57 protein-coding genes and 2 tRNA genes (1 of these 59 only partly in view) are annotated in these 57,174 nt (G+C 37.9%); 44 read left to right on the forward strand and 15 right to left on the reverse strand.

Translation table 11 applies throughout. The annotated features are described in order from the left end of the window. Positions 1-136 precede the first annotated feature (136 nt). The 16 genes from HMPREF9075_RS07005 (at position 137) to HMPREF9075_RS07080 (ending at position 15,193) form a co-directional block, all read left to right on the forward strand. Positions 137-619 (forward strand): hypothetical protein, encoded by a 483-nt coding sequence (locus HMPREF9075_RS07005; protein ID WP_009415813.1) that lies wholly within the window; start codon positions 137-139, stop codon positions 617-619. Between the two features lie 304 nt (positions 620-923). Further along, complete coding sequence (locus HMPREF9075_RS07010; protein ID WP_009415814.1) at positions 924-1,865, forward strand: 2-hydroxyacid dehydrogenase; 942 nt, start codon at positions 924-926, stop codon at positions 1,863-1,865. Positions 1,866-1,946: 81 nt separating this feature from the next. After that, positions 1,947-2,225, forward strand: coding sequence for a hypothetical protein (locus HMPREF9075_RS07015; RefSeq protein WP_009415815.1), 279 nt, complete (start codon positions 1,947-1,949; stop codon positions 2,223-2,225). Continuing rightward, a complete protein-coding gene (locus HMPREF9075_RS07020; protein WP_034557137.1) occupies positions 2,206-2,652 on the forward strand; it encodes a PIN domain-containing protein in 447 nt (148 codons plus the stop codon). The genes HMPREF9075_RS07015 and HMPREF9075_RS07020 overlap by 20 nt, the downstream gene beginning before the upstream one ends. A gap of 54 nt (positions 2,653-2,706) precedes the next feature. Next, the gene (locus HMPREF9075_RS07025) at positions 2,707-3,525 is read left to right on the forward strand and encodes a 5'-nucleotidase, lipoprotein e(P4) family (RefSeq protein ID WP_009415817.1); all 819 of its coding nucleotides are present in this window, start codon (positions 2,707-2,709) and stop codon (positions 3,523-3,525) included. 287 nt (positions 3,526-3,812) lie between these two features. Further along, entirely contained in the window at positions 3,813-4,757 is a 945-nt protein-coding gene (locus HMPREF9075_RS07030; RefSeq protein ID WP_009415818.1) for a uracil-DNA glycosylase family protein, read from the forward strand. Positions 4,758-4,763: 6 nt separating this feature from the next. Next, positions 4,764-5,576 (forward strand): metallophosphoesterase, encoded by an 813-nt coding sequence (locus HMPREF9075_RS07035; protein WP_009415819.1) that lies wholly within the window; start codon positions 4,764-4,766, stop codon positions 5,574-5,576. A gap of 398 nt (positions 5,577-5,974) precedes the next feature. Then, the gene (locus tag HMPREF9075_RS12875; RefSeq protein ID WP_198144779.1) at positions 5,975-6,325 is read left to right on the forward strand and encodes a hypothetical protein; all 351 of its coding nucleotides are present in this window, start codon (positions 5,975-5,977) and stop codon (positions 6,323-6,325) included. 83 nt (positions 6,326-6,408) lie between these two features. Beyond that, positions 6,409-8,292, forward strand: a complete 1,884-nt coding sequence (locus HMPREF9075_RS07045; protein ID WP_009415821.1) for a DUF262 domain-containing protein — start codon at positions 6,409-6,411, stop codon at positions 8,290-8,292. Between the two features lie 6 nt (positions 8,293-8,298). Further along, entirely contained in the window at positions 8,299-10,485 is a 2,187-nt protein-coding gene (locus HMPREF9075_RS07050) for a DUF262 domain-containing protein (RefSeq protein WP_009415822.1), read from the forward strand. A 260-nt stretch (positions 10,486-10,745) separates the two neighbouring features. Beyond that, complete coding sequence (locus tag HMPREF9075_RS07055; protein WP_009415823.1) at positions 10,746-11,036, forward strand: cyclic-phosphate processing receiver domain-containing protein; 291 nt, start codon at positions 10,746-10,748, stop codon at positions 11,034-11,036. 12 nt (positions 11,037-11,048) lie between these two features. Continuing rightward, the gene (locus HMPREF9075_RS07060) at positions 11,049-11,963 is read left to right on the forward strand and encodes a YafY family protein (protein WP_009415824.1); all 915 of its coding nucleotides are present in this window, start codon (positions 11,049-11,051) and stop codon (positions 11,961-11,963) included. A gap of 85 nt (positions 11,964-12,048) precedes the next feature. Next, positions 12,049-12,783 carry a bifunctional demethylmenaquinone methyltransferase/2-methoxy-6-polyprenyl-1,4-benzoquinol methylase UbiE gene (gene ubiE / locus HMPREF9075_RS07065; protein ID WP_009415825.1) on the forward strand — a complete coding sequence of 245 codons (735 nt, stop codon included), beginning with the start codon at positions 12,049-12,051 and terminating at the stop codon, positions 12,781-12,783. 16 nt (positions 12,784-12,799) lie between these two features. Beyond that, a complete protein-coding gene (locus tag HMPREF9075_RS07070) occupies positions 12,800-13,522 on the forward strand; it encodes a porin family protein (protein WP_009415826.1) in 723 nt (240 codons plus the stop codon). 73 nt (positions 13,523-13,595) lie between these two features. Continuing rightward, positions 13,596-14,135 (forward strand): DUF2911 domain-containing protein, encoded by a 540-nt coding sequence (locus HMPREF9075_RS07075; RefSeq protein WP_009415827.1) that lies wholly within the window; start codon positions 13,596-13,598, stop codon positions 14,133-14,135. A 5-nt stretch (positions 14,136-14,140) separates the two neighbouring features. After that, complete coding sequence (locus HMPREF9075_RS07080) at positions 14,141-15,193, forward strand: DUF3810 domain-containing protein (RefSeq protein ID WP_009415828.1); 1,053 nt, start codon at positions 14,141-14,143, stop codon at positions 15,191-15,193. A gap of 8 nt (positions 15,194-15,201) precedes the next feature. On the opposite strand, the gene HMPREF9075_RS07085 is transcribed toward HMPREF9075_RS07080, so the two are convergent. Then, positions 15,202-15,501: a co-chaperone YbbN gene (locus HMPREF9075_RS07085; protein ID WP_009415829.1), complete on the reverse strand. Its 300-nt coding sequence runs from the start codon at positions 15,499-15,501 to the stop codon at positions 15,202-15,204. Between the two features lie 174 nt (positions 15,502-15,675). Here HMPREF9075_RS07085 and ccsA point away from each other — a divergent pair, with 174 nt between their 5' ends. The 7 genes from ccsA (at position 15,676) to HMPREF9075_RS07120 (ending at position 22,273) form a co-directional block, all read left to right on the forward strand. Then, entirely contained in the window at positions 15,676-18,351 is a 2,676-nt protein-coding gene (gene ccsA, locus HMPREF9075_RS07090) for a cytochrome c biogenesis protein CcsA (RefSeq protein WP_009415830.1), read from the forward strand. Continuing rightward, the gene (locus tag HMPREF9075_RS07095) at positions 18,348-18,803 is read left to right on the forward strand and encodes a hypothetical protein (RefSeq protein WP_009415831.1); all 456 of its coding nucleotides are present in this window, start codon (positions 18,348-18,350) and stop codon (positions 18,801-18,803) included. Before ccsA ends, HMPREF9075_RS07095 begins: the two co-directional genes overlap by 4 nt. Before the next feature lie 14 nt (positions 18,804-18,817). Then, on the forward strand, positions 18,818-19,759 hold the full coding sequence (locus HMPREF9075_RS07100; protein WP_009415832.1) for a beta-ketoacyl synthase N-terminal-like domain-containing protein: 942 nt from the start codon (positions 18,818-18,820) through the stop codon (positions 19,757-19,759). 32 nt (positions 19,760-19,791) lie between these two features. Continuing rightward, positions 19,792-20,529, forward strand: coding sequence for a polysaccharide deacetylase family protein (locus HMPREF9075_RS07105; protein WP_009415833.1), 738 nt, complete (start codon positions 19,792-19,794; stop codon positions 20,527-20,529). Then, the gene (locus HMPREF9075_RS07110; protein ID WP_009415834.1) at positions 20,526-21,140 is read left to right on the forward strand and encodes an outer membrane lipoprotein carrier protein LolA; all 615 of its coding nucleotides are present in this window, start codon (positions 20,526-20,528) and stop codon (positions 21,138-21,140) included. The genes HMPREF9075_RS07105 and HMPREF9075_RS07110 overlap by 4 nt, the downstream gene beginning before the upstream one ends. Before the next feature lie 39 nt (positions 21,141-21,179). Beyond that, entirely contained in the window at positions 21,180-21,548 is a 369-nt protein-coding gene (locus HMPREF9075_RS07115; protein WP_009415835.1) for a hypothetical protein, read from the forward strand. Between the two features lie 122 nt (positions 21,549-21,670). Further along, entirely contained in the window at positions 21,671-22,273 is a 603-nt protein-coding gene (locus HMPREF9075_RS07120; protein WP_009415836.1) for a hypothetical protein, read from the forward strand. 76 nt (positions 22,274-22,349) lie between these two features. Here HMPREF9075_RS07120 and HMPREF9075_RS07125 read toward each other — a convergent pair whose 3' ends face one another. Together HMPREF9075_RS07125 and HMPREF9075_RS07130 are read right to left on the reverse strand one after the other, a co-directional pair. Then, positions 22,350-23,417: an efflux RND transporter periplasmic adaptor subunit gene (locus HMPREF9075_RS07125; protein ID WP_009415837.1), complete on the reverse strand. Its 1,068-nt coding sequence runs from the start codon at positions 23,415-23,417 to the stop codon at positions 22,350-22,352. A gap of 182 nt (positions 23,418-23,599) precedes the next feature. After that, on the reverse strand, positions 23,600-24,427 hold the full coding sequence (locus HMPREF9075_RS07130) for an S-adenosyl-l-methionine hydroxide adenosyltransferase family protein (RefSeq protein ID WP_009415838.1): 828 nt from the start codon (positions 24,425-24,427) through the stop codon (positions 23,600-23,602). Positions 24,428-24,628: 201 nt separating this feature from the next. Here HMPREF9075_RS07130 and HMPREF9075_RS07135 point away from each other — a divergent pair, with 201 nt between their 5' ends. Continuing rightward, on the forward strand, positions 24,629-26,284 hold the full coding sequence (locus tag HMPREF9075_RS07135) for a ribonucleoside-diphosphate reductase subunit alpha (RefSeq protein WP_009415839.1): 1,656 nt from the start codon (positions 24,629-24,631) through the stop codon (positions 26,282-26,284). Between the two features lie 68 nt (positions 26,285-26,352). Here the strand turns inward: HMPREF9075_RS07135 and HMPREF9075_RS07140 are convergent, their stop codons facing one another. The 3 genes from HMPREF9075_RS07140 to HMPREF9075_RS07150 all read right to left on the reverse strand — a co-directional run bounded on the left by HMPREF9075_RS07140 (position 26,353) and on the right by HMPREF9075_RS07150 (position 29,638). Further along, positions 26,353-26,703, reverse strand: a complete 351-nt coding sequence (locus HMPREF9075_RS07140; protein ID WP_009415840.1) for a heavy-metal-associated domain-containing protein — start codon at positions 26,701-26,703, stop codon at positions 26,353-26,355. A 41-nt stretch (positions 26,704-26,744) separates the two neighbouring features. Beyond that, positions 26,745-29,006: a TonB-dependent receptor gene (locus HMPREF9075_RS07145; RefSeq protein WP_009415841.1), complete on the reverse strand. Its 2,262-nt coding sequence runs from the start codon at positions 29,004-29,006 to the stop codon at positions 26,745-26,747. Positions 29,007-29,200: 194 nt separating this feature from the next. Then, positions 29,201-29,638 (reverse strand): hypothetical protein, encoded by a 438-nt coding sequence (locus tag HMPREF9075_RS07150; protein WP_009415842.1) that lies wholly within the window; start codon positions 29,636-29,638, stop codon positions 29,201-29,203. 124 nt (positions 29,639-29,762) lie between these two features. Here HMPREF9075_RS07150 and nth point away from each other — a divergent pair, with 124 nt between their 5' ends. The 9 genes from nth (at position 29,763) to HMPREF9075_RS07195 (ending at position 37,493) form a co-directional block, all read left to right on the forward strand. After that, a complete protein-coding gene (nth, locus tag HMPREF9075_RS07155; protein ID WP_009415843.1) occupies positions 29,763-30,395 on the forward strand; it encodes an endonuclease III in 633 nt (210 codons plus the stop codon). Further along, a complete protein-coding gene (gene bioA, locus HMPREF9075_RS07160; RefSeq protein ID WP_009415844.1) occupies positions 30,392-31,663 on the forward strand; it encodes an adenosylmethionine--8-amino-7-oxononanoate transaminase in 1,272 nt (423 codons plus the stop codon). Before nth ends, bioA begins: the two co-directional genes overlap by 4 nt. Positions 31,664-31,685: 22 nt before the next feature. Further along, positions 31,686-33,386: a murein L,D-transpeptidase gene (locus HMPREF9075_RS07165; protein WP_009415845.1), complete on the forward strand. Its 1,701-nt coding sequence runs from the start codon at positions 31,686-31,688 to the stop codon at positions 33,384-33,386. Positions 33,387-33,486: 100 nt separating this feature from the next. After that, complete coding sequence (locus tag HMPREF9075_RS07170) at positions 33,487-34,005, forward strand: hypothetical protein (RefSeq protein ID WP_009415846.1); 519 nt, start codon at positions 33,487-33,489, stop codon at positions 34,003-34,005. Positions 34,006-34,013: 8 nt separating this feature from the next. Beyond that, positions 34,014-34,883: a 4-hydroxy-tetrahydrodipicolinate synthase gene (dapA, locus tag HMPREF9075_RS07175; RefSeq protein WP_009415847.1), complete on the forward strand. Its 870-nt coding sequence runs from the start codon at positions 34,014-34,016 to the stop codon at positions 34,881-34,883. A gap of 40 nt (positions 34,884-34,923) precedes the next feature. After that, entirely contained in the window at positions 34,924-35,697 is a 774-nt protein-coding gene (locus HMPREF9075_RS07180; RefSeq protein WP_009415848.1) for a 5'-nucleotidase C-terminal domain-containing protein, read from the forward strand. A gap of 7 nt (positions 35,698-35,704) precedes the next feature. Next, positions 35,705-36,622: a bifunctional UDP-sugar hydrolase/5'-nucleotidase gene (locus HMPREF9075_RS07185; protein WP_009415849.1), complete on the forward strand. Its 918-nt coding sequence runs from the start codon at positions 35,705-35,707 to the stop codon at positions 36,620-36,622. Between the two features lie 92 nt (positions 36,623-36,714). Further along, positions 36,715-36,794, forward strand: a tRNA-Leu gene (locus HMPREF9075_RS07190). Positions 36,795-36,851: 57 nt separating this feature from the next. Further along, positions 36,852-37,493 (forward strand): O-methyltransferase, encoded by a 642-nt coding sequence (locus HMPREF9075_RS07195; RefSeq protein ID WP_009415850.1) that lies wholly within the window; start codon positions 36,852-36,854, stop codon positions 37,491-37,493. Positions 37,494-37,495: 2 nt separating this feature from the next. Here HMPREF9075_RS07195 and HMPREF9075_RS07200 read toward each other — a convergent pair whose 3' ends face one another. Then, entirely contained in the window at positions 37,496-38,701 is a 1,206-nt protein-coding gene (locus HMPREF9075_RS07200) for a hypothetical protein (protein ID WP_009415851.1), read from the reverse strand. Positions 38,702-38,885: 184 nt separating this feature from the next. Here HMPREF9075_RS07200 and HMPREF9075_RS07205 point away from each other — a divergent pair, with 184 nt between their 5' ends. The 5 genes from HMPREF9075_RS07205 (at position 38,886) to HMPREF9075_RS07225 (ending at position 43,020) form a co-directional block, all read left to right on the forward strand. Beyond that, positions 38,886-40,631, forward strand: coding sequence for a thiamine pyrophosphate-dependent enzyme (locus HMPREF9075_RS07205; RefSeq protein ID WP_009415852.1), 1,746 nt, complete (start codon positions 38,886-38,888; stop codon positions 40,629-40,631). A gap of 37 nt (positions 40,632-40,668) precedes the next feature. After that, a complete protein-coding gene (locus tag HMPREF9075_RS07210; RefSeq protein ID WP_009415853.1) occupies positions 40,669-40,950 on the forward strand; it encodes a hypothetical protein in 282 nt (93 codons plus the stop codon). 50 nt (positions 40,951-41,000) lie between these two features. Further along, entirely contained in the window at positions 41,001-41,771 is a 771-nt protein-coding gene (locus tag HMPREF9075_RS07215; RefSeq protein WP_009415854.1) for an enoyl-CoA hydratase/isomerase family protein, read from the forward strand. Next, positions 41,768-42,874 carry an alanine racemase gene (gene alr / locus HMPREF9075_RS07220; RefSeq protein ID WP_009415855.1) on the forward strand — a complete coding sequence of 369 codons (1,107 nt, stop codon included), beginning with the start codon at positions 41,768-41,770 and terminating at the stop codon, positions 42,872-42,874. Before HMPREF9075_RS07215 ends, alr begins: the two co-directional genes overlap by 4 nt. Before the next feature lie 73 nt (positions 42,875-42,947). Beyond that, positions 42,948-43,020 (forward strand) — tRNA-Met (locus HMPREF9075_RS07225). A gap of 184 nt (positions 43,021-43,204) precedes the next feature. Here HMPREF9075_RS07225 and HMPREF9075_RS07230 read toward each other — a convergent pair. Continuing rightward, complete coding sequence (locus HMPREF9075_RS07230; protein WP_009415856.1) at positions 43,205-43,840, reverse strand: hypothetical protein; 636 nt, start codon at positions 43,838-43,840, stop codon at positions 43,205-43,207. A gap of 275 nt (positions 43,841-44,115) precedes the next feature. Between HMPREF9075_RS07230 and ffh the strand changes: the two genes are divergently transcribed. Then, a complete protein-coding gene (ffh, locus tag HMPREF9075_RS07235; RefSeq protein ID WP_009415858.1) occupies positions 44,116-45,444 on the forward strand; it encodes a signal recognition particle protein in 1,329 nt (442 codons plus the stop codon). Positions 45,445-45,467: 23 nt separating this feature from the next. Continuing rightward, the gene (gene folD, locus HMPREF9075_RS07240) at positions 45,468-46,346 is read left to right on the forward strand and encodes a bifunctional methylenetetrahydrofolate dehydrogenase/methenyltetrahydrofolate cyclohydrolase FolD (RefSeq protein WP_009415859.1); all 879 of its coding nucleotides are present in this window, start codon (positions 45,468-45,470) and stop codon (positions 46,344-46,346) included. Positions 46,347-46,397: 51 nt separating this feature from the next. Here folD and HMPREF9075_RS07245 read toward each other — a convergent pair whose 3' ends face one another. Both HMPREF9075_RS07245 and HMPREF9075_RS07250 read right to left on the reverse strand, forming a co-directional pair. Next, complete coding sequence (locus HMPREF9075_RS07245) at positions 46,398-47,129, reverse strand: shikimate dehydrogenase (protein WP_009415860.1); 732 nt, start codon at positions 47,127-47,129, stop codon at positions 46,398-46,400. A gap of 22 nt (positions 47,130-47,151) precedes the next feature. Continuing rightward, positions 47,152-48,399 (reverse strand): ABC transporter permease, encoded by a 1,248-nt coding sequence (locus tag HMPREF9075_RS07250; protein WP_009415861.1) that lies wholly within the window; start codon positions 48,397-48,399, stop codon positions 47,152-47,154. A gap of 338 nt (positions 48,400-48,737) precedes the next feature. Between HMPREF9075_RS07250 and purH the strand changes: the two genes are divergently transcribed. Then, positions 48,738-50,270, forward strand: a complete 1,533-nt coding sequence (gene purH / locus HMPREF9075_RS07255; protein ID WP_009415862.1) for a bifunctional phosphoribosylaminoimidazolecarboxamide formyltransferase/IMP cyclohydrolase — start codon at positions 48,738-48,740, stop codon at positions 50,268-50,270. Between the two features lie 8 nt (positions 50,271-50,278). Then, the gene (locus HMPREF9075_RS07260) at positions 50,279-51,052 is read left to right on the forward strand and encodes an ABC transporter permease (protein WP_009415863.1); all 774 of its coding nucleotides are present in this window, start codon (positions 50,279-50,281) and stop codon (positions 51,050-51,052) included. Between the two features lie 170 nt (positions 51,053-51,222). On the opposite strand, the gene HMPREF9075_RS07265 is transcribed toward HMPREF9075_RS07260, so the two are convergent. From HMPREF9075_RS07265 to HMPREF9075_RS07275, 3 genes are all read right to left on the reverse strand, one after another. Further along, positions 51,223-51,774: a 5-formyltetrahydrofolate cyclo-ligase gene (locus tag HMPREF9075_RS07265; protein WP_009415864.1), complete on the reverse strand. Its 552-nt coding sequence runs from the start codon at positions 51,772-51,774 to the stop codon at positions 51,223-51,225. A gap of 4 nt (positions 51,775-51,778) precedes the next feature. Continuing rightward, positions 51,779-52,645, reverse strand: a complete 867-nt coding sequence (locus HMPREF9075_RS07270) for a GH25 family lysozyme (RefSeq protein WP_034557149.1) — start codon at positions 52,643-52,645, stop codon at positions 51,779-51,781. A 254-nt stretch (positions 52,646-52,899) separates the two neighbouring features. Then, on the reverse strand, positions 52,900-53,712 hold the full coding sequence (locus HMPREF9075_RS07275; protein ID WP_009415867.1) for a M48 family metallopeptidase: 813 nt from the start codon (positions 53,710-53,712) through the stop codon (positions 52,900-52,902). Between the two features lie 206 nt (positions 53,713-53,918). Between HMPREF9075_RS07275 and udk the strand changes: the two genes are divergently transcribed. Next, positions 53,919-54,533 carry a uridine kinase gene (udk, locus tag HMPREF9075_RS07280; RefSeq protein WP_034557153.1) on the forward strand — a complete coding sequence of 205 codons (615 nt, stop codon included), beginning with the start codon at positions 53,919-53,921 and terminating at the stop codon, positions 54,531-54,533. Beyond that, a complete protein-coding gene (locus HMPREF9075_RS07285; RefSeq protein ID WP_009415870.1) occupies positions 54,530-54,844 on the forward strand; it encodes a DUF5320 domain-containing protein in 315 nt (104 codons plus the stop codon). The genes udk and HMPREF9075_RS07285 overlap by 4 nt, the downstream gene beginning before the upstream one ends. Positions 54,845-54,862: 18 nt before the next feature. Here HMPREF9075_RS07285 and HMPREF9075_RS07290 read toward each other — a convergent pair whose 3' ends face one another. Continuing rightward, positions 54,863-55,591 carry a biotin--[acetyl-CoA-carboxylase] ligase gene (locus HMPREF9075_RS07290; RefSeq protein ID WP_009415871.1) on the reverse strand — a complete coding sequence of 243 codons (729 nt, stop codon included), beginning with the start codon at positions 55,589-55,591 and terminating at the stop codon, positions 54,863-54,865. Continuing rightward, positions 55,592-57,174, reverse strand: the 3' portion of a protein-coding gene (locus HMPREF9075_RS07295; RefSeq protein WP_009415872.1) for an MBOAT family protein. Its footprint extends 106 nt past the window's final position; the window shows 1,583 of its 1,689 coding nt (coding positions 107-1,689); the start codon falls outside the window, past its right edge; the stop codon is at positions 55,592-55,594. It lies immediately after the preceding gene.

The raw sequence follows: 57,174 nt of genomic DNA on the forward strand, positions 1-57,174 counted from the left end.
AAGATAACTGTAAACCTTTTTTAGGACGTGACAAAGTATAAACACCTTATTTTTAAATGGGTAAACGAAAAATGGGTGAAAGAAGTCCGAAAAGGATATAAAACAGCAGAGTAAATAATTATTAAAATCAAGGATTATGAACAAATCAGTTATTGCTATTTTCTTTTTTGTGCTTACTTTAGGAGTTTATGCACAAAAGAAAGATTTTTACGGTAGTAATTTTACTGTAAAATACCCAGCTAATTTCACTGCCGAAGGCTCTATGCCTTCAGCTAACAACGATGATACTTTTGTGAGTGCTATTTTTACCTCGCCTGATAAGAAAGTTAGCTTTTATATTTATTCGCCCAACACTCCTGCCTTGCCTACTGATATTACTATTAAAGAAGGTTTTGGAGAACTCTTAGCCTCATCGGGTAAGAAAAAGAGTAAGAATAAAGTTTATGCTACTTCTTTCTATGAGCCTAAAGATGGTTTTACGCATTCTTATCTGATTACTTGCGATGAAAATGACAGAGTAACCAAAGTGGTAGGGAGACGCTATAAAACTATCAAAGACCTCAACGCCTCCGATAAATTGTACGATGAATTTAAAAAATCATTTCAGAATAATAATTAATCGTTAGGTGCGAGCCGCACGGGCGATTTTAGTTGTTAGTGGAAAAATTAGCAAATTAGAGAATTAGCAAATTAGAGAATTAGCAAATGAGCAAATTAGCAAATGAGAGAATTAGAAAATGGGTAGTGATGTGAGCTGTAGGTGGCTAATTAATAAATAATAGGAGGTTGTTCTATAAGGTTTGTCAAAGTGTGTAACATAATCACTCTTTTAAAGACTTTTGGGACAACCTCTTCATTTCGTAATCATTAAACATTAACCATTAATAATTATTTTGTATCTTTGCGGCAAAAAGTATAAAACGATGAAAATACTTCATATAGACAAAAACCACCCCTTGATGCTGGCACAGCTTGCGGCACAAGGGTTTGAAAACCACGAAGACTACACCAGCACTAAGGCTGAAATAGAAGCAAAAATAGCTGATTATGATGGGATTATCATTCGCAGTAGGTTCCCTATTGACAAAGCATTTTTAAACAAAGCTACCCAGCTAAAATTTATAGGTAGGGTAGGGGCAGGGCTTGAAAATATAGATGTAGCTTATGCCGAAAGCAAAGGCATTGAGCTAATAGCAGCCCCCGAAGGCAACCGCAACGCGGTAGGCGAACACGCTTTAGGAATGCTACTATCGCTACTAAACAAGTTTAAAAAAGCAAATAACGAAATCAAGAGCGGCAAATGGTTGCGCGAAGAAAATCGCGGTTGGGAGTTAGACGGCAAAACCGTAGGCATTATAGGCTACGGCAATATGGGCAAGAGCTTTGCTAAAAAGCTGCGCGGCTTCGATTGCCAAGTAATTTGCTACGATATACTGCCCAACAAAGGCGATGAAAATGCTCGCCAAGTAACCTTAGTAGATTTTTTCCGTCAGGCAGATGTGGTAAGTCTGCACACCCCACAAACGCCCCAAACGACAGGAATGATAAATGAAGCGTTTATCAATAGTTTTGCCAAGAGTTTTTGGTTTTTGAACACAGCGCGCGGCAAGAGCGTCATTACCGATGATTTGGTACGCGCCCTACAAAGCGGCAAAGTATTGGGGGCAGGATTGGATGTGCTTGAGTATGAGAAAGCCTCATTTGAAGATTTTTTTAGCGATAAACAGATGCCCGAAGCGTTTAAATACCTTTTGGAGGCTGACAATGTAATCCTAACCCCCCATATAGCAGGCTGGACACTTGAAAGCAAAGAAAAACTAGCCCAAACGATTGTAGATAAGATAATTAGGAAATTTGGGAATTAGGAAATTAGCAAATTAGCAAATTTGGGAATTTGAAAATTAGTGAATTATAATTGTGCGGATCGCACTTAACGACTAAATATTATGCCTTACACAATTACAATAACCAATGATAGTGAAGCAGCTTTAGACTTTGTAAAGTTTGCAAGAAACCTCGATTTTGTAGAAATTTCACCTATAAAAGAAGTTGAGAAAACGCTTATCAACGAGCAAGAAGTACTTGAAGAAGACGAGCACGGTATTCCTATAAAATACCGCGATGAAATTATGGCTATATCAAAGTCTATAAACAGAGGAATTGCTAAACGTTGGAGAGCTGAGCTATATAAAGATGAAGATAATTATGATAGTAATTTCCGATAGTAATATCATTTTTAGTTGTTTTTATAGCCCCAAAGGTACAATAGCTACGATTTTAAATGAGAAAAAACGCAAAATTCAGCTTATAGCTCCGTCTTATCTTTTAGAGGAAATTAAAGAACATTTGCCTCTTCTTGTGAAAAACACTAAGAAAACAGAGAAACAAGTGTTGGATATTTTAAAAAATATCACAAAAGATATTACTTTTTACGATAAAAAAGATATTTTAAAAGAGTATGGAGATAAAGCCGAGAGTATTGTAGGAGATATAGATATTGATGATGCCCCTTTTGTAGCATTGCACCTACAAGAAGGACATAAAATTTGGACTGGAGATAAAATTCTTATTAATGGTTTAAAAGAAAAAGGTTATGATATTTGTATTACAACAGAAGAACTAAAAAAATATCTTTATAAAAAGGTAGAATAAGTCTTTAGTCGTTAGAAAGCGACTTTATATAGGAAAATTGATATTTGATATATTATGAAAAAGAATTATTTATTAATTGGGGTAGCGGCTCTGTTATTAGGGGGCTGTTGTGCTACTAAACCTACTACCGCAGCGCAAGCCTCCAAGGGCGAAAGTGCGCTTATTGCCAACGGCAAACTATGGTCTTCTTACTTTCAGCAAAATGCTGCCGAATACGAGGCTCTTTGTCTGCAAGCCTTCAATGTAGCTCAGCTTCGTTTAGACGAGGCTCTCGCTAAAAAAGGCGATAAACCGCTGGCTATCGTTACTGATATTGACGAGACTTTCCTAGACAACTCGCCTTTTGAAGCCTACTGTGCCAAACAAGGAATCAGCTACTCGCAAGAGGCGTGGGAAGAATGGACGGTATTAGGCGATGCCAAACCGCTGGCAGGGGCGTTGGATTTCTTTAAATACGCCGACAGCAAAGGTGTTGCTATCTTCTACGTAACCAATCGTTTAGAGAAAGAGCGTGAAGGTACTGCCAAGAACTTACGCAAGTACAACTTTCCTTTCCCTTCCGATGGTAGACTGATACTCCGCACTGCCGAAAAAAGCAAAGAAAACCGCCGCCTACAGATAGCTAAAGATTACGACATCGTGCTACTAATGGGCGATAACCTTTCCGACTTTGCCAAAGACTTCGACAGCCGTACCCCCGAAGGACGCTCTGAAGCTGTGCACAACAACCGCAACGAGTTTGGCAAGCGCTTTATCATCTTGCCTAACTACTCTTACGGCGACTGGGAAGGTGCTGCCTATGGCAATAAATACTCTATCCCTGCTGAACAAAAAGAACTGATTATTAAGAATAAAACGAAAGCGTTTAAGTAAATTAGGAAATTAGGAAATTAGGAAATGGCAAATCTTGTGAGAGCGAGGTTTGTCATTTTTACGTTGAAGATGATGAATACAAAGAACATTTAAAAGTTATAGTAAAAGAAATTGTTTAAACACCATTTAAATCAAAATTAATTATTATATTTGTAACGAAAAACAAAACTAATATGAGTAAATTCGTACCCGAATTAGAACAATGGGCAGCTGAAGTGATAGAGAAAATCACCCCCATTGCCGAACAAATTGATTTAGCTTACTACCCCCTATAAACAGAAGCTAAAATGAACCCTGAACTCTTGATTATTGGGTTAAACCCAGGATCAGAAGGAAAGTATAATGAACAAAAGACAAAGGATAAATGGGAATTTAAAGATGGTAAGATGACCATTGAACGCTTGTTAAAAGGCAATCCTTTTATTGAGGAAAAAGAAGAATGGAAAATCTTTAGAGGCTTAAACAGAATTCAGTTTATCAAGCAAGCAGTAGATAGTAATAACTACTGTTTTATGAATTATGTGTACTTTGGCACTTCTGTTTTTGAAAAAATCAAGAAACATACTGAAGCAATACAAATATGTAAAGAACTTACTAAGAAGTTTATTGAGATTATCAATCCTAAACATATTATTGTTTTGGGCTTAGAAGGTATGGAAAGTATTTCTAAAATTGAAAAAACACTATTAAAAGGTAAAACTAAACGACTCCTTGTACAAGGAGGAGATTTGTTTGGGAAACAAGTACTTGCCATTTCTCACCCTTCTTATGCCGTGTCAACAGCAGAATACGAAGTTATTGATACTAACATAAAAGAGTTTTATGAAGGTAAGCCTCTCAAACCTTTTACTTTCAAACCTAACGTAAAAGCTTCTGATGTTAATATTGAAGAGATAAACAAAATTTTGGCTGGAAAATTAGAGTTTACTCTATGGAAAAATAAGAAAAACATTTATGCAGCTCAATGTAAGGGAGTTGGAAATGATGTTTTAGACTTCAGGATTGATCTAAAGCAAAATGAAAAATATCTTTCTTTCCGTTCTTTAGAACACCCTAAAAAGTTAGAAAACATAGAGGTCTACAAAAACACCTTTAAAGAACCTTTTAGCATTGAAGTAAATGCTTGGTTTGTAAAAAAAATCTTAAATAACTACCCTCAACTCCAAGCTATTGAACAAGAAATTGCAGATGACCTCCTCTCTCTTCTTAATGTTATTAAAACACAGCAATAGCAGCCTATGAAAATACAATATTGTTCGGACTTACACCTTGAATTTGAGGATAATTTAAACTTTTTGAGCAATTGCCCTATAAAGCGGGTGGGTGATATTCTTATCATCGCTGGCGACCTTGTGCCTTTTGTAAATCTCTCTAAAGCCCTCTATAAAAGTGAGATAGCTGACCTTTGCAAGGGTTTTGAAAAGGTATTTTGGTTGCCTGGTAACCACGAGTATTACCTCTATACGCACCACTACGCCAGCAGTCGCTGTGAGCAGCCACTGAAAGAAGTGCCTAACCTCTACTTGGTAGATAACTATAGCGAGCGTATAGGCAACACTCAGCTGATACTTAGCACGATGTGGAGCCATATCAGCAAAAAGAACGAAAAAGCTATAAAGTACGGAATGAATGATTTCCGCTATATTACTGTGCTAAACCCTGCTAAAGGAGGTGAAATTGACTCCTTAGAAATAGCTGATTTTAACTATTTCAATAAAGAAGCGGTGCGTTTCTTGAAGAAAGAAGTGAAAAAAGCAGCGAAAGCCAAGCAAGTTGGCGAGATAGAGCGTATCGTAGTTGCAACCCACTACGTACCCACCAAAGAGCATTACCCCGAAATATATGCCGACAGTCCGCTAAATGAAGCCTTTGCGCAAGACCTGACCGATTTTATTGTCTCAAACCCTATAGATTATTGGATTTATGGGCATCACCACTTCAACCAGCCCGACTTTAAGGTAGGTAACACCCAGCTACTCACTAATCAATTAGGCTACGTGATGCGCGAGGAACACGAAGGTTTTGACTGGGAAAAATGTATAGAGGTATAAAAAATAAAAAAAAATATTGTTATCCTACCTATTCTGTCCACTTTGTACTATATCTTTGCGGCTGAAAAAAGGAAAAATAAAACTTTTTTAGCAAAAAGGGATATATATCCGGAAAAGATTGTATATTTGTCGCAAATTTAAAAAGTATACGAATATTTGAGATAGAGGTACAAATACATACAACGATATAGCGTTTCGCTTTGATTTTCCTGTTCTGGAATACGACCAAACATTTTCAATAACACAAGGAAAGCAAATGCCGAGATGCCTGCCTTATAAGCGCAGGTATTCCTTTTTGCTTTTGTGTTAGCCTTTGGTCGGGCTCCAGACGAAGTAATAGGAAGCCTGCGCTTGGTGCGTTTTTAAAAGATGAGTATAAACCAATTAATTCAAATTATATGGCGAATTTAATTAACTTAGGGAGCGAATTACTGAGAATTTGTCCCACCAACAGTAACAAAATTGAAGTTTCTACCAATGACGGTAGAATTTGGAGTTCTCGTTATTCAGGCTCTTCTTGTGGAGCGTTTTATGATCTTACCTCTTATGGTAGTGAGATTATTGCTATCACTTCTAAGGGAGTATATGTGTCCACTAATGGGGGCAGAATTTGGAGTAGCCGTTATACAGGCTCTTCTTGTGGAGACTTTCAGTCTATTTCAGCTAATGGTTCAGAGCTTTTAGCTACTACTTCCAAAGGACTCTATGTTTCTAAGAATGGAGGTAGAATTTGGAGCAAACGCAACTAAGAATTGTTTAACTTTTAGAACTTGTATAATATAGCATTATATTGAAAGACTAGTGTTATACATACAACCAACAAAATATTAATATGCAATTTAAAATCATAACATTCAAAGAACTTCTGGAAAAGAAGTTTAACGTTCCAAGTTATCAGCGAGGCTATAGATGGGAAAAAGAAAATGTAGAAGCTTTATTGAATGATATTCAAGAATTTGCTGATAAAGAGGATAAAGAAGAGAATGAGTTCTATTGTCTTCAGCCTATTGTAGTAAAAAAGAACTCAAAACTTAGTACAGAAGAAGGAGATGTTTATGACCTTCTTGATGGTCAGCAGAGATTGACCACATTGTGGCTTATCCTAAACGCTCTAAAATTCAAAACTATATGGGATGCCTTAGACTCCAAACATCCCAAAGTATATTCCATACAATATGAGAGTAGAAAAAACTTACTTCAAAAAGCAACAGAATTAAGTGACAACTATTTAGAAAACATTGATTTGTTCTATTTAAAGAAGGCTTTTGACACTATTAGTAATTGGGAGGGTGAACCTTATAAGGTTCTAAACACATTAGTCCCTAACAATCCTAACAGAGACCTGCACAATGTAAGAATTATTTGGTACGAATTTGGTGAAGAAAAAAAAGGAGATGATGACAAACAATCAGATTCTATAAAAGTTTTTTCACGTCTTAATTATGGAAAAATAAGTTTAACTGATACAGAACTTATCAAAGCACTTATTTTGCAAAGTGACCTCTATCCTAACGACAACTCTCCTTATAGCAAAAATATAATGAAAGAACGACTATTCAGAATTGCTACGGAGTGGGATGACATAGAAAAAGGTTTACATAACGAACAGTTATGGGGTATGTTAGCTCCTAGTAACTATAATCCTGCTAACCATATAGAACTACTCCTCAAGTTTGTCGCTGCCCAAATACAAGTTGAGAATGAATATGACATTATTGATTTTCAAAGACGTGATTTTCATATTATTTCAAAATACCTTGGCCTCAATGCAAATATTCCACCAGCTGAATATGCCCAAAAAATAGATGATTTGTGGACTAAAATTAAAGATGCATATAACGCTATCCGAAACTGGTACACTAACGATGATTTCTATCATCTCATTGGTTTGTATGCACTTTTAAGGAATAATACAGATACTACCTCTTTGGTAGAGCAAATCTATAGGCAATATACTTCTGAAGAGAACGATAAAACTATATTTCAATCTTATCTTAAAAGAGAAATCGGCAAACTCATACAAATAAAAGAAAAAGCTAATAGCTTACCTCTTGAGTTACACGAACTTGTATATGGTGTAAACAACACAAGAATGATTAGAATTCTTGAAGCATTAAACATATACTTATATCTGACAAACAAGAGTATCAATTCAAGATTTAATTTCAGAAAGTTCAAAGATTTTAATGTAACAAGTCTTGAACACATTCATCCACAACATCTCAGTTTTGAAGATGATGTAAAATACGAGGATGCAAAAGAGTGGTATACAAATGCAAAAAAAATATTTTTGCTTGACACCCAGTGTGACAAGGAACTTTCTGAAGCCATCGCTACCCTTGAAGAAAAACTCTCAAGCCAAAAAGAATTTGAAAACGCAAAGAGCATCTGCCAAGAAGCCATAGAAAAAATAGATCAATTCTTTGATGCTAAGGTAGGTATAGATGATGGTCACAAGCATACTTTGTACAATATAGCTTTAGTTGACAAAGATACTAATGCTGCCCTTAGCAATAATCTGATAGATATCAAACGTTCAATTTTGCAAGAACGTGAAATAGAAAACAAAACCTACATTCCTCTTGCTACCAACTATGTTTTCAATAAACATTTTTCTAAAACTGTTTCTGATATGAAATTTTGGACAAAAGACGACAGAGAAGCTTACTTTGAGGTTATAAAAAAGGCTTATGAATATTTTACAAAAGAAATATAAACAACAATGGAAAATCAAACAACTAATACAGAGGTGAAGTCAAACTTCATATCATTCTACCGGGATAACAATATCGAAATACCTTTAATTCAGCGTGATTATGTGCAAGGAAGTAATCTCCAAGCTGAGAAAAGAGATGCTTTCATAGATTCATTATATGCTGCCCTCATCGATGAAACAACTAATTGTGATTTGGACTTCATCTATGGCACTTTCGAAAATGGATTTTTCTTTCCTCTTGACGGACAACAACGCCTTACTACTTTATACCTACTTCACTGGTATTTACTCAACAAATGCAGAATTGAAGATGCTGAGAGCTATGCAAATATCACCAAAGGAATCAACTTCGATGAAAGGCAATTTACTTATAAAACGCGGAGAAGCTCTACAGCCTTCTGTCAAAAACTTATAGCCTTTCACCCCAAATCTTTGCCCGAAACAATTTCTAAAAAAATAAAAGAGCAAAATTGGTTCTCAGAAGATTGGCAACAAGACCCTTCTATAATAGCTATGCTGGATATGCTTGATGCTTTAAATAATAAATTCAAAAAGCTAACAGCTCCTTCCATAGCAAAAATGTTAGAAAGATTGCTCAACACTCAAGCTATTAGTTTTGATAAACTTGATATGGGAGCTTATAAACTCACTGATTCCTTGTATATCAAAATGAATGCACGGGGAAAACAACTCACTGCTTCTGAAAACTTCAAAGCGAATTTGATAAAACGTATTGAAGAGCAAAAATGGAAAGAAAGTGATTGTATAACAGATCATTTTTCCCACAAAATGGACACCATTTACACTGACCTTTTTTGGGAATATAGAGGAGAAGTGAATGTTATCGACTATGAGGTAATCAACTTTTTTGCAGGTATGGCTATGATAGGTTATGCGCTCAAAGAAAATAGTGAGACACAGCAAAAAAGAATCCAAGAACTATTCAAGAATCCCCTCAGTGTAAGAGTTGAAGACTTTGAAGAAAGCGATTTTAAGCGTTTCACGTTTTATTTGGACTTTTATAGCGCAGTAGAAAAGATTTCAATAGAAACAGAACTATGGAAATATTACAATTCTGATAATAAAAGAGGCTTTTTTGAAGAATTTATTAAAGACGAAAACAAAGGAACTGAAAAGAAATATGATAGAGCTACTTACTCACAACGTGTTTTCTTTTATGCTCTTAGTGAACTTTTTATAAATGTTAAGGATAAAGCAATCAGAGAAAACTTTATCAGAGTAGTACGTAATATTGTTGAAAATGCTACTATTGATAGTCCTCAAACTTTTGTTTATGCTATCAAACTAATGAGTGAACTCTTAAAGGGAGTACAAGATATTTATTGGTATCTCTGCAAAACTGCTATCCAATCAAATTTTGCTTCCTATCAAGTAACACAAGAAAAGCAGAAAGCAGAACGTATTGTAGCTAATCTTGAATGGAAGGATGTTATTTGGGAAGCTGAAGACCACCCTATGTTTAAAGGAGATATAGGTTTCTTACTCCTCGAAACTGAAAATGATTTATCCCTTTTCAAAAAACGTTACCAAGTAGCCAAAGAAATGTTTGACGAGAAGGGAGTAAAGGATAAATACAAAGAAAATATGTTACTTATACGGGCTTTGGTAGCAACATTTGATGAGTGGCATTTACTTACTCACGGATTAACCTATGATTGTGAAAAGGATACTTGGAAAGAGATTTTAGAATATGACAGAAACTCATCTGCATATTTTCTAAAAGTATTAGATAGCCCTATTCCTTTAGAAGAACTTGTTAAACAACCTTCTAAAATGAAGGGCTATGAAGAGCCTCATCAAGACTTATATCAAACAAATTTGTTACAAGCTATACAACAAAGAAGACCTAATAACAGAGGTTTTACATATCATTCTTCTTCGGGAGTTCATATTTTATATCCACCTTATTACTCAGGATATTATTATGGTTGTATCATAGGAGAAGAGCGAAATAAAAAATTAGCTCAAGCAGTTGATAAAGATATTATCAAAACAGAACAGCAATTAGAGGTCAATGGTAAGAAAATACCTTTCTTCTGGGGGTGGGATGTGCATTTCATCTATAAAGCTAAAGAGTATGTGTGGAAATATGATGGACAAATTACTCAAGATGGACAAATTACTCAAGATGGACAAGATTGTAAAGACGAGTTGCTTAAAATCTTTGAGTAAGTAAAAAAGAAAAGGAGGCTGTCCGAAAAGTTTTGTTTTGTAAGGGCGATTTGCAATCGCCCCTACAATATGAATAAAAGTGATTGATTATCAGAGTAATTAACTTTGGCAAACTCTGAAAGTTTGTCAAAGTGTGTGGCGCAATCATACTTTTAAAGACTTTTTGGACAGCCTCTTTTTTTATTGAAGAAAAAATGCAGTTGGTCATAATATGTCCACTTTGTTTTGTATCTTTGCCGTGTAATTTTTAAAGTAATACAATGAATCTTTATTTAGATGACCTCCGTACTACTCCTGAGGGGTTTGAGCGGGTGTATAGTTATGAGGAATTTGTAGCTTATCTTCAGCGGTATGGGTTGCCTGATTTTATCTCGTTTGACCACGATTTGGGCGAGGGGCTTTCGGGCTATGATTGTGCTAAATATTTGGTGGATTATTGTTTAGACCATCAGTTGCCTTTGCCTGCTTTTGCAGTACACAGCCAAAACCCTGTAGGCAAAGAGAATATAGAGCGGCTACTGAAAAATTTTAAAACAATTACTGAAATATAATACTAAAAAACTATGGCTAAAAAAGAACAATTATTGCGATTGGTGTATATTGTAAAAGCTCTTGAAAGAGCTCCTGAAGAGGGACTTAGCTATCGGGAGCTATATGACTACCTAAAACAGAAACACGAGGATAAAGACTGCGAGGAAGATAAGTTTACTTTTTCGGAAAAGACTTTTCAGCGGGATAGGCATCTGTTAGAAGATATTTTTATGATTTACATAGTGCGCAATGGCAGAGATAGGTGGGTGATTGAAGAAAGTGAACTAGCAAATCGCTATGCTATTTTTGACAATATCTTATTGGTAGATGCTTACCGCCGCACCAAAGAGATGCAAGAGGTGCTACTATTTGAACGACAAGAGAAAACGCTGGGTTTAAACTATATTGAAGACATTATTGAGGCTATAGAAAAACAGCGTACTGTGCGGTTTTTCTACACCAAATTTTGGGAAGGGATAGCTCGCCAGCGCGAGGTGGTGCCCTATGCCTTAAAGGAACACAACAGGCGTTGGTATCTTATAGCAGCAGAGCACAAAGAGCCTATGCAGTTTAAGACTTTTGGCTTAGACCGTATCACGCAATTGGAGGTTACAGCTACCAAAGCACAACGCCAAAAGGTGAATATAGAAGCCCTCTTTAAAAATACTTATGGGGTAATGATTGATACGGAGACACCTCCGCAAGAAATCATTTTATCGTTTGACTACGAGCAGGGGCAGTACGTTAAAACCTTACCACTGCACCCTTCGCAAGAGCTATTAGAGGATAATGAAGATGAGGTGCGTATCAGCTTACAGCTTGTTCCTAACTACAATTTTGTGATGGAGATATGCGCTCGCAGTCAGTATGTGAAAGTGCTTTCGCCTGCTTCATTGGCTGAAGAAGTAAAGAAACATCTAAAAAAAGCATACGAGCAATACACTTAGCTATTAAATCTTGGCGCAAATAATTTGTGGTTTGTAATTTGTCATTTATAATTATTTTGTATCTTTGCAAAAAATTACGCATCGTATGTCAGCAAACACAGTTACACCTTATCAAAATTCGGCACAGGGCAAGAAACAACAAGTTACCCAAATGTTTAATACCATATCGGGTACGTATGACGGGCTAAATCGTGTTATTTCTTTAGGGTCGGATATAAAATGGCGTAAGTTTGTAGTACAAAAAGTAGCTGAAATACACCCTACAGCAGTATTGGATGTGGCTACCGGCACAGGCGATTTGGCAATTGCCCTCACCGAAATAGAAGGGGTAAAAATAACAGGCTTAGACATCTCGGAAGGGATGTTATCGGTAGGGCGTGAAAAGGTGGCAAAGCGCAACCTTACCGACCGCATTACCTTAGTGCAAGGCGATAGTGAGCAACTGCCTTTTGCTGATGAAAGCTTTGATGCTGTAACGGTGGGATTTGGCGTGCGTAATTTTGAGGATTTAGAAAAAGGACTTTCTGAAATAAAACGAGTGCTAAAGCCTAATGGTCGGTTGGTAGTTTTAGAAACTTCAGTGCCTGAAAAATTTCCTTTTAAGCAGGGGTATCACTTGTATACCAACTATGTGATGCCTTTGGTAGGCAAGTTGTTTTCTAAAGACCGCTCGGCATACCGATACCTATCAAACTCAGCCATACACTTTCCCTATGGCAAGAAGTTTCAGGAAATATTGGATAAGGTAGGCTATCAGCATACGAGCTATCACCCTAAAACTTTAGGAGGGGTAGCTACCATTTACATTGCAAATAAATAGAAAATAAAAATAAATAATGAATAACAAAAGTCTGAAAAGAACTCTATTGATGTTACTTGTGTGTATGGGTGGTTTTCAACTCTATGCACAATTCAAGCAACCAATGATAAATTTAGAGCATTTTGATGAAAAGCGCTACCAATGGGGCTACTATTTTGGAGCAAATACTTTTGATTTTAAAATAGACTACAACGAACTCAATTATGGTGTAGATAGGCTTAAAGAGGTGCTTACAGAACGCAAAATAGGCTTCAATGTAGGGCTGACAGGCTCAATGCGTTTGGTAAAACAATTGGATTTGCGCATAGAACCTGGGTTGGTATACAACAAGCGTGTGCTTACTTTCCCTGGTTTTGGTGAAGCTCGTGATTGGGAGCGCGATGCACAATCTACTTATATATACATACCTTTGCTCTTGAAATACAGTGCTATACGTTGGTTTAACGTGAAGCCTTTTCTTACAGCAGGGGCATCGACAGTTTTCAACCTTAGTAGCAACGACAACCTAACAATTGATAATGCCGATCGTACTTTTCGCGTAAAAAAGAATGTATACTTTTATGAGTTTGGCTTGGGTATTGACTTTTATACGCATTATTTTAGGGTTTCGGCTTCGGCAAGGGCGATGTTCTCTATCAACAATGAGTTGGTACCCGATAACGACCCTAATAGCCCTTGGACGAGCAACCTAAATGGTATGAAAACTCGCGGTTTTCTTCTGAACTTGAATTTTGAATAAGATGAAAAAGATTACTTCTATAGTATGTTTGTTGTGCGGCTTGTGGTCGTTTGGGCAGAACTTTAGTTACCCAATGGCAAGTCCGCGCCAAGTGATTACCCAACAATTTTCAGTAAGCCAAATTACAGTAGATTATGGTCGCCCGAGTGTGCGTGGGCGTAAGATATTTGGCGAACTAGTGCCTTATGGCAAAATATGGCGCTTGGGGGCTAATCAGGCTACAAGTATTACATTTTATCAGCCAGTAAAGTTTGGAGGTTTACCCGTAAAAAAAGGTGATTATGCTATATTTGTAACCCCAGAGGCTCACCAATGGACGGTAGTACTCAACTACGACTCGAACGCTTGGGGTGCTTATAGTTACGACCCCAATGAAAATGCTATAGAATTTACCGTACCTGTAACGCAAACTAAAGAGTTGCAAGAGTCGCTGGAGTTTTCATTTGAAGCTATCTCTAATGACAAAGTGAATTTGGTGATACGTTGGGAATACTTGAAGGTGGAAATACCTATTGAAGTAGATAAAAAAGAAACTATTGATAAAATTGTAGAGCAACTTAGAGAGGTAAAACAATTTGAGAGAGATTTAGAGGGTAAAGACGATAAAAAATAGAAGCAATGAAGAAAAAGACAGTGCGAAAATATATTATACTTGCTATTTTGGTAGTAATATGGTTGGTTTTTCGTAACTTTCCTGCGTTCACCGAGTCTATTTATAGCTGTGGTATTTATCCTTTTATTGCCAAAATACAGCATTTTTTGTGGGGATGGCTGCCTTTTTCTTTTGGAGATATTTTTTATACTATATTGCTTATTGCCATTATTCTTGGGGTAGTGAAATACATCAGGAAGTTATGGCAAGAACCGCTAAAGGCTTTAGACAAATTATTTACTAAACTAATACGCCTTGTTTTTGCATTCTTTATGCTGTGGGGTTTTAACTATTTTAGAATACCTTTGGCAGAAAGTCTTCATATTGATAGAAAATATACAGAGGAGCAATTGCTAAAAGCTACCGAAAATTGTATAGCACGCGCTAACGCTTTGCATAGTAAGCTGGCAGCAAATGATAGTACTAAGGTAGATTTTTGGTTATCACAATCTGAAATATATCGCATTGCTGCAACAGCTTACCCATTGAATAGACAAGGTATTACTGATTTTAAGGCTATAGAGAGCGTTAAACATTCCTTGTACAGCAAATTACTTACTTATATGGGCTATAGTGGTTATCTAAATCCCTTTACCAATGAAGCCCAAGTAAACGGACTGATGGTGGGTTATAGTACTCCTATTACGGCTTGCCACGAGATAGCGCACCAAATGGGGTATGCTGCTGAACAAGAAGCGAATTATTTAGGCTATTTGGCAGCTGAAAAAGTTCAGAATCCTTATTTTAATTACAGTGCCGAGCTTTTTGCTTTGCGTTATTTTTTGGGTGAGGTAGCTATGGTAGTCCCTCAGCATTACGAAGAACTGAGAGCAAAGGTTCACAAAGGTATTTTTGAAAATTACAAAGAAGTGCGTCTTTTCTGGGAACAATATAAAAATAAAGCTGAACCTGTATTCAAGTCCAGCTATAATGTTTTCTTAAAAGTAAATAAACAGAGTGCGGGTATTAATAGTTATGATTTGGTAGTAGGGCTTCTTATTTCTCACTACACTTCATAAACCCCTGATTACTGCAAAAATTTATTGAGCTCTTTCATCAATACTTCTGTATCTTGAAATCCTTCTCCTCGCCATATCAAACTTTGTTTGTTGAAGATGATAATAGTGGGTATTGTGCTAATTTTTAGTGCTTTACTAAGTTCTTTATTTTTGTCTATATCTACTTTTACTACCTTTACGTGACTCTTAAAAATAGAAACAACTTCACGCAATACCGCATTCATATGCAGTGAGTTTTCAATCCCTTCAGAATAAAAACATAGTAGTACAGGAGTGCTTACATTGATAATATCGCCAAACTTTTCCATTTTTTAAATACTTAATAATCGCACAAATGTACAATTATTTTTTTAAATACCAATATTTTTCAAAAAAATAAAATTAAATACCCTATTTATTACTTTGGTAATTATCAAAAATAACGTATCTTTGCCGCTGTTATGATACGAAAAATTCTTTCTTTTTTTTACTCTACCAAGCTGATGGCAGTTCTTTTTATTGCCTTTGCAGCCGCTATGGCTTGTGGTACTTTCATAGAAAGCAACTACGATACTGATACAGCACGCATTTGGGTATACAACACTTGGTGGTTTGAGGCGATGATAGTGTTTTTTGTAGTGAATTTTATAGGGAATATACAACGTTATCGCTTGCTAAAAAAAGAAAATTGGGCAGTGTTTATTTTGCATTTTTCGTGGGTATTTATCATTGTGGGGGCGGGCATTACGCGTTATTTTGGCGATGAAGGTACTATCTCATTGCGCGAGGGTGAAACTGCTAATGCCTATCTTTCTAGCCGCACTTACATTACAGTTTTAGTAGATGGTGATTATCAAGGAAAACCGCTCAGAAAACGAAACCAAAAAGAGGTACTTTTCTCTACTTATACTTCCAATCATTACCAATGGCATTCTGATTTTAAAGGAAAACCCTTCCAGGTGGATTATCAGAGTTTTGCACAACAAGCCGAAGGAATGAGCACAGTGGTATTTACTATTACTTCGGGTAACGAACGGCAGCAAGTTACTGTGATGGGGCACAAGGGGCTACAACACCCACCTACAACTGCAAGCCTCAATGGCTTAGATTTTCACATTAGTTATGGAGCGCGTGAGGTATTGTTGCCCTTTAGCATTAAACTAAATGATTTTATAGCCGATAAATATCCAGGAACTGAAAATAGTTATGCCTCATTTAAAAGTAAAGTATTGATTGATAGTCGTGAAGATAGCTTCAATTACGATATTTATATGAATCATATCCTCAATTACAAAGGCTACCGCTTGTTTCAATCATCTTTTCACCCCGATGAGCAAGGCTCTGTACTTACGATAAATGACGATTTTTGGGGTACGCTGATTACTTATATAGGCTATTCACTGCTGTTTATTGGGTTGTTGCTATTTATGTTTGTAGGCAAGTCGCGGTTTAGGAAACTCAGCCAACAGCTTAAATCACTACAAAAGGAACGATTAGCGGGGGTTCTTTTCCTTTTCTTTATAACTACTTCATTACTAACGGCTCAATCTTATTCTGTAGTAGATAAAACCCACGCTGCTAAATTTGGTACCCTCCTTATTCAAGATGAAGGACGCATTAAGCCCATTAATACTTTTTCTTCAGAACTCTTAAGAAAACTCAGCAAGCACGACACTTACCAAGGGCTCAATGCCGACCAAGTGCTGCTCTCTATGCTTCTCAGTCCGCAATTGTGGTATGAGAGCGAACTTGTGTATGTAAAGAAAGCTAATGATAGTTTGCATCGCTTTTTAGGTGTAAAAGAGGGTAGTAAATGGATAAAACCCAGCGACTTTTTTGATGTACAAGGGCATTATAAACTCGCCCCTTTGCTAAAAGACATTTACAATACTAATACTCCCAATCAGTTTCAGAAAGATTTTAAGGAAGTAGACCAGCGCATCGGTTTGCTAAATCGCGCATTGCAAGGCGACATTTTCAAAGTCTTCCCTCTGCCCAACGATACCAATCACAAGTGGATTTCTCACTTAGATTACTTAAGGGATACTCTCCAAATTACCGACCCACTCTACAAAAAATTTGTAAAGAACGCGCTGCCAGCCTATCTTATCCTGCTGCAACAAGCCACAAAAACAGGTGATTACAGCAAAGCCGATAAGGTATTAGACAACATTAAACTGCAGCAAGAGCTCTATTCGGCTTCAATACTCCCTTCACCCTACAAAGTAACAACAGAACTTTGGTATAACCGCATCAATATTTTTGAATGGCTTTTTCAGGCGTATTTGTATCTTGGCATAGCACTATTTATTGTGCAATTATGGCATATTTTCACCCCTAAACGAGTGTTTAGAATACTTACCCAGCTGACCATTGCCCTGCTCTGGTGCTGTTTTGCCCTTCATACTATGGGGCTTATGCTGCGTTGGTACATATCAGGGCACGCTCCTTTTACCGATGCCTATGAGAGTATGATTTACGTGGGCTGGTCGGCTATAGGCGCAGGACTTTTCTTTTCTCGCCGCTCTCCTCTGTCGGTAGCAGCCACAGCTTTTGTAACCGCTATGATACTGATGATAGCCCATTGGAACTGGATGGATCCCGCTATTGGCACGCTACAGCCTGTACTCAATAGCTATTGGCTGATGCTGCACGTGGCTGTAATTGTAGCCAGCTATGGTCCTTTTGCCTTAGGAATGCTTTTGGGGACTATCAATCTTTTACTGATGATTTTTACTACCAAAAACAACGCTCTTACGCTTAAAAAAATTCAGCAAGAGCTTACCATTGTCAACGAACTATCGCTTACTATAGGTTTGGTGATGCTCACTATTGGCAATTTTATAGGCGGTATGTGGGCAAACGAAAGTTGGGGGCGCTATTGGGGCTGGGATCCTAAAGAAACGTGGGCACTGATTAGTATAATGATTTACGCCTTTGTAATCCACCTACGCTTAGTACCCAAAATGCGCAGCTTGTGGGCGTTCAATTTTATGAGTGTTGTTGCTTTTGGCAGTATATTGATGACCTATTTCGGTGTAAACTTCTACCTTACAGGTATGCATAGCTATGCCACAGGCGACAAGATTATCACCCCCGCCTTTGTATATTACGCAATAGGGGTAGTACTATTGTTGGGAATACTATCTTTTGTGAAAAGTAAAAAAAGTAAAATATGAAATATCTGATAGTTATACCATTAATGCTTTTGTTAGGCTGTGTTGAAAAACAACAAAACACACAGAATGTAGCGCTATTTGAAGAAGCTAACAAAAAGGAAATTCTTTTTAGAGGAGATACTATAAAGTGCTATCAAGACGAAAAAAGTACAAAATACTATTTGCGCTATTCAAAACAATCATATTTAATACCCTATTTTTATATGTTTTATGATGATACAATCACAGTCAATGAGATGAATGTTGTAAATAATGCCGATACATTAGAGGTAAATATGTTTCAAGGTAACGCTCGTACAGATCAATATAAAATTCTTTTAAAAGAAAAACCCTTTTTAAAGAGCATTCATACTTTTATTCACGATGATGAAACCGATACACTCATAGTCAATAGATATTTACCTGTAGATACCGAAACACAACAAAAAATAAACCTTTTCATCAACCATTAATCATTAATAATTAAATGAACTCCTACATCAACGGAACAGCCTGTATCTCAATACAACCCACTTTCTTAACCCATTTCTTTCAGGAAGAACAAAGCATAGCAGCGCTTAAAGTTTCTTCTGAAGAAGTGTATTACGCTCAAGAACCTTCTTATAAAGAGTATATAGCCCCCAATGCCAGTAGGCGTATGGCTAAAGGCGTAAAAATGGGCATAGCCACCGCTACCGAAGCCCTCAAAGAGGCTAATATCACTACTCCCGATGCTATTTTGGTAGGTACAGGTATGGGGTGCGTGCAAGATTCCGAAAAATTTCTTACGGCACTCCTTCAGAATGATGAGCAGCATCTCACCCCTACCTCTTTTATACAATCCACGCACAACACAGTTGCTGGGCAAATAGCCCTCAATTTGCAGTGCAAAGGGCTTAATTTTACTTACGTAAACGGAGCCGTATCGTTTGAGTCTGCCTTATTAGATGCCAAAATACAAATGGAACAAGGCACTATCGCTACCGCTTTGGTAGGCGGAGTTGATGAGCACAGCCCCCATACTGTTTTTTTGCATAATTTGGTAGGGTTTAACCAAAAAGGGGAGGGGGCGAGCTTTTTTGTGCTTTCATCAGTACCAACATCTTCTACTTATGCTCAGCTTGTTGATATAACCCTGCGTAATGAACTCACCCCCGATGAGTTTAACACTTTTCTCACCAATTTCCTAAACCGAAACAACCTTACCCTTGATGATATAACCCTCATTTTTACAGGCGAAGACCAACAACGCAATATTGCTACTCCCACCATACATTACAAGCCCCTTTGTGCCGAGTATTACACCGCCTCTGCCTTCGGTTTATGTTACGCCAGCCACTATATAAAACACACCCAAGCAAAATATGTATTGCTTATCAATTCCTATCGCAATAAAGATTTTAGTTTGGTGTTATTAGCTTCGTTGTAATAGAAAATTATAGCATTGCAAATGAATAAAATATGAAATTAAGCAAACATTTTTATATTACTATACTCTTCCTACTCGCCATAGCCACTTGTGCCCTATGGCAGGTGCCTTTTTATACCTATATAACGCTAACAATCATATATTTGGGCATCACTTCGTGGGGCGTTTTTGATGTGAGGTTGTCGTATTTTGTAAAAACTCAGTATTTTTTAAAACAACGACCCACCAAAACAATAGTTCTTACTTTTGATGACGGACCTTCTGAACTTACCCCGCAATTTTTAGACTTATTACAGCGTTATGACGCTAAAGCCGTTTTTTTTTGTATAGGTGAGCAAGTGCAAAAATACCCTGAAATTATTAGGCGTATGCAGGCAGAAGGGCACCTCATAGGCAACCACACTTTTAGTCACCAACCCAAAAACCTATTCAGTACCCAAAAGCTCATAAACGAAATTAACCACACCGATGAAGCCTTAGCACAATTAGGCATACACACACACTTATTCCGTCCGCCCTATGGCATTACCAATCCCAAATTAGCCAAAGCCATACGCACTACGGGCAAAAAAACAATAGGTTGGGATATACGCTCCTTGGATACTATTATCAAAGATGAAGACCAACTTTTTAATAGAATTGTACGCAAACTCACTCACGGCAATATAATCCTGCTACACGATAAGCACTTACATACTCTTCGCGTTCTGGAACGCTTATTGCAATACCTCAAAGAAAATAACTATACAATTACAAACCATATAGAATGAAAAAACTGTTGATACTTTTTAGCCTCTGTGGCTGTTATTTTTTGCAAGCACAAACTCTTACGCCAGCACAAGTGCAAACCTTCAAAGCCCAAGTACAAGCCAAAAACCAATCTATACAAACAATGCAAACGGACTTTTTGCAAAGAAAACACTCCGATTTTATGACCAAGGATATTGAAAGCTTTGGCAAAATGGCTTTCGCTAAGCCCGCTAAACTCAATTGGCAATACACCAAGCCCTATCAGTACCGAATTATCTTCCATAACAACCATATCACTATAAACGATGCAGGAAAAGTATCGCAAATAAATGCTGATAATAAAGTCTTTAAGAAGATAAACAACCTTATAATAGGCACTATCACAGGCGATATGTTCAACGATAAAGCTTTTACTATCAGCTATACCAAAACAGACAAAAGTACCCTTGTAAAGCTCCTGCCCACCGATAAGAAGTTACTAAAGTATATAGGCGAAATAGAACTCTATTTTGGAGCTGATTACATAGTAGAGCGAGTGAAACTCATACAACCCTCAAAAGATTATACCGAAATATTGTTTAGCAATAAAAAGCTGAACACCAATATTGATGAAACAAATTTTACAATGTAGTTTGTTTACTAAAATAAAGTTTAAATCCTTATTAAACCTATGCTAAAAGATTTTTATACTCTCAGCAGTTTGGAGCAGCAAGATGCTGAAAATTACCTTTGCACGATTACCCTCAACCCTCAACACCCTATTTTTGAAGGGCATTTTCCTAATAACCCTATTACGCCAGGGGTGTGTATGATGCAAATAATTAAGAATATTACTGAAGAAATTACAGGCAAAGAACTCTTCTTAGAAAAAACTACCAATGTAAAGTTTATGGCTCTTATCAATCCACAGGAACACCCCTCTTTGCAACTCACACTCACTATACAGCAGAGTAACAGTGAAATACAAGTAAAAAACACTACCTCCTTTGGCGAAACTGTAGCCCTGAAACTTACTAATAAATACAAAATTGTAAGCTAAACCACTAATGATAAAAAAAATAAAATAAAAGTTTCGCTATATCAAATAAAAAATGTACTTTTGCAGGCATTTTTTTAAGAAAAACAATTCAAAAAAATATAAACTAAAAACAACATTTTATAGTGGAAAAAGAGAAAAAGAACTTTGTAGAAAAGAGTTATGAAAAGTTGAAAAACGCTGTTCAGGAAATAGCCAATGATGAAGAACTCAAAGATATATACACACTTTCGTTGTGTTATACCTGCGAAGATGACGATTTGCGTTTTCCAAAAGTTACACTTAGTTACAACACCCTGAACAACGTAAAGGAGGAAATCTACAATGCGCCCTCTAAAGAAGAAGCTAAATGGCACTATGATTATTGGCTACAAAACGATTTAGAAACTATTGGAGGTAAAAAAGACAAGCTATTAGCCAAATGGTTCGCCAAAACACCCTATTTCTATACAGACGAAGAAAATGAACGAGCTATAGAACACGATGACGAATTATATGAAAAGCTCCTTAAAAAAGGTGATAAGTTTGACAAAGAATTTATCAAAGAAGTAATAGCCCTTGCAAAACAACTCTTTGATGAAGGCATTATTGAAAAAGTATTTGGTAAGAACATACCCATCATTATTCATCACCACGATTTTGAAGAAACCCCCGTTCTATGGACGAAAAAAGCTAACCCTACCAAAATTATCAAAGAGTTTTTGGAATATATGGACGGCGATGAGTAATCATTGTTACAATATAATAAAAAAAGCCATCAGTTATTTTACTGACGGCTTTTTTTGTATAAAGCTATAAAAACTTCTATTCTACTACTCTTATAGGAGTTTGATTATCAAGGTTTATTTGTCCGCTTACAACAACTTCATCTCCAGCATTTAAGCCCGATAATATTTCTACTTTATCACCAAAGTTGCGACCACTTTGTACTGTAATCATTTCGGCTTTTAAATCATCTTCGCCTGTTTTTACTACCTTGAAAATCTTATTTTGGCTTACACTACCCACAAAAGCAGCGTGTGGCACTACCAATATATTGGAAGCTGTACTCTCGTTGCCAAAGGCTGCTGTAGCATACATTCCAGCTCTTAGCTTTTTATCCTTATTGGCTACTAATACCTCTACAGGGAATTTTAAAGCATTGTTAGCTTTAGGAGCAATAAAAATTACTTTACCTTCTATAGTTTCGGGTGAGGCACTTGGGCGCACTTTAATAGTTTCACCTACTTTTAATCTGCCTACTTGTTGCTCATCAACAGTTATTTTTAGCTTCAAGAAATCTATATTTACTACATTGAATAGTGGTTGCCCTGGATTTACCAATGTACCCTCTTCTACATTCTTGCTACTAACAATACCACTAATTTTGCTACGTACTTCGGTATTACCTGATTGTATAGAAGCCGAATTGTAGTTGGCTTGGGCATTCTTCAGTTGCAAACGGGCTTGTTCCAATTGTTGAGCGGTTACCCCTCCTGTATTAAAAGCACTTTCAAAACGTTTAAGGTCTGATTGGGCTGTTTGTAGGGCAGCTTTAGCATTTTCAAGTTGTACATTGGTTCTGTCGCTTTTTGTTTGTGCTAATATTTGTCCGGCACTCACGTAATCGCCTTCTTTTACTAATATTTTCACTACTTGTCCGCCCATTTCAGAAGATACCTCTAAGTCTTGTTCGGCTACGAAAGTACCATTAGCGGTAAATAAGTCGCTTATTTTTTCTTCAGTAACTTTGGCTATACGTACAGCTACTTTAGCGTCTTTTTGGGCAACAATAGCCACTTCTTGTTCATTTTTTTGTTTATTAGAGTACAATTTGTATCCCATTAAGCCTAAGCAGGCTATAATAATAATTACAGTGATAACTTTTTTCATTTGTTATAAGATTATATTTTATGATAAGTTGTAACTAAAGTGTTTTTCTGATAACAACTTTATTTTCGGGGTGCAAAGATACTACAAAAAAACTTAATAAACAAAAAAAGTTTCCTATATTTTTAATCCAAAAAATATAGGAGTAGGAGTAGGGTATTGCTAAAATACTGATAATTAATTTTTTACTTAAATTGTATCGATACTCTGTCGTGTAAGTAGATTCCTAAAAGTGAAGCAGCACCTCCTACGGTATCACAATTACTTCTATAAATGCTGATTTGTAAATAACCGAGTTCGTTGAACAAGAGCATACTTTCGCCGTCTTTTTCTGAGCGTTCTTCTATGGAGTATTTGCGAACTATTTCGCTGTAGTATTTGTAGATTTTATCAAAGGGGTACATTTTGAAGATTACTTCAAAGGAGCGTCCTTGTCGTACTTCCTCAAAGAGTTCTTGTGTAATGTTACTCACGGCGTTGCCATAATGGTCTATATACATTATAGCACCATAAATATAAGTATTATCGGCGTTTACTTCTGGTTTTAAGTAGGTAGCTCTTATGTATTGTTCGGTTTTAGTGCCAATTTTGGCAAGTGGAACGTTGTTGTAAATTTGCTGTACGATACTCGGGAAGACGAACAAGGTGGGGAATAGTTCTGAAGGATATTGATGTTTGAACTCATATAGTTCCATATTTTCCTTATTATCGGTTATTAGATTGAAGATGCCACTATCGGCACCTATAAAATAATGTCCGTTATAGTACATAATAAGGTGTTTTTTTTGTGAGGTGCGTTCATCATCCACACCTATTACGTGAATACTACCTTTGGGGAAGTGAATATAGGCATTTTTTAGTATATAAGCTGTTTGGAAGATGTCGAAGGGTGAAATTTGATGCGAAATATCTACAATAGTAGCCGTGGGGCACTCTCTGTAAAGTGCTCCTTTTACTGCTGCAACTGAATAATCTCGCAGCCCATAATCGGTAGTTAAGGTGATAATCTGCATAAAACTATGATTTGGGGCAAAAATAGTAAATAATGTTTAAATATCAATGATTGATGATTAATTTTTGGTGTGCCAATTTTATCCTTTGCTGAAGGTGTGAGTGTGCGTATTGGTAGTGGAGTTGTTGAAAACTGTGTTAATATTTAAATTTTGTAAATCAAAATAAAAGCCGTTATTTTGCACCCTTGAAAAAGTAAAATTATGAATGAAGATAAAAATATATGGTGGCTCAACGAAGAGTCTGAGCAGATACTCAATCGGGGGTATTTATTAAAGGGTGAAAGTGTTGAGGGAGCGATAGATAGGATTACGCACGCTGCAGCTCGTAGGTTGTACAAGCCTGAATTACAGCCTGCTTTTAAAGAGATGATTACCAAGGGGTGGATTAGCTTCTCTTCGCCTATATGGGCTAATATGGGTACCGAGCGCGGTTTGCCTATTTCTTGTTTCAATGTGCACGTGCCCGATAGTATTGAAGGTATTACTCACAAATTGGGCGAGGTAATTATGCAGACTAAAATAGGCGGGGGTACTTCTGGCTATTTTGGCGAATTGCGCAGTCGCGGTTCGGCAGTTACTGATAATGGAAAATCAAGCGGTGCGGTGAGTTTTATGAAACTGTTTGATTCGGCTATGGATGTGGTATCGCAAGGAGGGGTAAGGCGTGGTGCTTTTGCGGCTTATCTTGATATAGACCACCCCGATGCTGAAGAATTTCTACAGATAAAAGATGTAGAGTTTCCCATACAAAACCTCTTCTTCGGCTTATGTGTGCCCGATTATTGGATGCAAGAAATGATTGATGGCGATATGGAAAAACGCCGTTTGTGGGCGCGCGTTCTTGAATCACGCCAGCAAAAGGGGCTTCCTTACATACTATTTACAGATAATGTAAATCGTCCTCGCCCACAGGTGTACAAAGATAATGATATGATTATTCGCTCTAGCAACTTGTGTAGTGAGATTATGTTGCCTTCATCAGAAGAAGAATCTTTTATATGTTGTTTATCTTCAATGAACTTAGAGCTTTTTGATGAATGGAAGGATACTAAAGCTGTGAAACTTGCAGTTTTCTTTTTAGATGCCGTCTTATCGGAGTTTATTGAAAAAACTAAAGGTAACTATTACTTACAATCGGCACGCCGCTTTGCAATGCGTCATCGTGCAGTAGGTTTGGGAGTATTGGGATATCATTCGTATTTGCAACGCAATATGATACCTTTTGAGAGCTTTGAAGCTACCCAGTTCAACGCTCGTGCCTTTAAGCATATACGTGAAGAGGCTGATAAAGCAACCAGAGAGTTAGCACATATTTATGGCGAACCTGAATTGCTAAAAGGCTACGGCAGGCGCAATACTACTACTATGGCAATTGCACCTACAACATCAAGTTCGGCTATTTTAGGACAAGTATCACCAGGTATCGAGCCTTATTCAAGCAATTATTACAAAGTAGGGCTTTCTAAGGGTAACTTTATGCGCAAAAACAAGTATCTTACCCAATTATTGGAGGAAAAAGGATTGAATAATGAAGATATATGGCGTTCTATACGCTTGAATAATGGTTCTGTACAGCATTTGCAAGAGCTATCGCAGTTAGAAAAGAACGTGTTTAAGACCTTTAAAGAAATTTCGCCTATGGAAATTGTATCGCAGGCAGCACAACGCCAAGCGTATATAGACCAAGGGCAGAGTTTGAATTTGAATATCCCTTCAGTAATGCCTATCAAAGATGTGAATAAAGTAATGATTGAAGCTTGGAAACTGGGGGTAAAATCATTGTATTACCAACGAAGCCAGTCGGTGGCTAAAGAAATGATAATGAACTTTGTAAATTGCAGCAGCTGCGAAGCTTAGTATTATTTACTACGTTCTTTATAAAATACAAAAGAGGCTGTCTCAAAACGGGACAGCCTCTTTTGTGTTTATGGTAATCTTTCGTACAGACAGCAGTTGTGTAGCTTGTTGTACACAGCATCATCAGCACGTTCTTTGCCAGCATCGTGTCCTACTTTGGCAATGGCTTTTTGCACATCGCTTTCACTGCATTTGCGTTTGTCTATGATAAGGGTGATATTACCACTATTGATGTTCCAATTAGCACTTTTCACTCCTTTCACACTATAAGCCGCTTTTTCTATACGAGCCTTACACTGTTCGCAATTGCCACCTACGGCAAATTCTACTTTTTTGTTTTTGTTGGGCGTAGTTTGTGCCCCTGCGGAGCCAAGCCCTATTAGGCTTAAAGCTATCCATAAAAATGTTTTAATGTTCATTGTTTGCTATTTTTTATATTGTTGTTATAGTTCTATTTCTTTTATTTATCTGCTATTAGTTTGAAACGTAGTCCAGCGTAATACATAGCCCCAAAAGCAGGCGCGTACTGCATTGTACTATCAAAGTAAGCACCAAAAGGAGCATTAGCAGCTACTATACCATTTTTCTGTTTGTAATTAGTGAGGTTTTCACCGCCTACATATACTTCAAAGCGTTTAGAAAACACTTTTGTAACTTGTGCATTGAGTGTAGCAAAAGCAGGCGCATACGCTTCCATTTGGTAGGGCAGAGGGTTAGCACTTGTATCAGGAAGGCGTTGTTCGCCTAACCAGTTGAAGGTAACATCAAATTTCCATTGAGAGTGGTTATTTTCGTGGTTATCTTCCGTTTCGTATGCTACATTGGCAAACCAACGTTGTTTTGGGGTAAGTGTTTTTTCCATCAGCCCTTTGGTGAAAGTAGTTTCTACATCGTAATATTTATAAGCCGCTTTCACGTCTAAACCTTTGGCAGGACTGATACTGAAGTCAGCTTGTAGTGAATTGGCAAAACTTTTACCATTTAGGTTATAGAAAAGCACCTGTTGTGCCGAGTGATCTACATCGGCAACTACCTGATTGCTAAAGTCAGTACGATAAAAATCTACAGATACTTCTGCGTTTTTGCCCAATACCTTAAAGGTTTGCAAGAAGCTCGCTCCGTAGTTCCACGCTATTTCGGGGTTGAAGCCGTACAACTTACCACCATCACCCCTTAGTATAAATTGGCGATTAGAAGCCAAGAACTGCTGATTTTCGGCAATCACATTGGCAGCGCGTTTTCCTCTACCTGCCGAAAGCCTAAAAGTAGCATTTTTCCAAGGGTTATAGCGCAAGTGCAAGCGCGGTGTAATAAAATAGCCCAAGTGGTTGTGACTATCGGCACGCAAGCCAGCCACTACGCTGAAGTTGCTTTGATTGTCATAAGTATATTCAAAGAAAGCCCCCATTTGTCTATCTACACGCGAAAAATCGTTATAAGCATAAGGCAGTGCTAATTCTTCGTCATAATCGTCATAACTTCCGTTTAAGCCTGTAGCAAATTTGTGCTTTGCATTTCCTATGATAGAGTTATAAATAAAGTTACCATACCAACTTTTTTGGTGAATATCGTATTGGTTTAATCCAAAATACGAGTTTTGTTTGTGCGACAAAAACGAATTTTGGAAACCGAAACTCTTATAAGGCATTTCGGGGAACACATAGCCTATTTTGTTGGTAGCACCCCATCGTTCCGAATTTACCTCGCTACCCCACGCATTGCGAGTAAGTTTATCCGTAAGCCTATCAAAACGCATTTCACCCGCTTGGCGGTCGTCTTTCATATAGTTTAGGTTCAAAAAGCCTACCCAACCTTTTTCGTGATTGGTATACTGCCAGCGATTTAACAAGTTGATTTGGTTCCCTAATGGACTATCAATAAAGCCATCGTTGTTGTGGTCAGATTTTTCTTGACGCACATTGCCGTGAGCCAAGAGCGTTGTTGCCCACTTGTCCGACAGGCGTTTATTGGTATGAGCGTTGATTTCATATCTTTTATCGCCCGAAGCATACAAGTTTAAAAAGAAAGGCAAGGTATTCATCGGTTTTTCTATCTCGTAGTTTATTTGCCCCGATATACTTTCATACCCATTGATTACGCTACCCGCACCCTTTGTAATTTGAATACTCTCTATCCACGTACCTGGTACGAACGACAAGCCATAAGCCTGCGAAGCCCCTCGCATTGCAGGAATGTTCTCTTCTGCCATTAGTATATACGGACTTGTAAGTCCCAACATTTTTATTTGTTTGTTACCCGTAACGGCATCAGAGAAGTTCACATCTATTGATGGATTGGTAGAAAAGCTTTCCGACAAGTTGCAGCACGCCGCTTTTAGCAGTTCCCCGCTGCTCATTGTTTGTATGTTAGCCACCTGAAATTGAGATTTCATCACTTTAGCACGTTTTTGGGTTACGACTACTTCGTCTAAATCGGCTTCAGGAGCTAATTGTATGTGTAATGGAGCTTGTCCTGTTACTTTTATTTTTTTAATTTGGTAGCCTACGTATTTTACTACCAAAGTATGTGAATCGGGGGTATTTTTAAGGGTAAAGTTACCTTCTTCATCGGTAGAAACACCAATTTCGGTATTTTCCCAATATACCTCAGCACCTATTAGCGGTTGGTGAGCTTCATCTACAACCATTCCTTTGCTAAATGTTTGAGCAAAGAGTGATAAGGGCAACAATAGCCCTATGATAAATATATATGATTTGTACATTTTTATTTTCTTTAAGTGTTTTATTTTTTTACTTCTTTTGATACAGCGTCATCTCGCCCCTTCTTTAAGCGAACCTTCAGCGAAGGTTGAGCGAAGGATGAGTGAAGGAAAGTCGGCGAGCTGGCGCAGCCGAGTATGTGACGAAGGTCAGCCTATGCTAGCGCAGCCCTCCTACACCTTATCGCAATAAAATATCAAGCATAAAACACCCGCTGACAGTAAAGCGCATATAGCGGAAGACCTCCTGAACCGTAGTAAATAGGTGTAACAGACTCTTTTGCTGCTGCAGGAACAATGTCAGCGTTTAATAAAACAAATGATTCACCCGATAGCACAAATATAGGAAGATGCAAGCTAAACAGCTTTACAACATCAACGCTATCAGAAGTTGAAGAAGTTACAGAAGATTTTTTGCAACAACCCTCATCGTCATTGCTCATATCATCTTCAGCCTCTTCATCATCACCACAACAACTATCCATATCGGTACAACCCTCTTCTATGTCAGTTTCACCGTATTGTAGAGATACCGAAGTAAGTTTGTTATGGCAGTAATGAAAAGATATTGCCCATCCTGAGTTTGAGAACAAGATGAGTAGTGAAAGAATAATATGTATAAAAATCTTTTTCATTATGATTATCAGGACACAAAAATAATACCATAAATAGTGTTATTTTGCTTTTTAACAAAAAATTAACGTTCGTTGCCTACTATATCATTATTTTTTATTACCTTTGCGGCGTAATTTCTTAGAAGTGAAAAAAGCAGAGAAAATAAAGTTTATCATCAATACCCTTGAGGAACTTTACCCTCAGATAGAAATCCCACTGCATCACAAAGATCCTTACACTTTGCTGATTGCGGTATTGCTATCGGCACAAACTACCGATGCACGCGTAAATACCATTACCCCAATACTTTTTGCCAAAGCCGATAATCCTTATGATATGGTACTGCTATCGGTAGATGAAATACGTGAGATTATCAAGCCATTGGGCTTATCGCCGATGAAATCAAAAGGCATACACGGCTTATCACAAATACTTATTGACAAACATAACGGCGAAGTGCCACAAACATTTGAAGAGCTTGAAGCGCTACCTGCTGTAGGGCACAAAACTGCCAGCGTAGTACTATCACAAGCCTTTGGCATTCCTACTTTTCCTGTAGATACCCATATACACCGCCTGATGCATCGCTGGGGGCTCTCCGATGGCTCTTCCGTTACTCAAACCGAAAAAGATGCCAAGCGTCTTTTCCCCAAAAACAAATGGAATAAACTCCACATACAAATTATATTATATGGGCGAGAGTATAGCCCTGCAAGAGGCTGGAACTTAGAAAAAGATATTATAACCAATACCATTATACAATCAAAGAAAAAATGAATTTACAACAACGCGATGCCCAACACCTATGGCATCCTTACACCCAACACCAAACTGCCGCTAAACCTCTGGCTATTGTAAAAGGCAAAGATGCGCTTCTTTGGGACGAAAACGGCAACGAATATATTGATGCTATCGCCAGCTGGTGGGTAAACCCCTACGGGCATAGCAACCAACAATTGGCACAAGCTGCCTACAAACAGCTCACTCATTTAGAGCACGTACTCTTTGGCGGATTTACACACGAACCTGCTGTACTTCTTGCCGAAAAACTTATCAGTATTCTGCCTGATAATCAGCAAAAAGTATTCTTTTCCGACAATGGCTCTACCGCTGTAGAAATTGCTATTAAAATGGCATTGCAATACTTTTTTAACAAAGGCGAAAAACGATTTACGGTAGTAGCTTTTGAGAATGCTTTTCACGGAGATACTTTTGCAGCAATGGCAGCCTCAGGTATTTCATTTTTTACAGAAGCCTTCAAAAATCACTTGCTGAAGGTAGTGCGTATTCCACTGCCCGAAAAAGGAAGCGATGCAGCTGCCCAAAAACTACAACAAGTGATTGATGAGCATCAGCCTGCCGCTTTTATTTTTGAGGCTTTGGTGCAAGGTGCTTCGGGTATGCAAATCTATGAGCCAGCAGCTCTTGATAAGTTGATACAAATAGCAAAAGCCAATAATGTTATTACCATTGCCGATGAAGTAATGACAGGCTTCGGGCGCACAGGGCGTACCTTTGCCTCCGATTATTTAGAGCACAAACCTGATATTATTTGTCTCTCCAAAGCACTCACTGGTGGCACCATACCCCTTGCGGTTACTACAGCTACCCAAAAAATATTTGATGGGTTTTATAGTGAAGATGTAAATAAAGCCCTTTTTCACGGACATACTTTCACTGCAAACCCAACGGGTTGTGCTATAGCTCTTGAGGCGATAAAAATACTGCAATCAGAGGAGATGCAAGCAAACTTAAAGCGTGTAGCACAACGCCATCACGAGTTTTTGCAACGCATTGCCCAATACCCACAAGTGCTCAATCCACGCACCTTGGGAGTAATTTTAGCTTTTGAACTCAAAACAGCCGAAAATACCGATTATTACGGTTCTTTTCGCGATAAACTCTATAATTTTTTCATCTCTAAAGGCGTTATTTTGCGCCCTGTAGGCAACAGCATCTATATATTGCCGCCTTACATCATTACGGATGCTCAACTTAGCAAAGTATATGAGGTGATAGAAGAAGCTATTCATAAATTTTCGTAATTCGTAACTTAAAACAACAACAATGATAAACACGATTATTAAATACTTACTGCTCATAGGTGTATTGTTTGTGGTGCAAAGCTGTAAAAATGACCCTTCATCACACCCCAATTCGTCTTTGCGAGAAACAGGCGAAGAAGTGTATAAAGAAGCGCTAACTATTGCTGTAGATACTACTGCAGCTGCATTTGCACAGCTGGTAGTGTTAGATAATAATTACAAAAAAGGCGTGCAGTCACACACGCTTAGTTATTACATACAAAACGGAATGAAAACGCGCTGGTTGTACCAAGATATGCCTTCGCGTCTTTTTGCTGAATACCTTGCCGTATTGGATAGCATAGATAGCGATGGGCTTAATCCTGAAACCTATAGGCGTACAGCACTTAAAAATACAGTGGATAGTCTCTATGCCCATCAGGTGCCCGATGAGGTAAAGGCAGAATGCGATAAAGAAATTACAGCATCTTTTTTCTTGCTATTAGAACACCTCACCAAAGGGCGTTTTGCTAAGAAGTTTTACGGAGAGCATTCGTGGTTTAAACCTAAAAACACACTAAACCCTTCGGACTTATTGTTGCAGATAGACGATAAAGAACCTTTGAGCGGCCTGATAACGAGTTTATTACCCACCTCTAAACAATACCAACAGATGCGGGTAAAATACGCAGCACTTAAAAAGCTCACTGCCGACTCACTTTCGGTGCTAACGATTGACAATCCTAAAAACTTTGCGGTGGGCTATACAGCCACTGTAGTAACACAGCTGCGCAATATACTGAAACAAAAAGGCTTTGATAGTTCTATTACAGATACTCCTGAAATCGTAGATAGTACCCTAATAGCTGCGGTACAACGTTTTCAACAAAGTAAAGGGCTTACCCCCGATGGCGTTTTGGGTAAGCAAACTCTCTATTTTATCAATATGAACCCCACCAAAGAGCGCGACTTGCTACAGCTAAATATGGAACGTATGCGCGTGTTTAACAACAATTTGGGCGATAATTACGCTATAGTGAATATCCCTGATTTTAAACTTGCTCTTTACCAAAAAGATTCAGTACTTTTTGAAACTAAAGTAGTGGTAGGAAAATCAGCTACTTCTACACCTATTTTTACCGATACGATACAATACGTAGAATTTCGCCCTACGTGGTCGGTACCGCAAAGTATTATCAAAAAAGAGATGATACCCCAAATAGTATCACAAGCCAACCCAGAAAAGTATAAAAATAGAGGCTATACGATGTACGAAAACGGTAAAAAAATAGACCCTACTCAGGTGGATTGGAACGACCCTTCAGTGCGCAAACGCCGTTTCTTTTTTGTAGAAGCACCATCGGCGAATAATTCATTGGGATTGGTGAAATTTATTCTTACCAATAATATGAGCATCTACTTGCACGATACTCCTTCTAAATACTTTTTTGACAGAGAAGTACGCGCCCTTAGTCACGGTTGTGTACGGGTGCAAAATCCATCACAGCTTGCTTATCAGCTACTTAAGAATGAAGATGCTGAGAACCCTTGGACAGAAGAGCGTGTAAATGAAGCAATGCACGGCAAGCGCAACCAATATCGCGTTCCTCTAAAAACAAAATTTAAAATCAATATTATTTACAATACCTCTTGGATAGACGAACAAGGGCAACAAATCATCAAAAACGACATTTACAACATAGATGACGAGCAACTGAAGGAAATAAAACAGTTTGATTCTTAACTAATATCTGCAATAATTCAAAAAATCATTATTCAAAAATAGAAAATATTTTGTATATTTGTCGCCTGAAACTTAAGAGATATAGAAAATTATACAAACTGTGGAATTTATAAAGAATTATTACATAAAGAATAAAATTCGCAAGAACTTTAAACTTTTGGCTAAATATAACAACAAGCTGAATAGCGAACTTGTGAAAGTGGGCTGTATTATTGATATGGATGTGGTGAAAGATATAAAACCACTGCTAAGCCTTATAAAATATTACAATATTCGTCCTGAAAATCAAATTATATTGGGTTATAAACGTACTTCGGAAGAAACACACAACGATGGCACCCCTATTTTGATTGATAAAGAAATCAATTGGCAGGGAAAGGTACGCAATTATCACGCCGATAGGCTCGCAGAACAGGAATTTGACCTGCTTATTAACTATTTTAGTGAGCCTAAACTGCCTTTATTACTGCTTTCATCGTCTATAAAAGCTAAATTGCGTATTGGTTTTCAAGGAATAGACCTGCAATACAACGATATTGTGATAGGCTGTTCGCCTGCGCAGGGAGAGTTGTTTGCTTCGGAAGTAAAAAAAGTTTTGAGTACAATCATTCGTAAATAAAATAAATTATGGAACTTAAAGGAACAGGGGTAGCACTGATTACCCCCTTTACAGCTGATAACCAAGTGGACGTACCTGCCTTGGAAAGGATTGTAGAGTACGTAATTGCTGGTGGAGTGGAATTTATTGTTGCTTTGGGTACTACCAGCGAAGCACCCACCCTCACCAAAGAGGAGAAACAATTGGTATGTAATACTATTGTGAGGGTTAATAACAAACGCGTACCCTTGGTAATAGGGATAGGCGGTAACAACACCCAAAATGTGATAGACGAGATAAAACATACTCAATTAGATGACTTTGTAGCAATTTTATCGGTAACGCCTTATTACAACAAGCCTTCACAAGCTGGTATGTATGCCCATTTTGCAGCCATAGCACAGGCAAGTCCGTTACCTATTATACTTTACAATGTACCAGGCAGAACGGGGGTATCAATGACAGCAGAAACAATTGTGTCTTTGGCTACTAATTTTAGTAATATTACCGCTGTGAAAGAGGCTTCGGGCAACTTGGTATTTGATATGCAATTGTTAAAACAGCTGCCTGCAGGCTTTACATTCCTATCGGGTGATGACGGCACTACCTTGCCTTCGGTGTATATGGGGGGTAAAGGCGCTATTTCGGTAATAGGCATTGCCTATCCTGCTGAATTTTCGCAAATGGTGCGTTTGGGATTGGAAGGCAAAGTAGCTGAAGCCAACCAATTGCACTACGGTCTGTTACCCAAAATAGGGTTGGCGTTTAAAGAAGGGAATCCTATAGGCATCAAGGCTATATTAGCAGCCAAAGGGCTTTGTGAGCCTTATGTGAGATTGCCTTTGGTAGAGGCTTCGGCAGAACTGAAAAAAGAGGTAGCTGCCAATGTGCAGTTTTAAAATGAAAATACCGATAGACTAAAATTAAGAACAACAATTTATGAAAAAATTAAAACTATTCCTTTGCTTTATTGTCTTAATAGTACTGTGTGCTTGTGCAACTTCTATGAGCCAAGTGCTGACACTCATTAAGGCAAAAAATATACCTATAGACGAGAATAGCCCTCAAGAGGCTACAATTGAGAATTTTATAGCACCCTATAGGCAGCACGTGGATAACGAAATGAATAAAGTATTGGCGCAAAATGCTCAGGATTTGGTAAAAGACCGCAATAATCCGCCACTAAATATACCTATTAGCAATTTTTTTGCTGATGCAATATATGAAACTATTGCCCCTTATTACAAAAAGCGCACAGGGCAAACGATAGATTTTGTACTGCTTAACTTTGGAGGTATTCGTTCCGATTTGCCTAAAGGCGATATTACAATGGGGTCGGCATATAACCTGATGCCCTTTGAAAATGAAATGGTAGTGCTCACAATGAGCGGCGAGAAGGTACAAGAACTTGCCGACTACCTTATAAAACACCGCTTGCCGCACCCGCTATCCAAGCAAGTGCAATTGCAAATTACCCACGATGGCAAGATAACCCACTTCACCATACACGGCAAGCCCTTTAATCCTAAAGCAACTTACCTTGTAGCTACTTCCGATTATTTAATGTATGGCGGCGATGCGATGTACTTCTTCAGTAATCCGCTAAAAACAGATATGTTGGACTATAAAGTACGCAATGTACTCATAGACTATTTTACTAAAATAGATACCCTACACGCTAAACAGGATAACCGCTTTGAATATAAACCTTAATTTTACGATGAAAAGAAGAACTTTTATAAAAAATATAGGAGCTACCTCGTTGTTATTAGGGGCAGGTGCTTGGAGTACGCTCTCAATGAAAGCTAACTCAACCCTAAAACAGATTACTATACTGCATACCAATGACACCCATAGCCATATAGACCCACTGCCAGCTAACGACCCTTTGCGTCCTAATAAAGGAGGAGCTGCACGCCGCGCTGCGCTTATTAACCAAATACGTACCGAGAATCCAAATACACTGCTCTTTGATGCAGGCGATATTTTTCAAGGTACTCCTTACTTTAACTTCTACGGGGGTGAATTAGAGTTTAAAATAATGTCGATGCTCAAATATGATGCAGCTACCTTTGGTAATCACGATTTTGATAATGGGGTAGAAGGGTTGGTAGCCCAGCTTCCTCACGCCACCTTTGAGTTTATCAACGCCAACTACGATGTGAGCAATACAGCCCTTGCAGGACACGTAAAACCCTATAAAATATACAATGTAGCAGGGATAAAAATAGGAGTGTATGGCTTAGGGGTGGAGCTGGAAGGTTTGGTAAATAAACGACAATACGGAGAAACGGTATACCTCAACCCTATAGAAATAGCCCAAGATATGGAACACAAGCTTCACAACGAAGAACAATGTGATTTAATAATTTGCTTGTCGCACCTTGGCTATGACTACCTCGATAACCCTCTTAAAGTATCAGACCTGAAAGTTGCTGCCCAAACTTCACATACCGACCTTATCATTGGAGGGCATACACATACCTTTTTAGATAAACCAACCTTAGTAACCAACAAGAGCGGTAAGACTACTTTGGTGAACCAAGTGGGCTGCTATGGCATCAATTTAGGTCGTATAGACTTCTTTTTTGAAGATATAAGTAATACAAAGACGCAATCGGTTAGTATTGAAGTATAAGTAGTTATAAAAAATATTGAAAAAAAGTTGTTGTTTTTTTTGCATATTCAAAAAACTTGTGTACCTTTGCACCCGAATTGAAAAAGCAACTTGCCTGAGTGGCGGAATTGGTAGACGCGCACGACTCAAACTCGTGTTCTTCGGAGTGAGGGTTCGATTCCCTCCTCAGGTACTATAAAAGCTGTCCTTTTTAGGGCAGCTTTTTTTATTGTATATAAAATAATTTATAATGCACTTTTTATCAGAAGATTTAGAAAACTACGCCACTACCCATACCACTGATGAGCCTGCACTATTACAAGAGCTCACACGCCGCACTCACTTAAACGTATTGCAGCCACGTATGCTTAGTGGGCATTTGCAAGGGCGATTTCTAAGTCTCCTTTCCAAGATGCTACGCCCTACAACTATCTTAGAAATTGGTACTTATACAGGTTATGCTACCCTATGCCTTGCAGAAGGACTATCTCCTGAAGGTAAGTTGCATACTATTGACATAAAAGAAGAGCTTACCGACCTGCAACGTGAGTTTTTTGACCGTAGCGGTTATGGACACCAAATTGTACAACATCTTGGTAAGGCTGCCGATATTATCCCCACCCTTAATACCTCTTTTGACCTTGTATTTATAGATGCAGATAAACAAAATTACGCCCTCTATTTTGATTTAGTTATCTCCCGAATGAATAAGGGTGGTATTATCCTTTCTGATAATGTTCTCTGGAGCGGCAAAGTAGTGGAAGAAGTAAAGCCTAACGACAAGCACACCCTTGCACTAATGGCATATAACCAAAAACTAAAAAACGACCCCCGTGTAGAGACCGTTTTACTACCCATACGCGATGGAATTACTGTTTCCAGAGTGATTTAGAGCTACTTGAGAATATACACTCCGTCTTCAATCTTCAATAAGCTGTAATTTACGTTGTTATTCTGATAAATATAAAAATTGCTAAAATTCTCTACCGACTCGTCCTTGTTCCAATAAAATGTAGTAGGTTCTACCTTCATCTGCTCCTCATCGCTATACCACCACGAACTCTTTAGCTGAAAAGTAGCTATATCCAGATATATATAATCGTCATAACTTAGATAACGAGGGCGGATAAGGCGTCGCTTCAGTGTACTTCTTTCGTTGGTAGCCCGCTCTTTAAATCGGAGGAATAGTTCTTCCTCAGATCTTTTGCCTTTTTCAGCTATAAAATCTTCATAACCATAGTTAGAGGGTGTATTCATATAAAAATAGTACCATTCTTTTTCCCTAAAGAAAACCACTTTAGCATTACAATCGCTGCGATTTAGCTTATGACCAGCATCAGCCTCATCGCTATGTATGGGGGTTAGCATAAAATAATCAGCTGTTTTTTGTACTTCTTTGAAATACATTTTGCGAGTATCATCATTCCAATCTTCAGAATCATATACAGGAATTATAGGCTGAGCATATTCATCACCATCTACCGCCCACGAAAAATAGCAATCTTGATAAACATCCACCCAATACTCCCCTAAAAATACAGGAGGTTCGAACGATTGTGAGCCCGTTATACTTACATTAAGACTATCAATAAATCTTCCGTCTTGGTCATAACGCATAAAAGTAGAACCCGAGCTTCTGTAATAAATAAGTTGGTTTGCTTTGTTGTAAAAAAGTGCATCGTTAAGGTTTAAATAACGAGTAACAAGTTTTAAAGTCATACCTTTTTTATGGTAAAATGATTTTGCTTTTGCAGTAACCAAATCCATATCTTCATAACTTTTGTACTCCTCAGGCAAGGTATAATTGGCATACCATTCCACAATGCGGTATTTGTATTGAGAAAAAACGTTATATAAAATAATTAAGAAGACTATCCCCAACAGACATCCTAATAATATCCTTGCCCAACGGTAGAAAAAACTATAGTAGATAGAAAAAATAACTACCACCAAAAAGCTGGCAAACAGAGCCATAGCAAAAAGAATAATTCCACCAAAATCACCATCGGTAATAAGATAGATAAAAGAAGGTACTAATAGTACCACAATGATAGATACTGCTATTTTTATCCCGTTTTTTACGGGTATTTTCTTAGCCATAATTTTTGTATTTTTTTATTATGCTGCAAATATACGAAAATAATATTCAATAAGTAATATATAACTATTTGTTTCTCTTACTACTCCAAAAAAATTAACAAAACATTAGCATTTTAAAAATGAAGAAAATCGTACTTTTGCCTCTGAAATATTTAAAATAAAAATTTAGTAAAATAAAAAAAATATGAGCAAAAATGTATCCGACCAATTGGTTGAAATGTTAGTACAAGCAGGCGTAAAACGCGTATACGCCATTACAGGCGACAGCCTAAACCCCGTAAATGATGCCATTCGCCGCGATGGACGTTTAGAATGGATACACGTACGACACGAAGAATCGGCGGCTTATGCTGCCTCTATGGATGCCGAACTCAATGGTATCGGCTGCTGTATGGGTAGTTCAGGACCTGGACACGTACACCTTATCAATGGGCTTTACGATGCCAACCGCTCTGGCAACCCTGTGATTGCCATAGCCAGCACCTGCGCCACTCACAAGTTCGGCACTCACTGGTTTCAAGAAACCAACCCTTTCTTGCTATTCCAAGACTGCAGCAAATACGTGTACGTAGCCAATACCCCTAAGCAGTTCACTACAATGATGCAACGCACTATTCAAACCGCTATCAACGAAAAAGGCGTAGCGGTATTAGGACTCCCAGGTGATGTGGCAGGTGCCGAACTTGAAGAAGTGCCTACTGCTACCCAAACCTTCTTGGCTAAACCCGTAGTACGCCCTTCAGACGAAGAGCTCGACAAACTTGCGGCGGTGCTTAACGATAGCAAAAATAAGAAAATTGCCCTTTACTGCGGACACGGTTGTCAGCACGCTGTCAAAGAAGTAGAACAGCTTGCCGAAACCCTTAAAGCTCCTATCGTAGCCTCTTTCCGTGGCAAAATATTCTTCGACCGCGCCGATAGCCCTTATATTGCAGGTATGAACGGCTTGCTTGGGCACCGCTCTGGTTATGACGTTTGTGCCAAAGCCGATGTCCTTATTATGTTGGGCACCGACTTCCCTTATGCTGAGTTCCTGCCTAAGAAAAGTACTATTATCCAAATAGACGAACGCCCCGAGATTATCGGTCGCCGTGCCAAAGTAGATTACGGCTTTGCAGGCGATATAAAAGACGCTATTACAGCTTTGTTGCCTAAGCTAAGCACACGCACCGATGATAGCTTCCTAAAAGACATTCACAAAGAGTATTTAGAACTCGAAAAATCATTGGAAGACTACACCAAAAAGAAGACCGAAGAAAACCAAATAGACCCCGAATATGCCGCTAAATTATTAGATAAATATGCCGCTCAAGACGCTATCTTCACCGTTGATACAGGTATGAATGTAGTATGGGCAGCACGCTTTATAAAAGGAACAGGCAAACGCTACCTCACCGGCTCATTCAATCACGGTTCTATGGCAAACGCCCTCCCAATGGCTATAGGTGCAGCAGCCTCAGCTAAAGGCAGACAAGTAGTAGCAATGTGCGGAGATGGTGGTCTCTCTATGCTTTTAGGCGATTTAGCAACCCTAATGCAGTACCAATACCCCGTAAAAATATTCGTCTTCAACAACCGTTCGCTTGCAATGGTGAAACTCGAAATGGAAGTATCAGGCTACCTCGATTGGCAAACCAATATGGTAAACCCACCTTTTGATAAGCTCGCCGACCTGATGAACATCAAAGGCTATGAAGTACGCAAAACCGAAGACCTTGAAGCTACTGTAAAAGCCGCTTTTGAGCACGATGGACCTACCTTGGTGAACATCTACACCAATCGCGACACCTTAGCAATGCCACCACACATTACCTTTGAGCAAATGAAAGGCTTTGCTACCAATATCATCAAAAAGATAGGTCAAGGTGATTTTTCAGAAGCTAAAGACAGCATCTCTAATAGTATGAAACACATCAAAGATGTATTTTAGTAAAACACCAAAATAGCAGTACACACTTGTACAACGTATGCACTTTGGCAAAGGTTATGGGAATCGTTCCACAGCCTTTGCCAAAGTTTTTTTTACCAGTCACATCAGCCTTATAACTACCGAACCTTCAGCGAAGGTTGAGCGAAGGTTGAGCGAAGGAAAGTCGGCGAGCTGGCGCAGCCGAGTATGTGAAGCCCGTGCGGCTCGCACCGAAGGAAAGTCGGTGAGCTGGCGCAGCCAAGTATGTGAAGCCCGTGCAGCTCACACCAATAGCAAGAGCCTGCCCATAACTTTTTTATCAAACAAAATTAATTATTAATCATTGATATTTAAACATTATTTACTACTTTTGCCCTCAAAATAAAGCTTATGAATATCAACAATCATTTAGGCTCTCTATACACCAAAATAGATAACCAATTAGCAACTATTACCTTTGGGCATCCTAATGCAAACTCTTTTCCTTCAGAGCTCTTAAAACGTTTAGCTAAAGAAATAGATACACTTTCCCAAAACGAAGTAGTAAGTATCATCTTGTTGCAGAGCGAAGGCGAAAGAGCCTTTTGTGCAGGAGCCTCCTTCGATGAGCTTTTAGCTATTACCAATGAAGCTGAAGGTACCTCTTTTTTTGAAGGTTTTGCCCATCTTTTTTTAGCTATGCGCCGTTGTAAAAAACTTATTATTGGGCGAGTGCAAGGGAAGGCTGTAGGGGGAGGTGTAGGCTTAGTGGCAGCCTTAGATTACGTATTTGCTACCGAAAGTGCGAGTATTAAGCTATCAGAACTTTCATTAGGGATAGGTCCCTTTGTAATAGCTCCTGTAATTTTGCGAAAAGCAGGGCAGGCAGCTCTTAACGAGCTATTTATGGCACCCAATCAATGGAAAAATGCCTATTGGGCACAGCAAAAAGGATTGTTTGCCCGTGTATTTGAGAATGTAAAAGATATGGATAAAGAGATTGATGATTTTATAGCAACTTTATTGAAATCAAATCCTTTGGCACTATCAGAAATGAAGCGCATTACTTGGCAACACACAGACCATTGGGAAAAAGAATTATTAGACAATGCAGCTATTTCCGGTAAATTAGTGCTATCTGAACAAACACGATTAATGTTAGAAAAATTGAAGAATAAATGAAAACTGAAGAAACTGTATTAGAAATTGACCTTAACGCTTTAGAGAGAAACGTACAGTATTTGAAAAGTAAGCTAAAACCCACTACTTGGTTTTTGGCAGTAGTAAAAGCCTCATCATACGGCAATGAAGCTACCCAAATAGCTGCGTATATAGAGAAAAAAAAGTTGGCTAACTATTTTGCAGTAGCCTATACTTCCGAAGGTATTGCACTACGCAAATGCGGTATCAGCTTGCCTATCATAGTACTACACCCACAAAGTGTTAATTTTGACGATATTATAAAATACCAATTAGAACCTACCCTTTATTCACTTAGGACTACACATTTGTTTTTAGAATATGCTCAAAAGCACCAATTAACTCACTATCCTGTGCATCTTAAATGCAATACAGGGCTTAACCGCTTAGGCTTTGATTTCAATCAAATAGATGAAGTACTTAGTTTGTTAAAAAACAACACTACTGTAAAGGTAAAAACAGCTTATTCGCATTTGGCAGCCTCAGAAGATATGAATGAGCGAGAGTTTACCCAAAACCAAATACAGTGTTTTATCGCTTTTCAAGAAAAGATAAACCAAACTTTTGCACATAAAGTGATTTACCACCAATGCAATACTTCAGGGATACTCAATTATCCTGAGGCACAGTTTGATATGGTGCGCAGTGGTATAGGAATGTATGGTTTTGCAAATGATGCAGCATTGCAACCTAATTTAACCCCTATTATGGCTTTGAAGAGTGTTATTTCGCAAATTCATACACTGCAAGTAGGTGATAGTTTAGGATATAACCGTGGTTATATAGCCGATCATATTACCAAAACAGCAACTATACCTGTAGGACACGCCGATGGAATTAACCGAATTTACGGCAAAGGAAAAGGTTTTGTATTTATACACGGAAAAAAAGCCCCTATACTGGGAAATGTATGTATGGATATGATTTTGGTAGACGTCACCCACATAAATTGTGAGGAAGGAGATGAGGTAATAGTATTTGACAAGGAGCATACAGCAGAGACTTTAGCAGAATCAGCAGGGACAATATCATACGAATTGATAACTTCTATGGCGCACAGAATCAAGCGTTTATATATAGAATGATAAAAAATATCAAAAAAAGTTGCAAAAAAGCTTGTCATATAAAAAAAAGTTTGTACTTTTGCACCCAGAAAATCGCGGGATAGAGCAGTAGGTAGCTCGTCGGGCTCATAACCCGAAGGTCACTGGTTCGAGTCCAGTTCCCGCTACAAAATTTAGATAGCTAAAAAAGAGTGGTTTATATACATAAATCACTCTTTTTTTATGTCTGAATTTAGTAAGAAATTGAAAAACGAATACGATAGAGCAAGAAAAGCTGTTTTAAATGCTAATAAAACACCCCTAATAGGCTTGTGCTTATCAGGGGTTCTTTTATATATGATAGTTATTTTATTATTGACGAGTAAGGTTGTATTTGTACTTATACCTTAAAGATACATCATATTTTAGCTGTAGTATTATATTTTTTTCAGCGTATTCAGCTTGTTTTTCTAAACTAAGAGAAGGTAAATTAGGATATTCTTTGTTTAATTTTTCAAGTTCTTTTTTATATTCACTATTATTTCCAATAGCATCACTATCTACTAAGAGAAAGAAAAAATCAGTATTTTCAGCTAATAAATTATTGTTGTTTTCAAAATAATAAGTAGCTAAGTCTTGCTTTTTATCTTCATTAGTTATTTTATTTCCATTTATAGTGTATGTTATATCTTGGAAAGTATATACTCCATTCTTATCTGTTATTTTTAGTTTTTTCTCACCCTCTATGTTGCTAAAAACAACTTTAACTGAGTAGACTTCGTAATTAGTCTCAGGACTTCCTAAGATTATACCATACATTTGTTTGAAAATTTCATCTACTTTAGCCTGTTTTTCAGGCTTTTCAGCAATAACCTTTATAGTTCCTACCCAAGTGCCTAAAAATTTGTCATTACCTCCTTTTTCGCTGTTAGGAGTTTCTTTGTCTGATTTTGAACAAGCAGCAAACGATATGGCTGCAATAACGAGTAATAAAATTCTCTTCATCATAATATTATATGTTTAGTTACTAATTGATTGCGCAAAAATATGAATTTTATTGATAAAATCCAAAATAAATTTCAGATACTATTTTCTGAAGTGCTCTATATGCAATACGGCTCATACAAAGTAAAGCTAATACCACTCAGAGAGAAAAACTCACTTATAAAGGAATCATCTCCCAAAAAATGAAATAAAATGCCCTTGCTGTAGTTTTTTTATTGTTATTAATGATTAATTGTTAATAATTTACTATCTTTGCACCGCTTTTAAATGAGATAAAAATGTTTGATAATTTAAGTGATAAATTAGAAAAAGCCCTGCATAATCTTAAAGGGCACGGTAAAATTACCGAAATCAACGTAGCAGAGACTTTAAAAGAGGTGAGACGTGCCCTTTTAGATGCGGACGTGAACTATAAAATAGCTAAGGATTTTACCAATACAGTTAAGGAAAAAGCCATTGGGCAGCAGGTACTTACCACATTGCAACCAGGGCAGCTGATGGTGAAAATCGTAAAAGATGAGCTTACTCAGCTAATGGGAGGTGATGCAGCAGGAGTAAACCTCTCGGGGAATCCTACCGTTATTTTGATGTCGGGCTTGCAGGGTTCGGGTAAAACCACCTTCTCGGGCAAGTTGGCTAATTATCTTAAAAACAAGAAAAATAAAAAGCCCCTTTTGGTGGCTTGCGATGTGTATCGTCCTGCGGCTATTGATCAGCTGCATATAGTGGGCGACCAAGTGGGGGTGCCTGTTTTTTCAGATAAAGGCAATAATAACCCTGTAGATATAGCACTTAAAGGAGTGCAATACGCTAAGGATAATCACCTAAATGTGGTAATTGTAGATACGGCAGGTCGTTTGGCAGTTGATGAGCAAATGATGAATGAAATTTCTAACATTCACCAAGCTATCAAACCACACGAAACGCTCTTCGTAGTAGATGCAATGACGGGGCAAGATGCGGTTAATACGGCTAAGGCTTTTAATGATGTGCTTAATTTTGATGGAGTTATTCTTACCAAACTCGATGGTGATACCCGCGGTGGTGCCGCTATTACTATCAAGTCGGTAGTCAATAAGCCTATTAAGTTTGTGGGTACAGGAGAAAAGATGGAAGCTATAGACGTGTTCTATCCCGATCGTATGGCAGACCGTATTCTTGGTATGGGTGATGTCGTTTCGCTCGTAGAACGCGCTCAAGAGCAGTTTGACGAAGAACAGGCTCGCAAACTTCAGAAGAAAATCGCTAAAAATCAATTTGGTTTTGATGATTTTCTCGAACAAATACAGCAAATTAAGCGTATGGGTAGTATGAAAGACTTGCTGGGTATGCTCCCTGGTGTAGGTAAAGCTGTAAAAGACCTCGATATTAAAGACGATGCCTTTAAGCATATTGAGGCTATTATCCACTCAATGACACCTAAAGAGCGCAGCAATCCTGCTATTATTGATATGAGCCGCAAAAAGCGTATTGCTAAAGGCAGCGGGCGTGAGCTTCAGGAAGTAAACCAGCTAATGAAGCAGTTTGAACAAATGAGCAAAATGATGAAGATGATGCAAGGCGGTGGTGGTAGAAAGATGATGCAAATGATGCAAAATATAAGATAAAATAACAATAACAACTAAAAAAAATGACTATTTTAGACGGAAAAAAAACTTCAGAAACCCTGAAACAAGAAATTGCTGAAGAGGTAAAACAACTGAAAGCAGCAGGCAAAAAAGCGCCTCATTTGGCAGCTGTATTAGTAGGTGATGATGGGGCTAGCCTTACCTATGTAGGGAGCAAAGTAAAGGCTTGTGAGCAGGTAGGATTTGCTTCTACCCTTGTGAAACTTCCTGCCGATATTACTGAGGAGGTTCTTTTGAAAGAGATTGATAAACTTAACGCCAATCCAGATATTGACGGCTATATAGTGCAGTTGCCTTTGCCTAAGCATATTGATGAGCAGAAGATACTCTTGGCAGTAGATCCTAAAAAAGATGTAGATGGCTTTCACCCTTCCAATTTTGGTAGGATAGCTTTAGATATGGAAGCTTTTATTCCTGCTACTCCTTTTGGTATTATGGAACTCCTAAAACGTTATGAAGTGCCTACTAAAGGCAAACACGTAGTAGTTGTGGGACGCTCGCATATCGTGGGCAGACCTATCAGCATCTTGCTCAGTCAAAAAGGAGCGCAAGGCAACGCTACAGTTACGCTCACCCACAGCCATACTCCTAACCTTGCGGACTTTACTCGTCAGGCAGATATTATCGTGATGGCATTAGGTATACCAGAGTTTCTAAAAGGCGATATGGTAAAAGAAGGCGTTACGATTATAGATGTAGGGATTACACGCCTAAAGGACGACAGCACCGCCAAAGGATACCGCATCGTAGGCGATGTAGCTTTTAATGAGGTAAAGGATAAAGCAAGTTTTATTACGCCAGTACCTGGTGGAGTAGGTCCTATGACTATAGCAATGCTTTTGAAGAATACATTGTTAGCTTACCAGTGGAATAGAAAATAACAAAAGAAAAAATAAAGACGAAAAAAGAGGCACTTAGCCTCTTTTTTTGTGTTATGAATTCCATATTTCCCAAGCTTTTTCAGCTTGTAACTCCAGCATCTTTTGTCCGTTACAAGTAGTAGCCCCTAACTGTGTGCCCAACGCCAAAAAAGTAGTCTGTGCAGGATTATAAATAAGGTCGTACAACAAGTGCTGCCCACTAAGGTATTGATAGGGCAGAGGAGGGCAATCAGTAATATTAGGATACGTACCTAAAGGAGTACAGTTAATAATAAGTGTATGTGCCTCTATAATAGCAGGAGAAAGCTGGTGATAAGCCAGCTGTCCTTCTTTGGAGCTACGTGATACAAAAGTATAACCAATGCCCAACTGCTGCAAGCTATAAGCCACTGCCCCCGAAGCACCGCCCGTACCCAATATAAGTGCCTGTGTGTGATGAAGTTGTAATAAAGGTTTTAGAGATTCGGTGAAACCGTAATAATCGGTATTGTAACCTATAAGCCCTATAGGAGTAGGCTTAATAGTATTCACAGCCCCTATTTGGTGAGCTGTGGGCTCAATAGCCGCGAGTAGTGAGATAATATCACGTTTATAAGGAATCGTAACATTCATTCCTTTAAGAGTAGGAGTGGCTTTTAATAGCGCAGGGAGCTCATCAAGTGTCTGAATATCAAAATTGATATACTGAGAATCAGTAATACCTTCACGTGCGAACTTCTCGCTGAAATAATTACGTGAAAAAGAATACGAAATATTACGACCTATTAAAGCATATGTTTTCATTTTAAGAATTATGAATTAATTATCATTGTCCCGTTCTGATAGCCTCCACAGGATTTAACCGCGCAGCACTCGAGGCAGGAATAATACCCGAAAGTAAGCCTACTACAAGCGAAATACCCAAACCTATACTTATATTTTTAACAGATAACACAAACTTAAACTCATCAAAAGAAGCACTAATACCTATCGTGAGTGCCCAAACTGCAATTAAACCAAGCAATCCACCAAAAATAGCCAATAGCACCGCTTCAAAAAGAAATTGAAACAAAATAAATTGATTTTTAGCACCCAATGACTTCTGTACCCCGATAAGATTAGTCCGTTCTTTTACGCTTACAAACATAATATTAGCAATCCCAAAACCGCCTACCAATATAGAAAAACCTCCAATAATCCAACCTACAACATTCATCATACCAATAGTTTGGTCAATCATATCAGTAAGAGAAGAAATTTTATTCAGGAAAAAATTGTCTATATCATTAGGTTTCAATCCCCTATAAGTGCGGAGTTTCTGCCGTAAAACACCTTCAAATTCAGCAGCATCCACCCCCTTCTTAGGTTTTATAGTTACACCACAAGGCATTCCCTGCGGACCTGTATTCATAAAATTACGTACAAAGTTAGCAGGCACATAAGCATTATCGTCAGCACCATTTCCCATCTCTCCATATTTTTTAAGCACCCCTATAACCATAAGTTTCCTGCCAAACATACGCACCTCTTTACCCAACGGGTCTTCATAACCAAATAACTGTTCAGCAATAGAATGCCCTAAAAGAACCACAGGGCTACCAGCATTAGTTTCAGCCTCGTTGTAAATCCTCCCTTTTTCCATTTTAATGTCATTGATAAGCTCCACACCCGAGGACGTAGCTTGTACATTCAGGTTAGAGAGCGTTTTTCCATTGTATTTGGCAGTAGTATTTACACCAAACATACTATAAACCACAGCCTCAGTATTAGGAAGTTCCCGCTTTAAGAATTCAAACTCCTGATAAGTAACTTGCGGAAAACGAAGCCGCTGCCAGCGAGGTACATCAGTAGGAGCAAAAGAGAATTTAGAAAGCGTAATCATATTCTTGTCAAGCCCCGCAAGACTATCCTGTATGCTTTTATTGAGAGAATCAACTGCCGATAATACCGAAATAATAGAGAAAATACCCACCGTAACGCCCAAGAGCGAAAGGAAGGTACGCAACTTATTATCACGTAACGACTTAATAGCAAAATTAAAACTCTCTTTTAATAATTGTAAATAAATAAACATAGTTAGTTCTCAGTTTTTACAGCCAGAAGCTATCCCAAAAATTAATCAGCCTCACAAAACAAAACTCTTTCAGTCAGCAAAAATATTTTTCTGCAAATATATGAAATAATTATGAATTAAAAGACTATCTGAAAAATCTTTTTCTACAAACTCATAACCTCCCGTTCCACTGCCCCGCCAATTCAAAATTCAAAATTCCCAATTCTTCTCACCGAACCTTGAGCGAAGGATTAGCGAAGGATTAGCGAAGGATAAACAAAAAAGATTTGTCAATTATCAATTGCTAATTATCAATTATTTACTATCTTTGCAGCGTAAAAATACAAATATTTTTCCAAATGAGCACTGCAAAGCAAGCAAAATCAGCATTGATTTCCGTTTTTGATAAGACAGGATTAGAGCCTATCATTCAAAAAATGAAAGATTTAGATTTTACAATCTATTCCACCGGAGGTACAGAAGCCTTTATTAAAAAATTAGGAGTAGAAGTAATCCCTGTTGAAACAATTACCAACTACCCCTCTATCTTTGGAGGTAGAGTGAAGACATTACACCCCAAAATATTTGGGGGAATCCTAAATCGGCAAGACAACGAAACCGATATTAAGGAAATGAAACAATACACAATCCCACAAATAGATGTAGTGATTGTAGATTTGTATCCTTTTGAAAAAACGGTAGCCAGCGGTGCTACTCAAGAAGAGATTATTGAAAAAATTGATATAGGAGGTATTTCCCTTATCCGTGCGGCAGCTAAAAACTTCAAAGATGTGCTTTGTGTAGCATCAGTAGATGAATATGGTGCTCTATTGCAAATATTAAATGACCAAAAAGGAAGTACCACATTGGCACAACGCAAAACATTTGCTGCAAAAGCTTTCCAAGTGTCATCACATTACGACACCGCTATCTTCAACTATTTCAACCAAACCGAACAACTTCCAGCACTAAAACTAAGCGAACCCCGTGGCGAGGTATTGCGTTATGGCGAAAACCCTCACCAGCAAGGACGTTTTTATGGGGATTTTGAAGCGCTCTTCACTAAACTACACGGCAAAGAACTTTCATACAACAACTTGTTAGACGTAGATGCTGCGGTAAACCTAATTAGCGAGTTCGCCAATGATGCCCCTACTTTTGCTATCTTAAAGCATAATAATGCTTGCGGAGTAGCTACACGCAACACCATCAGGGAAGCCTACCAAGCAGCCTTAGCAGGCGACCCCGTATCGGCTTTTGGAGGTATCCTTATCGCTAATACAACCATTGATTTAGGTACAGCCGAAGATATTCATTCTTTGTTCTTTGAAGTCATTATTGCACCATCATATACCGATGAAGCGTTAGAAGTACTAAAACAGAAGAAAAACCGCATTATTTTAGTGCAAAAACAATTGCAATTGCCTACAATAAGTGTTCGTTCCTGCCTAAATGGTTATTTGGTGCAAGATAAAGACCTTAAAACCGACTCAATCACCGATTTGCAATACGTTACCGATACTAAACCAAGTGCAGAAGACCTTGAAGACTTGTTCTTTGCCTCTAAAATATGCAAAAACACTAAGTCTAATACCATAGTGCTTGCCAAAAACAAACAACTTATAGCCAGTGGTACAGGACAAACAAGCCGTGTAGATGCTCTTAAACAAGCTATCGAGAAAGCTAAAGAATTTAAATTTGACCTTAACGGAGCTGTAATGGCAAGCGATGCCTTTTTCCCTTTCCCCGATTGCGTAGAGATTGCCGGTAAAGCAGGTATTCGTTCCGTAATACAACCCGGAGGGTCTATAAAAGACAATTTAAGTATCGACTATTGTAATGCCCACCAAATAGCAATGGTGCTTACTGGAGTACGACACTTTAAACACTAATAAAAAAGATGCTAAAGATAATAGAAATACTAGAAAAACCATTCGAAAAACACTTCGTAGCTATTGCTGGTTATTTTGTGATGCTCTATAACGTTTTTAGGAAACAGACGCGTTGGTCTATTACAAAAGATTTAATAATGCGTGAGTTGGAAGATCTTATACTAAATTCATTGGGTATTGTGCTTTTTATTTCATTCTTTGTAGGAGCTGTAGTGGCAGTACAAACAGCATTGAATGTAAATAATCCTTTTATTCCAAAGTATCTGATAGGGTTTGCCACACGCCAATCTATAGTGTTAGAGTTTGCTCCTACCTTTATTTCAATAGTATTAGCAGGTAGGGTAGGATCATTTATCACTTCAAGTATAGGAACAATGCGAGTAACAGAACAAATAGACGCCCTTGATATTATGGGAGTAAATTCAGTGAATTACTTAGTGTTTCCTAAAATCATAGCAATGCTTTTTATGCCTTTTTTAATAGCCTTAGCAATGGTAATAGGAGTATTAGGAGGCTGGATATCATCAGTAGCAAGTGGTTATTCTACAACGAGCGAGTTTGTACAAGGGGTACAATATGATTTTACTATGTACAGTTTGTTTTACGCACTCACCAAAACGCTTATATTTGCCTTTTTATTAGCTACAATTCCCTCATATCACGGCTATTATATGAAAGGAGGCGCACTTGATGTAGGTAAAGCAAGCACCCTATCATTTGTATGGACAAGTATAGTAATTATCTTTTTCAACTCTATAATTACGCAACTATTCTATGCGTAACTATACAATAACAAACCATAAAAAAATCCGATAGCAAAACGCTACCGGATTTTTTTATGTCTTATAAAAACGCTTAAAACCTAAATGTTCCTCCTACTCCTAATACAGTTTCAAAGAAGAAGAAATCGTGTTTAGCTTTGTCGGCAATATCTCCTTCGATGCTTTTACTTTTAAGGAGTACAAACAAGACTTACCCGTATGTCCTTTTCAGTCATAAAAGGTGATAAATCAGTTTCGGGGGAGAAGAATGAAAGACCTATTTTTAGTACATCAGGCTTACATTGCGCTAAAAAGCGATCGTAATAGCCGCCACCATAGCCAATCCGATTACCCCGATAGTCGCAAGCTAATAGAGGCACGAATACAACATCTATTTTATCGGGCGAGATAATCTTACCCCCTTTAGGTTCGTCTATTCCCCAAGCATTTGTTTCCAATATAGTATCATTAGTTAGCAGTACCGAATCTATGTTTTTAGTTTGAGGGTTCATTCGTGGTACCACTATTTGCCTGTTTTTCTTCTGCATAAAGGCTATTAGGGGGGCGGTATCTATCTCGTTTAGTTTTTTTATAGTTAGGAATATATGAAAAGTTTTAAATTGCCAAAGAGCTTCCATAGCTATGAGTTCATCGGTTATTTTTTGGCTCATAGCGGCACGTTCTTCTGGGGTAAGAGTGCTGCGCTTTTGCATATAAATTTTCCGCAAGTCTTTTTTTGTCATCTTTTTATTTGATTAAGAAGGTTTTAAGTTTTTCCTTATCTCCATTAAATACGTTGAAATCTATTTTCACTTTAGCACCTGGGGTAATACCATTTTCGGTAAATTGCCAAAATTGCCATTTAAAAACGTGAGTAGGGATAGCTACATTATTGTAATTGGCTACCCACAGAGGATAGTCTCCAAACATTGAGTACAAATGTTCTTCGTAAAAATTGATATAAGTGTAAAGAATCGGTTTTCGCTGAAAATGTTTTTCTACCAAGTCCAGCCAAGTTTGTATATCTTTTAAAAATTGTACTACCGATTTTTCTTTAGGCAATTGCTCTACATCAATGATAGGAAGCAAATCACCCTTTTCTAATGGAGCGTTATTGATATACGAATTAGCTTGTTTTACAGGGTCTTCATCGGGGCGGTAGTAGTGGTAGGCACCGCGTATCAAGTTGTGTTTTTTGGCTTCTACCCAAAAATGAGCAAAGTTTTTATCAGTAGTTTGGTTGCCCATTGTAGCTCTAAAAACAGCAAATTGCAAAGGGTATTTAGCCCTTTTATCTGTAATATAAAGGCTATCCCATTGTATTTCATCACGTTCTTGGTAGTGGGAGAGGTCTATCCCAAATATTTTATCACTGTGCAAGGTAATGATACGGGCAATGCGTTCGTTTTCGTATAGAGTATTAGTTTTGCTATAAAAAAGTTTGTTGAGTATTTTTTGGTAATAAGTAGGATAATAAGCTCGCAAGTAGAATGTGCCAGCCATTAAGAGTGCTATTAGCAATACAAAAAATAGCAGCAAATACTTCAGTACTGCCGATAATTTCTTTTTTTTAGGAGTATGGTATGTGGTGGGTTTTCTTCTTGTTTTTTTCAGTGTATTTTGTTTTTTTCTCAATGTTACTGATGGTTATGGTTATAGGAATTTTATAATTAATAATCAATTTTTACCAAGGCTTGTAGTATGACAATCCAAAAACTTGAGGCAGTCCAAAGAGTCTTTAATAGTACAAATGCGCCACTTCCCCCTTCAAAGGGGGTAGGGGGGATGTTAATAATTATAGAACTGATAATCAAATACTTTTAGCATTAAAACTTTTCAGACTCCCTCAAGTATTGGTGATAAAAGGGTTATTTTATAGGAGTTTTGGGCAGTGTTACTTCTCCTGGGTCTTTCCAAAGCCCGTCTTTGATAGCGCGTTTTTTAGCAGCTTCAGCACGTTTTTCGCTATCAGGGTGTGAGCTCATCATCTTTTGAAATTTGCTTTGTGTATCTCCCTTTGAAAGTAATGCCAACTTTTTGAAGGCAGTATAAACTGCAACTACGTCATAACCGTGTTTTTTCATAAAGTTATAAGCGTATTCATCGGCTTGTGATTCTTGTTTTTTGCTGTGTGAAGCTCCCAATATACCTTCAGCCATTTCTCCAAGTTCGGTATCGCTGAGTTTTCGTACGCTTTCCGAAGCGGCTGCACCTGCTTCTTGCAGTGCTGCACGGGTGTAGGCTGCTTTAATAGCATCTTTAGTGTCTTCGTTTTTCACGTGTCCTATTTCGTGCCCAATGATAGCCAATAGTTCATCATCAGTCATCAAATCCATCAATGACGAGAACACACGCACACTGCCATCGGCACAAGCAAAAGCATTGATATCTACCACGTTATATACTTTGTAGTTTAGGGTAAGCCCGTCTTCGCTTTTGTGTTTGCCAAATAGGCGGTTAAGCCTTTTAGTATAAGCATTTTTGCTGTCCGTAACAGGGTTGTGAGCATCCATCCATTCTACAGATTCTTTAGAGAGCTTTATAGCATCTTCGTTGCTAAAAGTAAGTGCTTTAGCTCCTTTTACTGCAGCACTTGCAGCCTTGGTAAGGTTAATTTTTTGAGCTTGTGCGCCACCCCAGCAAGCTATTGCCAAGGCAACAGTAATCATTACTTTTTTCATATTAGTTTATTTTTTAATTATGGCACAAATGTAAGAATTTTATTTTGAATAGCCAAATTTATTTTCCAGCCTGCTCGCCTACTTTCCTTTGTTGAAAATAAAGAATTGGCAAGGTATCGTATGTGGTAGATAAAACATTGAACATTAAACATTATTTTGTATCTTTGCACCCAGATTATAATTCAAAATTCATAACTCAGAATAAAATGCTTATTATAGGAATTACAGGGGGTACAGGCTGTGGTAAAACTACAGTTGTAAATCAGATTGTTAATGAACTTTCTGCTGAAGATGTTACAGTTATTTCACAGGATTCGTATTATAAAGATCTTTCGCATCTTACCTTTGAACAGCGTACACAAATAAATTTTGACCATCCTAATTCTATTGATTTTGATCTTCTTAAAGAGCATCTTCTTGCACTAAAAGCAGGAAAAACTATTGATACTCCTACTTATTCATTTGTAGAGCACAATCGTACCAAAGAAACTGTGCTGGTCAAGCCTACTAATGTGGTGATTGTTGAGGGGATACTTATTTTTTCTCACCCTGATATTCGCGATTTGTTCAATATCAAAATATTTGTTCACGCCGATTCTGACGAACGTCTAATTCGCCGCATCAAGCGTGATATTACCGAGCGAGGTCGTGATGTAGAAGAGGTGCTCAATCGTTATCAAAACACGCTTAAGCCTATGCATATGCAGTTTATTGAACCTATGAAGGAGTTTGCCGATATTATAATCCCTAATAATCGCTACAATACAGTTGCGATTGATATTATTAAAACGATTGTTCATAACCGAGTGTATCAAAAATGAAAAGAAAGACTATAGATTTTCTCAAATCGCTCTTATATGGTTACCGTTTATATCTTACGGTGCTCTTCTTTTTTATGATTATTATGATTTTTATAGGCTCTGGCTCATTTCTTGCGCATCACGAATACGATAAAGAGATTGAGAAGCTAAACAAGCAAAAACAATTCTTACAAAAGGAGATTGAAGTAGATAGAAAACAATTGGAGGAGCTTTATACTGAAGAAGGTAAAGAAAAATTAGGACGCGAAGCCTATTATCTAAAACACGATGACGAAGAAGTGTTTATTATTGAATATGACACTATTAATTAGTCAATAGGCAATAGCGTATTAGTACAGCATTTCTACTTCTTTTAGTCGGAATGCTTTCTCTCCACTTTCGGTAGCTATTATTAGCCTGCCATTGGCAGCTACGCCTTTAATGATTCCCATAAAGATTTCTCCTTCAGGCAAACGAAAGGTAGCCACTTTTCCCAGCCCAAATAGCAATGCCTCATATTCAGGATACACTTGCTCAAAATCCATTGGCTGTAGTAAAGTTTCTTCCAAGGCGCACATTACTTCTTCCAATACTTTTTTTACTTCTAGGGTGTGTCCTGTAATTTTTGCCAATGACGATGCTTTGGGTAAGCCTTCAAAATTAGTTTGATTTACATTCAGCCCTATTCCTATTACACTCTTTATAATCTGTTGCCCTTGCACTATATTTTCTATCAAAATACCCCCTATTTTCTTCCGTGTTATTACAATATCATTAGGCCATTTTATGTTTATTTCCTCAGCAATTCCCAAAGTTTTTAGAGCTTTTACTACGGCTATGGGTACTAACATATTCAATACAAATCCGCGTTCAATCATCAAGTTTTCAGGCGTAAAGAGAGTGCTGAAAGTTAGGTTCATATGAGGGGCACTTTGCCATTTAGCACCATATTGCCCTACACCTGCCGTTTGTATGGGGGTAAATACCGTCAAAAAATTTGGCAACAACGCACCGCTGTGCACCAAGTCCTTCAAGTAACGATTGGTAGAGTCGGTAGAGGAGAGTGTGATAAGTTTCATTTAAAACTGAAAATAAATAAAAGGCTGTGCATCACTGCTGGCAGTAGCATATACTACCCAAAATACAAGCGCTATAATCACAGCTTTAAAGGTAATAGGCATACTGTTAAACAAGTTCTTAAGCTGTTCGTTCATATTAGCAGGGAAAAAGTGCCATATATAGCCTATTGCCATTAGTAGGCAAACGTTTTCATATCCTAATACAATAGCTTTCCACTTTTCAAAATCCCAACTAAGCTCACTAATATTATTCATAATGGTAAGAGCAATGTCAAAATCTTTTGCTCGGAAAAATATCCAGCAAAAAGCCACAAAATGAAACGTAAGCAGGACAAAAAAGGCACTGCTACAGCGCTGCCATAAAGTTGTTTTTTTGTTGTCTTTTTTACCAAAATATTCGGTAAATGTTTTGTGTATGGCAAGTGCCAAGCCGTGCAGCGCACCCCATATAATAAATCGCAAGTTAGCGCCGTGCCATAAGCCCCCCAGCAACATTGTTGTCATTTGGTTGAAATGGCTTCGCACAGCTTTTTTTCGGTCTTTTGCTACTATTATAGCTATTGCAAATAACAAAAATGCTCCCGTTACAATATATAGAGGCAAATTATTGGTAGGCAGCATCCTAAAAGCCCAAATAAAGCTTGCTATAAAAAATATAGTAGGGAAAAAGTACCCCCAGAAAGTACCTTTTCGGTTACCTCCCACCGAAAAATATAAATAATCTTTTAGCCACGTAGATAGTGAAATATGCCACCTACGCCAAAATTCAGTGATATTTTGCGATTGGTAAGGAGTACGAAAGTTCGTAGGTAGCGTAAAACCCATTAGCAAAGCAAGCCCTATTGCCATATCCGAATACCCTGAAAAATCACAATATATCTGTAATGTATAGCCGTATACCGCCAATAAGTTCTCAATAGCGCTATAATTATTAGGAGCTTCAAACACTCTATCCACAAAGTTTAGTGAAATATAGTCCGAAATCACCGCCTTCTTTAGCAAACCGCCTATAATTAGAAATAAAGCTAAAGAGGTTTCTTCTTTTGTTAGGCTTATTTTCTTGTATATCTGCGGAATAAAATCTTTAGCACGCACTATAGGCCCTGCTACCAATTGAGGAAAAAAGCACACAAAAAATGTAAAATCCAAGAAACTTTTTGCAGGAGTTATCTCACGTCTATACACATCAATTGTGTAGCTCATTGTCTGGAAAGTATAGAATGAAATTCCTACAGGTAGGAATATATCCTGTAAGGCAAAGTTGCTACTCAGTATAGCATTAAAGCTATCAATCAAGAAGTTGGTATATTTAAAATATCCCAACAACCCAAGGTTCGTAACCATACTAATGGCTAAGAACAGCTTCCGCCTTGCAGGGTTTTCACTTTTGTGTATTTCGCCAGCAAAATAATAATCCATTAGCGAAGATAGTATCAAAAGTACAAAGTAATTACCTCCAGCTTTATAGTAAAAAAACAGTGAAAATAGCGTTACGTACACCGTACGAAAATGCGAATGTTTGCGCGTAACGATATATACCGCATAAAAAACTAAAAAAAGCCCTAAAAATAACCCACTACTGA

It is taken from the genome of Capnocytophaga sp. oral taxon 332 str. F0381, assembly GCF_000318275.2.
Taxonomy (GTDB): Bacteria; Bacteroidota; Bacteroidia; order Flavobacteriales; family Flavobacteriaceae; genus Capnocytophaga; species Capnocytophaga bilenii.

What these genes read in the sequence shown, in the direction of transcription:
- HMPREF9075_RS07005 (WP_009415813.1), top strand. Translation starts at nt 137, where the DNA reads ATGAACAAATCAGTTATTGCTATTTTCTTTTTTGTGCTTACTTTAGGA.
- HMPREF9075_RS07010 (WP_009415814.1), top strand. Translation starts at nt 924, where the DNA reads ATGAAAATACTTCATATAGACAAAAACCACCCCTTGATGCTGGCACAG.
- HMPREF9075_RS07015 (WP_009415815.1), top strand. Translation starts at nt 1,947, where the DNA reads ATGCCTTACACAATTACAATAACCAATGATAGTGAAGCAGCTTTAGAC.
- HMPREF9075_RS07020 (WP_034557137.1), top strand. Translation starts at nt 2,206, where the DNA reads ATGATAGTAATTTCCGATAGTAATATCATTTTTAGTTGTTTTTATAGC.
- HMPREF9075_RS07025 (WP_009415817.1), top strand. Translation starts at nt 2,707, where the DNA reads ATGAAAAAGAATTATTTATTAATTGGGGTAGCGGCTCTGTTATTAGGG.
- HMPREF9075_RS07030 (WP_009415818.1), top strand. Translation starts at nt 3,813, where the DNA reads ATGAACCCTGAACTCTTGATTATTGGGTTAAACCCAGGATCAGAAGGA.
- HMPREF9075_RS07035 (WP_009415819.1), top strand. Translation starts at nt 4,764, where the DNA reads ATGAAAATACAATATTGTTCGGACTTACACCTTGAATTTGAGGATAAT.
- HMPREF9075_RS12875 (WP_198144779.1), top strand. Translation starts at nt 5,975, where the DNA reads ATGGCGAATTTAATTAACTTAGGGAGCGAATTACTGAGAATTTGTCCC.
- HMPREF9075_RS07045 (WP_009415821.1), top strand. Translation starts at nt 6,409, where the DNA reads ATGCAATTTAAAATCATAACATTCAAAGAACTTCTGGAAAAGAAGTTT.
- HMPREF9075_RS07050 (WP_009415822.1), top strand. Translation starts at nt 8,299, where the DNA reads ATGGAAAATCAAACAACTAATACAGAGGTGAAGTCAAACTTCATATCA.
- HMPREF9075_RS07055 (WP_009415823.1), top strand. Translation starts at nt 10,746, where the DNA reads ATGAATCTTTATTTAGATGACCTCCGTACTACTCCTGAGGGGTTTGAG.
- HMPREF9075_RS07060 (WP_009415824.1), top strand. Translation starts at nt 11,049, where the DNA reads ATGGCTAAAAAAGAACAATTATTGCGATTGGTGTATATTGTAAAAGCT.
- ubiE (WP_009415825.1), top strand. Translation starts at nt 12,049, where the DNA reads ATGTCAGCAAACACAGTTACACCTTATCAAAATTCGGCACAGGGCAAG.
- HMPREF9075_RS07070 (WP_009415826.1), top strand. Translation starts at nt 12,800, where the DNA reads ATGAATAACAAAAGTCTGAAAAGAACTCTATTGATGTTACTTGTGTGT.
- HMPREF9075_RS07075 (WP_009415827.1), top strand. Translation starts at nt 13,596, where the DNA reads ATGGCAAGTCCGCGCCAAGTGATTACCCAACAATTTTCAGTAAGCCAA.
- HMPREF9075_RS07080 (WP_009415828.1), top strand. Translation starts at nt 14,141, where the DNA reads ATGAAGAAAAAGACAGTGCGAAAATATATTATACTTGCTATTTTGGTA.
- HMPREF9075_RS07085 (WP_009415829.1), bottom strand. Translation starts at nt 15,501, where the DNA reads ATGGAAAAGTTTGGCGATATTATCAATGTAAGCACTCCTGTACTACTA.
- ccsA (WP_009415830.1), top strand. Translation starts at nt 15,676, where the DNA reads ATGGCAGTTCTTTTTATTGCCTTTGCAGCCGCTATGGCTTGTGGTACT.
- HMPREF9075_RS07095 (WP_009415831.1), top strand. Translation starts at nt 18,348, where the DNA reads ATGAAATATCTGATAGTTATACCATTAATGCTTTTGTTAGGCTGTGTT.
- HMPREF9075_RS07100 (WP_009415832.1), top strand. Translation starts at nt 18,818, where the DNA reads ATGAACTCCTACATCAACGGAACAGCCTGTATCTCAATACAACCCACT.
- HMPREF9075_RS07105 (WP_009415833.1), top strand. Translation starts at nt 19,792, where the DNA reads ATGAAATTAAGCAAACATTTTTATATTACTATACTCTTCCTACTCGCC.
- HMPREF9075_RS07110 (WP_009415834.1), top strand. Translation starts at nt 20,526, where the DNA reads ATGAAAAAACTGTTGATACTTTTTAGCCTCTGTGGCTGTTATTTTTTG.
- HMPREF9075_RS07115 (WP_009415835.1), top strand. Translation starts at nt 21,180, where the DNA reads ATGCTAAAAGATTTTTATACTCTCAGCAGTTTGGAGCAGCAAGATGCT.
- HMPREF9075_RS07125 (WP_009415837.1), bottom strand. Translation starts at nt 23,417, where the DNA reads ATGAAAAAAGTTATCACTGTAATTATTATTATAGCCTGCTTAGGCTTA.
- HMPREF9075_RS07130 (WP_009415838.1), bottom strand. Translation starts at nt 24,427, where the DNA reads ATGCAGATTATCACCTTAACTACCGATTATGGGCTGCGAGATTATTCA.
- HMPREF9075_RS07135 (WP_009415839.1), top strand. Translation starts at nt 24,629, where the DNA reads ATGAATGAAGATAAAAATATATGGTGGCTCAACGAAGAGTCTGAGCAG.
- HMPREF9075_RS07140 (WP_009415840.1), bottom strand. Translation starts at nt 26,703, where the DNA reads ATGAACATTAAAACATTTTTATGGATAGCTTTAAGCCTAATAGGGCTT.
- HMPREF9075_RS07145 (WP_009415841.1), bottom strand. Translation starts at nt 29,006, where the DNA reads ATGTACAAATCATATATATTTATCATAGGGCTATTGTTGCCCTTATCA.
- HMPREF9075_RS07150 (WP_009415842.1), bottom strand. Translation starts at nt 29,638, where the DNA reads ATGAAAAAGATTTTTATACATATTATTCTTTCACTACTCATCTTGTTC.
- bioA (WP_009415844.1), top strand. Translation starts at nt 30,392, where the DNA reads ATGAATTTACAACAACGCGATGCCCAACACCTATGGCATCCTTACACC.
- HMPREF9075_RS07165 (WP_009415845.1), top strand. Translation starts at nt 31,686, where the DNA reads ATGATAAACACGATTATTAAATACTTACTGCTCATAGGTGTATTGTTT.
- dapA (WP_009415847.1), top strand. Translation starts at nt 34,014, where the DNA reads ATGGAACTTAAAGGAACAGGGGTAGCACTGATTACCCCCTTTACAGCT.
- HMPREF9075_RS07180 (WP_009415848.1), top strand. Translation starts at nt 34,924, where the DNA reads ATGAAAAAATTAAAACTATTCCTTTGCTTTATTGTCTTAATAGTACTG.
- HMPREF9075_RS07185 (WP_009415849.1), top strand. Translation starts at nt 35,705, where the DNA reads ATGAAAAGAAGAACTTTTATAAAAAATATAGGAGCTACCTCGTTGTTA.
- HMPREF9075_RS07195 (WP_009415850.1), top strand. Translation starts at nt 36,852, where the DNA reads ATGCACTTTTTATCAGAAGATTTAGAAAACTACGCCACTACCCATACC.
- HMPREF9075_RS07200 (WP_009415851.1), bottom strand. Translation starts at nt 38,701, where the DNA reads ATGGCTAAGAAAATACCCGTAAAAAACGGGATAAAAATAGCAGTATCT.
- HMPREF9075_RS07205 (WP_009415852.1), top strand. Translation starts at nt 38,886, where the DNA reads ATGAGCAAAAATGTATCCGACCAATTGGTTGAAATGTTAGTACAAGCA.
- HMPREF9075_RS07210 (WP_009415853.1), top strand. Translation starts at nt 40,669, where the DNA reads ATGCACTTTGGCAAAGGTTATGGGAATCGTTCCACAGCCTTTGCCAAA.
- HMPREF9075_RS07215 (WP_009415854.1), top strand. Translation starts at nt 41,001, where the DNA reads ATGAATATCAACAATCATTTAGGCTCTCTATACACCAAAATAGATAAC.
- alr (WP_009415855.1), top strand. Translation starts at nt 41,768, where the DNA reads ATGAAAACTGAAGAAACTGTATTAGAAATTGACCTTAACGCTTTAGAG.
- HMPREF9075_RS07230 (WP_009415856.1), bottom strand. Translation starts at nt 43,840, where the DNA reads ATGATGAAGAGAATTTTATTACTCGTTATTGCAGCCATATCGTTTGCT.
- ffh (WP_009415858.1), top strand. Translation starts at nt 44,116, where the DNA reads ATGTTTGATAATTTAAGTGATAAATTAGAAAAAGCCCTGCATAATCTT.
- folD (WP_009415859.1), top strand. Translation starts at nt 45,468, where the DNA reads ATGACTATTTTAGACGGAAAAAAAACTTCAGAAACCCTGAAACAAGAA.
- HMPREF9075_RS07245 (WP_009415860.1), bottom strand. Translation starts at nt 47,129, where the DNA reads ATGAAAACATATGCTTTAATAGGTCGTAATATTTCGTATTCTTTTTCA.
- HMPREF9075_RS07250 (WP_009415861.1), bottom strand. Translation starts at nt 48,399, where the DNA reads ATGTTTATTTATTTACAATTATTAAAAGAGAGTTTTAATTTTGCTATT.
- purH (WP_009415862.1), top strand. Translation starts at nt 48,738, where the DNA reads ATGAGCACTGCAAAGCAAGCAAAATCAGCATTGATTTCCGTTTTTGAT.
- HMPREF9075_RS07260 (WP_009415863.1), top strand. Translation starts at nt 50,279, where the DNA reads ATGCTAAAGATAATAGAAATACTAGAAAAACCATTCGAAAAACACTTC.
- HMPREF9075_RS07265 (WP_009415864.1), bottom strand. Translation starts at nt 51,774, where the DNA reads ATGACAAAAAAAGACTTGCGGAAAATTTATATGCAAAAGCGCAGCACT.
- HMPREF9075_RS07275 (WP_009415867.1), bottom strand. Translation starts at nt 53,712, where the DNA reads ATGAAAAAAGTAATGATTACTGTTGCCTTGGCAATAGCTTGCTGGGGT.
- udk (WP_034557153.1), top strand. Translation starts at nt 53,919, where the DNA reads ATGCTTATTATAGGAATTACAGGGGGTACAGGCTGTGGTAAAACTACA.
- HMPREF9075_RS07285 (WP_009415870.1), top strand. Translation starts at nt 54,530, where the DNA reads ATGAAAAGAAAGACTATAGATTTTCTCAAATCGCTCTTATATGGTTAC.
- HMPREF9075_RS07290 (WP_009415871.1), bottom strand. Translation starts at nt 55,591, where the DNA reads ATGAAACTTATCACACTCTCCTCTACCGACTCTACCAATCGTTACTTG.